At 70.5% G+C, this 42,542-nt stretch carries 41 protein-coding genes and 2 pseudogenes; 30 read left to right on the top strand and 13 right to left on the bottom strand.

What is annotated here, in order from left to right; genetic code table 11:
• Positions 1-172 precede the first annotated feature (172 nt).
• Complete coding sequence (locus ACWD6N_RS29725; RefSeq protein WP_387329116.1) at positions 173-1,111, top strand: ROK family protein; 939 nt, start codon at positions 173-175, stop codon at positions 1,109-1,111.
• Positions 1,112-1,154: 43 nt separating this feature from the next.
• A complete protein-coding gene (locus tag ACWD6N_RS29720; protein ID WP_387329118.1) occupies positions 1,155-2,114 on the top strand; it encodes a TAXI family TRAP transporter solute-binding subunit in 960 nt (319 codons plus the stop codon).
• A 37-nt stretch (positions 2,115-2,151) separates the two neighbouring features.
• Here the strand turns inward: ACWD6N_RS29720 and ACWD6N_RS29715 are convergent, their stop codons facing one another.
• Both ACWD6N_RS29715 and ACWD6N_RS29710 read right to left on the bottom strand, forming a co-directional pair.
• Positions 2,152-3,633 (bottom strand): sensor histidine kinase, encoded by a 1,482-nt coding sequence (locus ACWD6N_RS29715; protein WP_387329121.1) that lies wholly within the window; start codon positions 3,631-3,633, stop codon positions 2,152-2,154.
• 6 nt (positions 3,634-3,639) lie between these two features.
• Positions 3,640-4,323: a response regulator transcription factor gene (locus tag ACWD6N_RS29710; RefSeq protein ID WP_354965797.1), complete on the bottom strand. Its 684-nt coding sequence runs from the start codon at positions 4,321-4,323 to the stop codon at positions 3,640-3,642.
• Positions 4,324-4,468: 145 nt separating this feature from the next.
• Between ACWD6N_RS29710 and ACWD6N_RS29705 the strand changes: the two genes are divergently transcribed.
• The 3 genes from ACWD6N_RS29705 to ACWD6N_RS29695 are packed head-to-tail and all read left to right on the top strand — an operon-like array spanning position 4,469 to position 7,495.
• Positions 4,469-5,491 carry a tripartite tricarboxylate transporter substrate-binding protein gene (locus ACWD6N_RS29705; protein WP_354965796.1) on the top strand — a complete coding sequence of 341 codons (1,023 nt, stop codon included), beginning with the start codon at positions 4,469-4,471 and terminating at the stop codon, positions 5,489-5,491.
• Between the two features lies 1 nt (position 5,492).
• Positions 5,493-5,954 (top strand): tripartite tricarboxylate transporter TctB family protein, encoded by a 462-nt coding sequence (locus ACWD6N_RS29700; protein ID WP_387329124.1) that lies wholly within the window; start codon positions 5,493-5,495, stop codon positions 5,952-5,954.
• 20 nt (positions 5,955-5,974) lie between these two features.
• A complete protein-coding gene (locus ACWD6N_RS29695) occupies positions 5,975-7,495 on the top strand; it encodes a tripartite tricarboxylate transporter permease (protein ID WP_354965794.1) in 1,521 nt (506 codons plus the stop codon).
• A 35-nt stretch (positions 7,496-7,530) separates the two neighbouring features.
• Here the strand turns inward: ACWD6N_RS29695 and ACWD6N_RS29690 are convergent, their stop codons facing one another.
• Positions 7,531-9,573, bottom strand: a complete 2,043-nt coding sequence (locus ACWD6N_RS29690; RefSeq protein WP_449938828.1) for a hypothetical protein — start codon at positions 9,571-9,573, stop codon at positions 7,531-7,533.
• Between ACWD6N_RS29690 and ACWD6N_RS29685 the strand changes: the two genes are divergently transcribed.
• Positions 9,560-11,869 carry a hypothetical protein gene (locus ACWD6N_RS29685; protein ID WP_449938827.1) on the top strand — a complete coding sequence of 770 codons (2,310 nt, stop codon included), beginning with the start codon at positions 9,560-9,562 and terminating at the stop codon, positions 11,867-11,869. The two genes, ACWD6N_RS29690 and ACWD6N_RS29685, sit on opposite strands and share 14 nt — an antisense overlap.
• 20 nt (positions 11,870-11,889) lie before the next feature.
• Here ACWD6N_RS29685 and ACWD6N_RS29680 read toward each other — a convergent pair whose 3' ends face one another.
• The 4 genes from ACWD6N_RS29680 to fdxA are packed head-to-tail and all read right to left on the bottom strand — an operon-like array spanning position 11,890 to position 13,712.
• The gene (locus tag ACWD6N_RS29680; RefSeq protein WP_354965791.1) at positions 11,890-12,222 is read right to left on the bottom strand and encodes a cupin domain-containing protein; all 333 of its coding nucleotides are present in this window, start codon (positions 12,220-12,222) and stop codon (positions 11,890-11,892) included.
• 40 nt (positions 12,223-12,262) lie between these two features.
• Positions 12,263-12,688 carry a hypothetical protein gene (locus ACWD6N_RS29675; RefSeq protein WP_387327651.1) on the bottom strand — a complete coding sequence of 142 codons (426 nt, stop codon included), beginning with the start codon at positions 12,686-12,688 and terminating at the stop codon, positions 12,263-12,265.
• Complete coding sequence (locus ACWD6N_RS29670) at positions 12,685-13,350, bottom strand: helix-turn-helix transcriptional regulator (RefSeq protein ID WP_387327648.1); 666 nt, start codon at positions 13,348-13,350, stop codon at positions 12,685-12,687. The genes ACWD6N_RS29675 and ACWD6N_RS29670 overlap by 4 nt, the downstream gene beginning before the upstream one ends.
• Positions 13,351-13,355: 5 nt before the next feature.
• Positions 13,356-13,712 (bottom strand): ferredoxin, encoded by a 357-nt coding sequence (gene fdxA / locus ACWD6N_RS29665; RefSeq protein WP_354965788.1) that lies wholly within the window; start codon positions 13,710-13,712, stop codon positions 13,356-13,358.
• Between the two features lie 54 nt (positions 13,713-13,766).
• Between fdxA and ACWD6N_RS29660 the strand changes: the two genes are divergently transcribed.
• The 16 genes from ACWD6N_RS29660 (at position 13,767) to ACWD6N_RS29585 (ending at position 31,188) form a co-directional block, all read left to right on the top strand.
• Positions 13,767-14,384 (top strand): DUF2249 domain-containing protein, encoded by a 618-nt coding sequence (locus tag ACWD6N_RS29660; RefSeq protein ID WP_387327645.1) that lies wholly within the window; start codon positions 13,767-13,769, stop codon positions 14,382-14,384.
• A 278-nt stretch (positions 14,385-14,662) separates the two neighbouring features.
• Entirely contained in the window at positions 14,663-15,301 is a 639-nt protein-coding gene (locus ACWD6N_RS29655) for a TetR/AcrR family transcriptional regulator (RefSeq protein WP_354965786.1), read from the top strand.
• Positions 15,302-15,583: 282 nt separating this feature from the next.
• Positions 15,584-16,639, top strand: coding sequence for an ABC transporter substrate-binding protein (locus tag ACWD6N_RS29650; protein ID WP_354965785.1), 1,056 nt, complete (start codon positions 15,584-15,586; stop codon positions 16,637-16,639).
• Positions 16,636-17,565, top strand: a complete 930-nt coding sequence (locus ACWD6N_RS29645) for an ABC transporter permease (RefSeq protein WP_387327639.1) — start codon at positions 16,636-16,638, stop codon at positions 17,563-17,565. Before ACWD6N_RS29650 ends, ACWD6N_RS29645 begins: the two co-directional genes overlap by 4 nt.
• On the top strand, positions 17,562-18,365 hold the full coding sequence (locus tag ACWD6N_RS29640) for an ABC transporter permease (protein ID WP_387327636.1): 804 nt from the start codon (positions 17,562-17,564) through the stop codon (positions 18,363-18,365). The genes ACWD6N_RS29645 and ACWD6N_RS29640 overlap by 4 nt, the downstream gene beginning before the upstream one ends.
• Before the next feature lie 24 nt (positions 18,366-18,389).
• A complete protein-coding gene (locus ACWD6N_RS29635; RefSeq protein ID WP_387327633.1) occupies positions 18,390-19,517 on the top strand; it encodes an ABC transporter ATP-binding protein in 1,128 nt (375 codons plus the stop codon).
• 65 nt (positions 19,518-19,582) lie between these two features.
• A complete protein-coding gene (locus tag ACWD6N_RS29630; protein ID WP_387327630.1) occupies positions 19,583-20,752 on the top strand; it encodes an acyl-CoA dehydrogenase family protein in 1,170 nt (389 codons plus the stop codon).
• A complete protein-coding gene (locus tag ACWD6N_RS29625) occupies positions 20,749-22,848 on the top strand; it encodes an acetate--CoA ligase family protein (protein ID WP_387327628.1) in 2,100 nt (699 codons plus the stop codon). The genes ACWD6N_RS29630 and ACWD6N_RS29625 overlap by 4 nt, the downstream gene beginning before the upstream one ends.
• A complete protein-coding gene (locus ACWD6N_RS29620; RefSeq protein WP_387327625.1) occupies positions 22,845-23,654 on the top strand; it encodes an SDR family oxidoreductase in 810 nt (269 codons plus the stop codon). Before ACWD6N_RS29625 ends, ACWD6N_RS29620 begins: the two co-directional genes overlap by 4 nt.
• 12 nt (positions 23,655-23,666) lie before the next feature.
• Positions 23,667-25,277, top strand: a complete 1,611-nt coding sequence (locus ACWD6N_RS29615; RefSeq protein WP_387327622.1) for a 5-guanidino-2-oxopentanoate decarboxylase — start codon at positions 23,667-23,669, stop codon at positions 25,275-25,277.
• Positions 25,274-26,449: a Glu/Leu/Phe/Val dehydrogenase dimerization domain-containing protein gene (locus ACWD6N_RS29610; protein ID WP_387327619.1), complete on the top strand. Its 1,176-nt coding sequence runs from the start codon at positions 25,274-25,276 to the stop codon at positions 26,447-26,449. The genes ACWD6N_RS29615 and ACWD6N_RS29610 overlap by 4 nt, the downstream gene beginning before the upstream one ends.
• On the top strand, positions 26,446-27,876 hold the full coding sequence (locus ACWD6N_RS29605; protein ID WP_387327616.1) for an aldehyde dehydrogenase family protein: 1,431 nt from the start codon (positions 26,446-26,448) through the stop codon (positions 27,874-27,876). The genes ACWD6N_RS29610 and ACWD6N_RS29605 overlap by 4 nt, the downstream gene beginning before the upstream one ends.
• The gene (locus ACWD6N_RS29600; RefSeq protein WP_387327614.1) at positions 27,873-28,862 is read left to right on the top strand and encodes a DMT family transporter; all 990 of its coding nucleotides are present in this window, start codon (positions 27,873-27,875) and stop codon (positions 28,860-28,862) included. The genes ACWD6N_RS29605 and ACWD6N_RS29600 overlap by 4 nt, the downstream gene beginning before the upstream one ends.
• Before the next feature lie 175 nt (positions 28,863-29,037).
• Entirely contained in the window at positions 29,038-29,550 is a 513-nt protein-coding gene (locus ACWD6N_RS29595; RefSeq protein WP_449938814.1) for a SigE family RNA polymerase sigma factor, read from the top strand.
• Complete coding sequence (locus ACWD6N_RS29590; RefSeq protein ID WP_387327608.1) at positions 29,547-30,716, top strand: hypothetical protein; 1,170 nt, start codon at positions 29,547-29,549, stop codon at positions 30,714-30,716. Before ACWD6N_RS29595 ends, ACWD6N_RS29590 begins: the two co-directional genes overlap by 4 nt.
• A 112-nt stretch (positions 30,717-30,828) precedes the next feature.
• Positions 30,829-31,188 carry a hypothetical protein gene (locus ACWD6N_RS29585; protein WP_387327605.1) on the top strand — a complete coding sequence of 120 codons (360 nt, stop codon included), beginning with the start codon at positions 30,829-30,831 and terminating at the stop codon, positions 31,186-31,188.
• A gap of 36 nt (positions 31,189-31,224) precedes the next feature.
• On the opposite strand, the pseudogene ACWD6N_RS29580 reads toward ACWD6N_RS29585, so the two are convergent.
• Positions 31,225-31,461 (bottom strand): annotated as a pseudogene (locus tag ACWD6N_RS29580) (SAM-dependent methyltransferase); the annotation flags it as partial.
• Positions 31,462-31,576: 115 nt separating this feature from the next.
• Here ACWD6N_RS29580 and ACWD6N_RS29575 point away from each other — a divergent pair.
• Positions 31,577-31,966 carry a RidA family protein gene (locus tag ACWD6N_RS29575; protein ID WP_354965771.1) on the top strand — a complete coding sequence of 130 codons (390 nt, stop codon included), beginning with the start codon at positions 31,577-31,579 and terminating at the stop codon, positions 31,964-31,966.
• A 234-nt stretch (positions 31,967-32,200) separates the two neighbouring features.
• Here ACWD6N_RS29575 and ACWD6N_RS29570 read toward each other — a convergent pair whose 3' ends face one another.
• Entirely contained in the window at positions 32,201-32,914 is a 714-nt protein-coding gene (locus ACWD6N_RS29570) for a hypothetical protein (protein ID WP_354965770.1), read from the bottom strand.
• A 216-nt stretch (positions 32,915-33,130) separates the two neighbouring features.
• On the opposite strand from ACWD6N_RS29570, the gene ACWD6N_RS29565 reads away from it, so the two are divergent.
• The 4 genes from ACWD6N_RS29565 to ACWD6N_RS29550 all read left to right on the top strand — a co-directional run bounded on the left by ACWD6N_RS29565 (position 33,131) and on the right by ACWD6N_RS29550 (position 36,032).
• Entirely contained in the window at positions 33,131-34,216 is a 1,086-nt protein-coding gene (locus ACWD6N_RS29565) for a hypothetical protein (protein WP_387327602.1), read from the top strand.
• Positions 34,217-34,325: 109 nt separating this feature from the next.
• Positions 34,326-35,093: a hypothetical protein gene (locus ACWD6N_RS29560; RefSeq protein WP_387327599.1), complete on the top strand. Its 768-nt coding sequence runs from the start codon at positions 34,326-34,328 to the stop codon at positions 35,091-35,093.
• 37 nt (positions 35,094-35,130) lie between these two features.
• Positions 35,131-35,529 carry a VOC family protein gene (locus tag ACWD6N_RS29555; protein WP_354965767.1) on the top strand — a complete coding sequence of 133 codons (399 nt, stop codon included), beginning with the start codon at positions 35,131-35,133 and terminating at the stop codon, positions 35,527-35,529.
• Positions 35,530-35,588: 59 nt separating this feature from the next.
• Positions 35,589-36,032, top strand: coding sequence for an OsmC family protein (locus ACWD6N_RS29550; protein ID WP_387327595.1), 444 nt, complete (start codon positions 35,589-35,591; stop codon positions 36,030-36,032).
• 67 nt (positions 36,033-36,099) lie between these two features.
• Here ACWD6N_RS29550 and ACWD6N_RS29545 read toward each other — a convergent pair whose 3' ends face one another.
• Complete coding sequence (locus tag ACWD6N_RS29545) at positions 36,100-36,663, bottom strand: TetR/AcrR family transcriptional regulator (RefSeq protein WP_387327592.1); 564 nt, start codon at positions 36,661-36,663, stop codon at positions 36,100-36,102.
• A gap of 101 nt (positions 36,664-36,764) precedes the next feature.
• On the opposite strand from ACWD6N_RS29545, the gene ACWD6N_RS29540 reads away from it, so the two are divergent.
• Entirely contained in the window at positions 36,765-37,712 is a 948-nt protein-coding gene (locus ACWD6N_RS29540) for an NADP-dependent oxidoreductase (RefSeq protein WP_450005455.1), read from the top strand.
• 52 nt (positions 37,713-37,764) lie between these two features.
• Here ACWD6N_RS29540 and ACWD6N_RS29535 read toward each other — a convergent pair.
• Both ACWD6N_RS29535 and ACWD6N_RS29530 read right to left on the bottom strand, forming a co-directional pair.
• Positions 37,765-38,042, bottom strand: a pseudogene (locus tag ACWD6N_RS29535) (hypothetical protein); the annotation flags it as partial.
• 147 nt (positions 38,043-38,189) lie between these two features.
• Positions 38,190-38,906, bottom strand: coding sequence for a TetR/AcrR family transcriptional regulator (locus ACWD6N_RS29530; protein WP_387327586.1), 717 nt, complete (start codon positions 38,904-38,906; stop codon positions 38,190-38,192).
• Between the two features lie 114 nt (positions 38,907-39,020).
• Between ACWD6N_RS29530 and ACWD6N_RS29525 the strand changes: the two genes are divergently transcribed.
• Positions 39,021-40,004: an NAD(P)-dependent alcohol dehydrogenase gene (locus tag ACWD6N_RS29525; protein WP_387327583.1), complete on the top strand. Its 984-nt coding sequence runs from the start codon at positions 39,021-39,023 to the stop codon at positions 40,002-40,004.
• Positions 40,005-40,092: 88 nt separating this feature from the next.
• Here ACWD6N_RS29525 and ACWD6N_RS29520 read toward each other — a convergent pair whose 3' ends face one another.
• Positions 40,093-40,818: a TOPRIM nucleotidyl transferase/hydrolase domain-containing protein gene (locus ACWD6N_RS29520; protein WP_354965761.1), complete on the bottom strand. Its 726-nt coding sequence runs from the start codon at positions 40,816-40,818 to the stop codon at positions 40,093-40,095.
• A 108-nt stretch (positions 40,819-40,926) separates the two neighbouring features.
• On the opposite strand from ACWD6N_RS29520, the gene ACWD6N_RS29515 reads away from it, so the two are divergent.
• Positions 40,927-42,381, top strand: coding sequence for a serine/threonine-protein kinase (locus ACWD6N_RS29515; RefSeq protein ID WP_354965760.1), 1,455 nt, complete (start codon positions 40,927-40,929; stop codon positions 42,379-42,381).
• Positions 42,382-42,542 lie beyond the last annotated feature (161 nt).

Genomic DNA, 42,542 nt, shown 5'->3' with positions numbered 1-42,542 from the left:
TGTTCTGTTACTAGCTGCGGGGGGGGGGGGGGTGCGCGGGCGCCCCGGCGGGTGCGGGGGGGGGGGGGCTGCCCGGCGCGGGGGGGGGGGGGGCCCCCCCCCCCCCCCCCCCACCCCGATGAGCGCGGCGAGCGGACCAGCAGGCTCGGTGCGAGCGGGGCGAGGGGAAGCGGTGAGTGAAGGCGCGGTGGTCATCGCCCTGGACGTGGGCGGCACGGGCATCAAGGCCGCGCTGGTCCGGGCGGATGGGACCAGCCAGCACACCGAACGGCACGCCACCGGCGCTGACCGGGGTCCGTCGGCGGTCGTGGAGACCGTCCTGTCCGTCGCCGGAGGGCTGGCTGACAAGGCCCGCGCCGACGGGTTGACTCCGGTGGCGGTGGGCATCGCGGTGCCCGGGGTGATCGACGAGGTCGCCGGCGTGGCGGTCTGGTCGGCCAACGTCGGCTTCCGGGACGTACCGTTGCGGGACCTGGCGGTCGCGCGGCTCGGGCTGCCCGTGGCGCTCGGGCACGACGTGCGGGTGGGCGGCGTGGCGGAGGCCCGGCTCGGCGCCGGGCGGGGTAGTAGGCACGTGCTCTTCGTCGCGATCGGCACCGGCATCGCCGCTGCGCACGTGGTTGGAGGGTCGGCCTACGCGGGCGCGCACGGCGCCGCCGGCGAACTGGGTCACATCGTGGTACGCCCCGGTGGGCCGCGCTGCGGCTGCGGCCAGCTCGGCTGTCTGGAGGCGGTCGCTTCGGCGGCCGCGGTCGGCCGGCGTTACGTGGAGCTGACCGGTACGCCCGCCACCGCGGCCGACGTCTCCGCGCGGGCCGCCGCGGGGGAGGAACTCGCCGGGCAGGTGTGGCGCGACACGGTCGACGCGCTCGCCGACGGGCTCCGCACCGGACAGGCTCTCTACGACGCGGAGGTGATGGTGATCGGCGGCGGCCTCGCCGAGGCCGGAGCCGGGTTGATCGACCCGCTCCGGGCGGCGCTGCGCGCGCGGCTCACGTTTCACCGGGAGCCGCGGCTGGCGCGGGCCGCACTCGGCGACGAGGCCGGCAGCCTCGGCGCCGCCCTACTCGCGCTCGACCGCATGGAGGGTGGCGTGCGAGCGCCGTATTGACCGGTGTCATCGCGACCGACGGCACCATCCGTATCATCGCGGCATGGTGCTGGACCCGGAGCCACGGATCAGCCGGCGGGCGGTGCTCCTGGCCGCCGGCGGGCTGCTCGTCGGTTGCTCCCCACAGCCCGAGGTCGACACGGTCCACCTGCGACTGGCCACCGGGCCGGCGGGGGCGGTGTACCGGCGCATCGGCGGTGCGCTGGCCGAACACATCTCCGAGCAGGTGCCGGGTGCCACGGTGACCACCGTGCCGAGCGGGGCGTCCACCGACAACATCCGGATGCTGCGGGCCGGCGCGGCGCACCTCGGGCTGACCAGTCTGGATGCGGTGATCACGACCGACGGCAGCGCGCCCGAGGGGCTCTCGGCGGTGTGCCGGCTCTACGACAGTCATCTGCATCTCGTGGTCATGGCCGGTTCGGCGATCGAGGAGTTCCGGGACCTTGAGGGCAAACGTCTGTCCCTCGGTGCCCGCGATTCGGGCACGGAGTTCACCTCGCTGCGGGTTCTGGAGCTCGGCCCGATCAACGCCGACGTTCGGTACCTCAGCCAGGCCGAATCGGCGGCGGCGCTGCGCGACGGCAGGATCGACGCGATGTTCTCCCTGACCGGCGTCCCGACACCCGCCATCACGGAGCTGGCTCAGCGGCACCCGATCCGGCTGATCCCGTTGGACGCACAGGCGGACGCGCTCTTCACGGCGTACCCGGGTCCCTACGCTCCCGCCACGATCCACGCGACCGCCTACGCCGGCGTCCCGGCCACCCGCACCGTCGCCGTGCCGAACGTGCTGCTCGCGCGCAACGACCTGCCCGACGACCTGGTCTACGCCATCACCGACACGATCTTCACGCACACCGGCACGATCACCTCCGCCAGCCGTGGCGACGCCGCGGCCGTTCCCGAAGCGTGGCAGATCAACGTACGCACCGGGATCTCCACCGCATCGGTTCCGCTCCATCCGGGCGCGGTGGCCTGGTTCCGCGACCGCAAGCGCTGACCAGAGACAGCGGCAGGTTGGCGAAGAGACCGGGTCCTCAGACCGGCGACGGCGCCGGGGCGCCGGCCGACGACGCCACCTGCGGAACGACCGGCAACGCGACCACTGCGGCGAACCCGTGCCCGGACCCGTCCGGACGCGGCAGGCCCTCCTCCAGCCGCAGCTCGCCCCCGGCCGCCCCGACCAGGTCGGCGCAGATCGCCAGTCCCAGGCCGGTACCGGACACGTTCTGGTGCCGCGGCGACCGCCAGAACCGTCGTAGCGCCTGCGCCTGCTCGGACACGTCGATCCCCTGCCCGTCGTCGCGGACCGAGATGGTGACCACCCCTGCGGCCGCGGAGCCGTTGCGGTTTCCGGCGCCCGCTCCACCGGGAACAACGCGGGCGCTCACCTCCACCGCCCGCGCGCCCGAAAGCCGCAACGCGTTGCTGATCAGCTCGTCCAGGATGCTGCCCAGTCCGCCCGGCGGCTCCAGCAGCCGCAGCCCCGGCGGCACGTCGACCGCCAGTGTCTGCCCCGCCGTCGCCGTCAACGCCCGCCACCGGACCACCCGGGTCGCCAGCACCTCGTCAAGATCCACCGGCGACGCCGTCCGCATGCTCTCCATCCGCGCACTGGCCTGCAGCGAGTTCAACATCCGCTGCATCGCCTTCAGCTCGTCGACGGCGACGTCGTACACCTGCCGTCCGTTGCCCTCCGGCCGCAGGTGCGGCGCGAGGCTCTCCACCGCGAGCCGGAGGCTGGTCAACGGGTTGCGCAACTGGTGCGACGCGTCGGACACGAAGGCCCGCTGCCGCTGCGCGGCGTTCTCGACGGCGTCCATCATGGTGTTGAACGACTCCGCCAGCCGCCGCAGCTCGATCGGGCCGGCTTCGGCGTCGGCGCGGATCGTCAGGTCGCCCTCGGAGATCCGCGAGGTCGCCGCGTCCAGCTTCCGCACCGGCCGCAGCACCCATGCCGACACCGGCCAGGCGACGGCCGCCAACGCGATCAACGGCAGCAGCCCCAGCCCGGCGAGCCGGGCCCAGCGTACGAGGATGGCTTCGCGCGTCCTCGACAGGTCGGAGATCGTCACGACGGCGCCGACCACCTCACTGTCCCGGCCCACCGGCTCGGCCACAACGAGTGCCGAATCGTCCCACGGCGCCCATTCCCAGGACGGTTCGGAGCGCGCCCCGGCCAGCGCCGCGGTCACGATCCGGGGCAACGTCGGCTCGGCGCGTGCCGCCTCCTGGTACGCGCCGGCCGGTCCGAGCAACACCTCGCCGGACGTGTCGACCAGCGCGACCGGGATGCCGTAGAGCTCGTGGTAACGCGTCAGCTCCTGCTGGAGCGCCTCGGTCCGCCCGGTCGACAGCGCGGTCTCGGCCAGCGAGGCGAACCGGCCGACGTCGTTGAGCCGGTTGACGTACGTCTCCTGCATCTCCCGCTCGGCCACGGTGACGCTGAGCGGCACCCCGAGCGCCGCGACGAGCAGCACCGCAAGGGGAACGAGGACGACGAGCAGGCGGCGGTGCACGGCGTGTCAGCCGATCAGCTCCGGCTGGTCGGCCAGGAGCCGATAGCCGACGCCGTGGATCGTGCGGATGACCACGTCCGGCCCCAGCTTGTGCCGTATCGCCGCGATGTGGGTGTCCAGGGTGCGACTCGACGACTCCCAGGTCGCGCCCCAGATCTGGTCGAGGATGACGTCGCGGCTGACCACGTTGGGCGCCCGCCGGGCCAGCAGCAGGAGCAGCTCGAACTCCTTGCGGGTCAACGGCACGGGCGTGCCGTCGACGGTGACCTCGCGGGTGCCCACGCCGATCCGCATCGGGCCGAGCAGGAGCGGCTCGTCCGACTGGCTCAGGGCGCGAGCCGCCCGGGTGCGCCGCAGGACGGCGTCGATCCGGGCGAGCAGCTCCGGGATGCCGAAGGGCTTGACGATGTAGTCGTCAGCGCCGGCGCGCAGGCCACGGACCCGCTCGTGCTCCTCGGACCGTGCGGTGACCGCGATGACCGCGGTCTGCGGGTGGTCACGCAGCTTCCGGATCACGTCGAGTCCGTCGCCGTCGGGCAGACCCAGGTCGACGAGCACCACGTCGGACGGCGCGGCGCGCACGGCCTCCGCGGCGGTGGCGATGCGGTGGACCTCGAAGCCCGCCTGGGTCAGGACGGTCACCAGACCCAGCGCCACGCGGTCGTCATCCTCGATGACGGTTATCCGCATACCAGCGGATTGTACGGCCCGGGTCGACCCTCGTGTCAGCCCTCAAGTTCTTGGGATTCCTCTGACACCATCCGCGTCCCGGCCAGTCGAGACTGAGGTCCACTCGCTCACTGAGACATGCGCATGCGCTGATGAGGAGGCCGCTGTGCGAGAGACCAGCAGGTACCGGGCCACCGCGCGGATGGTCGCCGCGATCGGCGTCGTCTCGCTCGTCGCCGCCTGTTCCGGCAACGGAGGCGCCAACGGCGGAGGCGACGCCGCAGGCTACCCGGACCAGAACATCACGATCGTCGTGCCGTTCAGCGCGGGGGGCCCGACAGACACCGTCACCCGCATGATCGCCGAGCCGATGGCCGCCAAGCTCGGCGCCAAGATCGTCGTCCAGAACGTCGAGGGCGCCGGCGGCACGGTCGGCGCCGGCGACGTCGCGCGGGCCGATCCGGACGGCTACACGGTGCTCATGCATCACATCGGTATGTCGACGGCGCCAGCCCTGTACAAGAACCTGGGCTACAAGCCGCTCGAGGACTTCGAGATGGTCGGACTCGTCACCGAGGTGCCGATGACAGTCGTCGCCCGCAAGGACTTCGCACCCGCGACACTCCAGGACCTCGTGACCCACGTGAAGGCGAACGCCAACAAGGTCACCCTGGCCAACGCTGGCATCGGCGCCGCATCCCACCTGTGCGGCCTGCTGTTCCAGACCGCCACCGGTGTCAAGCTCCAGGAGGTCCCGTACCAGGGCACCGGCCCCGCGCTGACCGACCTCGTCGGCGGCCAGGTCGACTTCATGTGCGACCAGACGACCAACACCAGCGGCCAGATCGCCGCAGGGAAGGTGAAGGCGTACGCGGTCACCACGCCGGAGCGGGTGAAGAGCCTTCCCGACCTGCCCACCACGGCCGAGGCCGGGCTGCCCCAGCTTCAGGTCAGCGTGTGGCACGGTCTCTACGTCCCGGCCGGCACGCCGCAGGAGGTCGTCCAGAAGCTGTCCGAGGCGCTGAAGGTGGCACTGGCCGACCAGGGGGTCATCGACCAGATGGCCAAGCTCGGCACCGCGCCGGTCCCGGCCCAGGACGCGACCCCGCAGGCGCACCGGGCCAAGCTCGAGGAGCAGCTCGGCACGTGGGCGAAGATCATCGCTGACGCCGGGGTCAAGGTCTCCTGAGGTGGAACGCCGTCGGTCGTTCCCGGACGTCCTCGCCGGGGGACTCTTCGTCCTGATCGGTGGCGCATTCGTGTGGGGGGCGCTCGGCTACGAGCTGGGCGCCCCACTGCGGATGGGCCCCGGCGCCTTCCCGCTGCTGGTCGGCGCGACCGTGGCCGCCCTGGGCCTGGCGATCATCATCAAGGGACTCATCGCCGGTGAGGGGATCTCGTTCGGACCGGTCCCATGGCGTGCGGTCGCCGCCATCGTGCTCGCGGTCCTGTTCTTCGGACTCACCGTCCGGCGCCTCGGATTCGTGCCGACGTCGGCGGTGACCGCCCTGCTCACCACGCTGGCCAGCGCACGCGTACGGCTACTCACGGCCGTGGCCGTGGCCGCCGGTCTGACCGCGGCCAGCACGCTCATCTTCGTCGTCGGACTTCAGCTGCGGATCCCGCTATGGGGCCCGTGGCTGGAGCTCTGACGCGGCATCCGGACTGAGGCATGGAACTTCTCGACAACCTCGCGCTGGGCTTCTCGACCGCCTTCCTGGTCCAGAACGTCCTCTACTGCTTCGTGGGAGTGCTGCTCGGGACCGCGGTCGGCGTGCTGCCCGGCATCGGGCCAACGGCGACGGTGGCGATGCTGCTGCCGATCACGTTCAGCTTCGAGCCGGTGACGGCGCTGATCATGCTGGCCGGCATCTACTACGGCGCGCAGTACGGCGGCTCGACGACCGCCATCCTGATCAACCTGCCCGGCGAGTCCTCGGCGGCGGTCACCGCGCTGGACGGGTACGAGATGGCCCGGCAGGGCCGGGCCGGTCCGGCCCTGGCCGCCGCCGCGGTCGGGTCCTTCATCGCGGGCACGGTGGCCACCGTCGCGCTGGCCGTCGCGGCCCCACCGCTGGCCAGCGTCGCGTTGAAGTTCGGCCCGGCCGACTACTTCTCGCTCGTGCTGCTCGGCCTGATCGTGTCAATAACGCTGGCGCGTGGATCGGCGCTCAAGGCACTGGCGATGATCGCGCTCGGCGTGCTGCTCGGCACGGTCGGCCAGGACATCTACACCGGCACGCCCCGGTTCGTGTTCGACCAGCGCGAGCTGTACGGCGGCATCAACTTCGTGTCGGTCGCCGTCGGCATGTTCGGGGTGGCCGAAATTCTGCGCAACCTGGAGAACGAGGAGACCCGCACGGCGATCGTCGGCAAGGTGCGGAACCTCTGGCCGACCCGTGAGGACCGCCGCCGGATCGTCGGCCCGATCGCGCGCGGTACCGGTCTCGGCGCCGCGCTCGGCGTCCTGCCCGGCGGTGGCCACGTGCTGGCCTCGTTCACCTCGTACGCCGTCGAGAAGCGGATCTCGAAGCGGCCGCAGGAGTTCGGGCGCGGCGCGATCGAGGGAGTCGCCGGCCCCGAGTCGGCGAACAACGCCGCCGCGCAGACGTCGTTCATTCCACTGCTCACCCTGGGTCTGCCCGCCCACCCGGTGATGGCGCTGATGGTCGGCGCGTTCATCGTCCACGGCATCACCCCCGGCCCGAACGTCATCACCAACGAGCCGGCGCTGTTCTGGGGCCTGATCGCGTCGATGTGGATCGGAAACGTGCTGCTCGTGCTGCTGAACCTGCCGCTGATCGGCATCTGGGTGCGCCTGCTGCGCATCCCGTACCAGGTGCTGTTCCCGATGATCATCCTGTTCGCCGCGATCGGCACCTACTCGCTGAGCTTCAACGCGTACGACGTCTACGCGATCGCGTTCTTCGGGATCCTGGGCTACATCCTGATCAAGTGCGGCTGCGAGCCGGCGCCGCTGCTGCTCGGCTTCGTCCTCGGCCCCCTGCTCGAGGAGCACCTGCGCAGGGCGCTCATCATCTCCCGCGGCGACGCGTCGGTCTTCCTGACCCGGCCGATCTCCGCAGTGTTCCTGGCCCTGGCCGTGGCAGCGCTCGTCGTCGCCGTCCTCCCGATGATTCGCAGGCGCCGCGAGATCGTGTTCGCCGACGAGGAGCAGGAGGCCGGATGGTGATCCCGGCGGGGCGCTCGGCGCGACCGGTCAGCGCCTCACGGGCAGGGCGTTCGCGCGCAGACGTCGATGACCTTGCCGGTGAGCAGGAACACCGCCTTCTGTTTCTGGGCTCCGGCCTGGGCGCGCGGGAACTCGTGCGGATCGTCGCCGTACTCCGGCCCGGCCGGGGCGAGGTTCGTCGTCGGCGGCGCGTACGCCGCGCCGCTGTTCCAGATCACGATCGCCGAGCCGGTGTACGGATACGCCCGGATCGGTGTGATGCCCCAGTACGGCTTCACGTCGAGTGACCAGCCGTCGGCGAGGGCAGGGGTGTGCAGGCGGGCGCCGATGGTGCGCGCCTGGACCTCGGCCGCGGCGGGGGAGACCTGGTGGTCGCCGAAGGCCACCTGCATCAGCACCCGGTGCGCCGGGGTGCGCGGCAACGGCTTGTCGGTCATGTGCTGGGCGTACCCGTTGGCTTCGGACCGGTCCCAGAGCATCTGCAGCAGTGCGAAGATCAGCTGCTGGTCGACCTTGTCCGGGTAGTACTGGTCCATGATCGATTGGAAGGGGGCGAAGTCCACGCTGCGCTGCAGCAGCGTGGAGTAGTTCATCGCCGGCACGCCGAGCACGGACCGGGTCCAGTCCTGGGCGATGGCGGTGAGTGCGCCGCCGTTGATGCCACCCTGACTGTTGCCGTCGTAGTGCAGCCCGCCGGCCACGTCGATGAGCGGATGCCCGCCGGCGTCCTGGAACGCCGGGTCGGCCGCGAACCCGTCCGGGTGGATCATCGCCCGGCCCAGGAAGAGGAAGTTCAGGAAGCTCTGCTGCAACCGGTCCGCCACCGCGGGGAAGGCGCTGAGGTCGGTGAAGGCGCCGGCCACGTACGGGACGTCAGCGGCGGCCATGCCGATCCAACTTGTCGCGCAGAAGCTGAAGTCGTACGTCGCCGACATGGTCTTGACGTTGCCGGCGTTGACCTCGGTCGGGCTGCCCAGCAGGCCGTGGCCGTAGAGCGACAGGTGTGCCGGATCGGCGGCGGAGGCGCTGCGCGGGATGTCGCAGACGAAGTCCGCCCGCAGCGTCGCGCCGGACGGCGTGGGCAGGGAGTACCTCGTCGGTGCTGACCCGTCGCCGTCCGCCGGCCCGTAGTGCAGCCGTGACCCGGGTCCGCCGCTGCCGTTCAGATAGGACGGTACGCCGATGGTGCCGGTCACCTGCCGGGCGATCCGCGCATCCTGCGCGGGCGGGTAGTCGGTCACCTGGGTGACGGTGATCGACGGCGCCGCCGCGCCCAGGGTGGCGAAGGCGTTGTCGCGGATCGCCAGCATCCGCCCGGTCAGGCCCTGCCGGCTCGCCACCGTGAAGTCCCACGCCAGGTGGAGGCTGTGCCGCTTGACACCGACCCTGGTCAGGTCGGCGAGGACCCGCTTGATCTGCGGGGCGCGGCGGTCCCGGGGGCCGAGGCCGACGCCGGTGACGTACTTCCGGAATGCGGCCGGCGTAGGGATGAGCTTCCCGTTCCGGTCGCGCATGCCACGCAGGCCCACCACGTACCGGGTGCCCTCAGCCAGCGCCACCGCCGGCCGGATGATGAGCAGCTGCCGGTCGGGCGCGCCGGCGGCGTGCGCGTCCAGCTCCGCCCAGTACGGAGTGCGCTTGCCGGTGGCCGTGTTGAGCAGCACGATCGGCGCGTCCGGCGCCAGCGAGCGGCCGATGTCGGTGACCGGGGCGATCCCCGTGGCCGCGGCGTCCAGGCCGGGCACGCGCACCAGGATCGGCGAGCCGGGGCTGAACCCGTCCTGTCGGTTCCATTCGGCCGGGTCGATCGGGGTGCCGTGCACGTTGGCGGGCATCGAGGAGGCCGCGAGTTGCACCCGCTTGCCGGTGCGGCTGGCTCGATCCGTCACGGTGAAGAAGTCGTTCGGGAACGGCAGCAGGCACGCGGTCGGGTCGATCGGGTCGCAGCCACCGTGCGTGGCCGGGTGCGACGACACCGCGGGTGGCGCGGCGGGGGCTGCCGTGCCGAGCAGCACGGCTCCGGCGGTCACCAGCACGGACACGGCGAGACGGAGCCGTACGGGGGTGGTCACACGCATCTCCTTCGATGGTGGCCGGAGTGGACGAACCCTACGCCGCACGAGGGATCGCGGCAAGAGCGGCGCCCTCGCGTTCGCCGGCCGGTTGATCCCGGACGATAACCTCGCCCACATCACCATCACCGACACCTCGCTGAAGGTCTCCTGGACCTGGACCATCCGCCCCGGGCAGGCAAGCGCGAAGCGCTGGAAGGAGTTGGGCATCCCGCCGGTCGTGTGGCACTGGCTGCCCCCGTCAGGCGGCCCGGCGAGGGTGACGTATCCCGAGTCGCCCGCGTTCCGGCGGCCGATCCTGCTGATGGCGTTGGCGCGGGACGTCACGGTGCGGGTACGCCGGGACCGGCCGTCGTTCACCGCGTTCCGCGTCGAGCGGCCCCGGTCACCGTTCTCCGCGGTGACCACGTCACCCGGGCCTTCCTGCCAGTGCCACCCGTCGCATCACCAGCGCACGCCCACGTCCGACCTGCGCCACCAGGTCCTCGATCCCGACACCGTGCTGTGCGACCTCACGCCCCAGGTCACGGTCTTTCGCAACCAGGACCCGCGGGCGGCTCCCTCGTTCGGTGATCCGCAGTCGATCCTCGCGGCGATGGGAACTCCGTACGTGCTCGTCTCGGGGGCCGAGACGCCGGTTCCGGTGGAGGCGGACAACCTGGGCAGGGTCGCGGACACGATGGCGGTGAGCCTCGGCTACGTCTGGAAACGGGTGCTGCCGCCCGGACTGCTGATCGTGCCGCAGCCCACCGGGGTGGTGATCCAGCACTGGGAGGGCCACTTCCAGGTACAGGTCACGATCAAGGACCCGGACAAGCCCGCGGCGTACGCCTACTCGGCCCGCTGCCAGGGCTCGGTCAGTCTGATCGTCATCCAGCACGACGAGAACGTCACCGTGACCGTCCAACCCGGGCCGAAGGCCGTCGCCCGTGCGACGTTTGTCTATTCCCGCAAGGTCGCCCACGAAGATGTTCCGCGCCAGGGCGCGAGCCTGGACTTCGACGCGAAGACGCACCACCGCCACGAGTTGCCCGACAGGACGAGCGTCTCGTCCATGGTCCAGATGATGATCGAGGTGCCGCTCAGCTTCGTCCCCATCATCGGAGACCTCTACGAGCTCGGACAGCTCGCGTTCATGACGGCAACCGGGCGGGACTTCTGGGGCAATCGCGTCACCTCCAACGAGATCATCGTGTACGGGACTCTGGCGGCGGTGTCGGTTGGCGCGACGGCCTACGTCCGTATGGGCAGGAGTTCGGCGCGGCTCAGCGAGGAACTCGCCCGCATCGAAGCGCTGACGGCTGATCTGCGCCGGATCGTGGACGATGTCGACGGTGCTGCGCGGTCCGGTGCACTTCTGAAACGCCTCAAGAGCTTGCCGGAGCCACAGCAGGAGAAGCTCGCCAAGATGTTGGAAGCCGCCACCGCGAACCCCCGTGCGGCCTCGACGCTGGCCAAGGGCGTCCAGGACGTGCTGCAGGAGGCGAAGAAGGCCTCGAAGCAGGCCGACGATCTCCTCGACCTCGACGTGCACGCGCTCTTCACCGAGGACATGGCGTCGTTCGCCAACTCGATGCTGCGCTGGGAGTACGACGACTACATCGCCATCGTGGCCCGCCGCGGGAACGACCCGAAGGCACCGCTGGACTGGTTGCTCGGCACGACACGTCAGTGGGTGCACGCCTACCTCAAGGCGCACCTGGGCGACGACTACCGCACCATCATCAAGGCGGCCCACGGCCGGCTGCCAGGCCGGGTGACCCTCACGACGGCGATGCTGGGCCACTACGACACCGTGGCGAAGATGGGCATCAACCAGTACAACGAGATGCAGAAGAAGGTCCGCAAGGTGTCCGGCTTCGGGTACCTGTTCGAGCTGGATCACATCATCGAACAGCGCTTCATCCGACGGCTCCGCGAGTGGACCGAGGCCGTACCGGAATACCTGGCCTTCCAGGCGTTCCTCGTGCCCAAGAACGCCGGCGTCGCCGCCGAGATGATCCGCATTGACCCGGCCTCACACGTGATCCGCTACGTCCACCGAGCGAAGACCGACATCATGCGGACCCTGATCCCGCACGGCTCCGAGCACCTCTTCAACGTGCAACAGATCGCGGACGCGACGCTGTTCACGCTGAAGTCGCTGGACGCGCACACCTACATGAGGACGATCGACGTCTTGAAAGAGGACTTCCGCTTCCTCGCGGGGGCCCTCGGCCAGGAGATGCCCCGGCTCCGGCAGTGGGACGAACTCACCGAGGCCCTCTTCACAGCGGCGAACGGCTGGCCGCAGGTCAAGTAGACATGGGCGATCGTGCAGGTCTATCGCGGGCTCACGACGGTCAGCAGCACGACTGAGTCCTCGACCGCGGTCAGGGCGTGCCGCTGTGGCGGGATCGCGACGTGGTCACCGTCCCTGCCCTCCCATGCCTCGGTCGACGTGGTGAGCCGGACGTGGCCGCGTAGGACCAGCAAGGTCGCCTCGCCCGGGCTGCTGTGTTCGGCCAACTCACGCCCGGCGAGCAGAGCCAGGACGGTATGGCGGAGTGCCTGGTCGTGGCCGCCGTGGATGGTGTGGGCCGATCGGCCGCTGTGCGCCTCTCGAGCCAAGGTCAGCTGTTCCTCCGCCAGTGTGGGGAGGGAGGTCGACTTCATCGATAGAGCCCTTCGTCTCGTCCGGGATCAACGCGTTGGGTCAGAGAGCCAGCAGGAGGACGCCGCCCGCGAGCAGGGCGACCACCTTGACCAGCTCAAGGGCAACGTAGGCGTAGTGAGCGTGCGAGCGTGGTGCATTCTCGCCCGCCAACACGGCGCGGGAGCGCCGAGCCAGCCGCGGCCGGACAGCCAGCAGCTGGACCAGCAGGACGGCGACGGCGACCATGATGGCCGCGAGCGCCCGCGCTGGCGGCGGGTTCAACGCGAACGCGACCAGGATGGTCATGCCGAGGATGACCTCGATGGCGTTGAGGACACGGAAGACCAGCCGACCGATGCCCAGCCCAATCTGCACGGTCACGCCGGGGGCACGAAACTTCAGCGGCGCCTCGATGAACGAGATGGCCAGCACCATGCCCAACCAGACGAAGCTCACCGCGACCGCGACCGCCGCGGCGGCGTTCATCGGGCTGCCCCGGTGACCGTGAGGTGGGTGAGGCACAGGTTGGGCTCGACGAACGGCTCCAGCCGGTCGACCATGACCGGCACCTGCCAGGCGTCCATGGCACCTCGCATCAGCCCCAGGTGGACCGGGCAGACGACGTGGGGCTGGGATTCGGCGAGTTCGAGGAAGGGGCAGTGCCGCAGACCGATCCGTACCTGCCCGTCGGCGTCACGCCGTTCAGGAGCGAAGTTCATCGTCTCCAGCAACGACATCAGATGGTCGACCGGCGCCGCTTTCCCGCCCGCCCCGTCGTCGTCGGTGGACGAGGCGATCTGTCGGCCCCACCGGCGACCGGCCTCGATCGCCTTCGCATCGGGATCAGCGTCGCCGGCGAGACTCAACGCGAGTATCTCGGCCAGCACCCGGTACTGCCGCGGCCCGGCCGGGTCCATCCTTCGCACCGCCCGGAACAGCAGCGGGGGACGGCCGGGGCGGTTCTGCTCGGGTACCACACGTTCGACCCGGCCCTGACCGACCAGGGTGTCCAGGTGAAACCGGACGGTGTTCGGATGCACGCCCAACTGGCCGGCGATCGCCACGATGCTCAGCGGGGCGATCGCCGCGTTCAGCACCCGCAGGACCCGCAGACGTGGCCCCGCCGGCTGCTCGGACTCGGTCGCCATGATTCTCACCCTTCCTGTGCGGCGTTCGTCGGCGGGAGATTCGCCACCATCGGCGTGTCCACCCCCAGCGGGCCGATCCTCGCGGCACCGCCCGGCGAGCCCAGGGGCCCGTCGCGGCCCGGCAGGGTCTCGACGAAGAACGCCTCGTTGTCGGCGAGGTGCGGACGGTACGGCTCGGGCAGATCGTCCTCGAAGTAGATGGCCTCGACCGGGCAGACCGGCTCACAGGCCCCGCAGTCGACGCACTCGTCCGGCTGGATGTAGAGGCTGCGGGCCCCCTCGTAGATGCAGTCCACCGGGCACTCTTCCACGCATGCGCGGTCGATCACATCTACGCAGGGTTCACCGATCACGTACGTCATGCCTATAGTTTACACAAGTTCGGCTTGTATAAACCCATGGGTGGGAGGAACCAGATGGAGCAGAAGAGCACGGAGTCAGAGCTCGACGTACGGCAACTTCGCAAGACCGACAAGCACCCGACGATCTTCGCCCGCTATGCCGAGCTGCCGACGAACGGGTCGTTCGTGCTCGTCAACGACCACGACCCCAGGCACCTGCGCAACGAGTTCGAGGCTGACCACCCCGACAGCGTCGGCTGGGAGTACCTGGCACGGGAGCCCCGCAACTGGCGGATCCGGATCACCAAGCTCACCAGTACGCCGCTTCCCCGGACTCTCGTCGACACGACCGGCCTCGCCGAGCTCACCGGTGAGCCGGATGTGACCGGGGCGGTGTGGAAGTTGCAGGCGCGCGAACGGGACCTGGACGCCAACATCATCGCGTTGCCGCCCGGCGGCGTCATCGACGAGCACGCCGGCCCGGACCTCGATGTCCTCATCCACGTCCTGGCCGGGTCCGGGCAGCTCGCCACCGAAGGCGGCGTCGTGGACCTGCGGTCCGGCGCCCTGGTGTGGCTGCCCCGGCGGTCGCGCCGTCAGTTCACCAGCGGGCCGGACGGACTGCGCTACTTCACCGTCCACCAGCGCCGACAGGCTCTTCTCGTGGACACCACGGTGCGGCGGGCCGACTGATGAGTGGGCCAGTGTGACCTGAGGGTTCGTGATCCGCCTCGATGTCGCGGACGGCCGCTCGTCAACGTCCCGACGGCCGGAGGTGAGCGGCGCCATCGCGATTCGGCGTCGCCACTGGCGGCCCGTCGGCCGGTCTTCCACAATTGGCCCGGTCGGCTCGGAGTGCTCACCGTGTCGGGCGGGCGCTGCTTGCGGCTGCTCACTGGAGATGTTTGACTGACGCGTCAGTATTGGTGGTTTGGGGACTGCTTGGTCGGCCAGACGGATGGATGGGGCCCATGGCGCGAGTGAGCGTGGAGGCGGAGCGCAAGGGTCAGATCCTCGCGGCCGCCTGCGAGGTCCTTTCCGAGATCGGCTTCAAGTCCCTGCGCGTAGCCGATGTGGCCCGGCGCGCGAAGACCAGCACCGGTACCGTGCACTACTACTTCGACACCAAGCGTGACCTCATGCACGCGGCGTTCGAATGGAACTTCGCCCAGTCCCTGCGACGGCGGGCGCCGCTCATGGAGCAGCACCCCGACCCACGGGACAGGCTGCGTGCGTTCGTAGAGTCGTATCTGCCGGCCGACGAAGTCACCGTGCGTGCGTGGCACGTGTGGGCGGAGCTGTGGGTGGAGGCTCTGCACGACCTGGACCTGCAGGACCTGAACGAGCGGGTCTACGGCGAGTGGCGGCGGACGGTCGCTGCGATCATCCGCGACGGGCAGGCCGCCGCGTACTTCCGCGAGGGCGATCCGGTGCTGCTCGCCAACGGTCTGATCGGCATGATCGACGGGCTCAGTCTCCAGGTGCTGCTTGGATCAAAGAGCCTGACCGTGGCCCGGATGCGTGCCGCCTGCGAGGAAATGCTGCGCACTCTCGAGGCTCCGTCACAGTCACCCGGTACCCACGCCCCGGTGTCCGTACCGCGCCCGTAGTCCGCGCCCGCCCGGCCCGGTTCGGCCGGCGCACTCCGCCCGGGCGTTGTCGCCGCCGCGCTGGCCGCGCTTCTCCCCGCGGACACGCCGCCCCGCTCCGATGTGCGGGGTGGCGTTTTGCCGTGCGGGTCGATCGACCCAGCTATCGGTGATCTTCAAGGCTTTCCCTGAATCAGACGCGCTTCGGCGCCAGAAACCCCCGAAGACCCCCTTGACACGTCGTGACTCGCCTCACAGGATCGTGCTCATATAACTGACGCGCCAATCAAATTTGGGGGACTAGTGCACGTTCCGAAGCGGGTCCTCGCTGCCGGTGTCGCGGCGGGTGCCGTGGTCGCCCTGGTCGGATGTGGTGGAGACGCCGGCGGGGCCAGTGGCAAGTCGCTGACCGTGGTCATGTGGGGCGGCGAGGATCAGAAGACCCACGTGCGGGAGGCGGTCCAGCCGTGGGCGGACCAGAACGGTGTCACGGTCAAGCAGGACTCTCCCACCGACTACGCGAAGTTCCGCGCCCAGGTCGAGTCGGGCAAGGTGAGCTGGGGCGTGGTCGAGGTGGAGCCGAACTTCGCCAAGACCGCCTGTTCCAACGGCTGGGCGGAGAAGCTCGACAAGGCCAAGGTGGACACGTCGCAGGTCAACCCGGTGGAGGTCACCGACTGCGCCGTGCCGACCCTGGAGTACGCGTTCACCATCGCGTACAACACCAAGACCTTCGCCGATCGGCACCCGACGACCTGGGCGGAGTTCTTCGACACCGCGCAGTTCCCCGGCAAGCGGGGCTTCTGGAGGTACGCCACCGGCGCCATGTTCGAGGCCGCGCTCCTGGCCGACGGGGTGAAGCCCGAGAACCTCTACCCGCTGGACATCGATCGCGCCTTCCGCAAGCTCGACACGATCAAGAAGGACATTGTCTTCTACGAGACCGGTGAGCAGCAGCAACAGCTGGTCTCCACCGGGGAGGCTCCGCTGATCCAGGCCTGGAACGGGCGGATCTACTCCGCGGCCAAGGCCGGCCAGCCGGTGGCCAACGAGTGGAACGAGCACATGGTCGCCTACGACCAGTTCGTCATTCCCAAGGGCTCCCCGCAGGCGGCCCAGGCGCAGGAGTGGCTGGCCCACTACCTCATGGATGCGAAGGGTCAGGCGGGTTACTCCAATGCCACCGCGTACGCGCCGGTCAACAAGGCTGCCTTGGAACACATCGACCCGGCGGTGGCCAAGGAGCTGCCGACGTCGCCGGAGAACGCCGCGAAGCGTTCAGTGATCATCGACTACTCCTACTGGGCGGAGCACTACGACAGCGTGACAGAGCGGCTCACCGAATGGGCGGTCAAGTGAGCGTGGTGGCGTCCGCGCCGGACGGAGTGGCATCGGGCAGCCGGGGCGCGGACCCCGGCTCCCCGGCCCCTTCGCAGCCGTACGGGCGAAGGCGTGGGATCTTCGACGGGTGGGGACTGCTGCTGCTTCCCCTGGTGCTCTTCCTGCTGGCGGTGTACGTCGCCCCGCTGGTCCTGGTGCTCGCGCGCAGCTTCACTGACCCGGTCACCGGCTTGGACAACTATCGGGACTTCTTCGCCTCACCCGTCTACGTCGATGTCCTGGTCAACACGTTCCGGATCTCCGGGCTGGTCACCCTGGTGACCCTGCTCCTCGGCTTTCCCTACGCCTACCTGATGACGCTCGCCTCACCGTTCTGGCGCGGCGTGCTGCTGGTGGCCGTCCTGGTGCCCTTCTGGACCAGCCTGCTGGTCCGCACCTTCGCCTGGGTGCTGATGCTCGGCGACACCGGGGTGGTCAACCAGACCCTGATCAGTGTCGGCATCATCGACGAGCCCATCGCGATGATTCGCACGTCCACCGGCGTGGTGATCGGCGTGGTCCAGGTGATGCTGCCGTACGCCGTACTGCCGATGTTCGCCACCATGCGCGGCATCGACCGGCGGCTCGTCCAGGCCGCCGAAGGACTCGGCGCGCGACCGGTGTCGGCGTTCTGGCGGGTGTACGCCCCATTGACCGTGCCCGGCGTCGCCGCATCCAGCCTGCTGGTGTTCATCTCCTCAATCGGGTTCTACGTCACGCCGGCGCTGCTCGGCAACCCGCAGGACATGATGATCGGCGAACTCATCGTGCAGCAACTCTCGGCCGTGCTGCGGTGGGGCTTCGCGTCGGCACTGGCGGTCGTGCTTTTCGTGGTCACCGGCGTGCTGCTGCTCCTGGTTTCTCGCATCGTCAAGATCGACAAGTTCGTGGCGGGTGGGCGATGACCTCACGCACCGTGGTCCGCGCGGCGTTGACCGGGCTGGTGGCGTTGACCGGGATCTACCTGGTCGCCCCGGTGTTCGTCGTCGTCCCGACCTCGTTCAACGACAGCTCGTTCCTGGCGTTCCCTCCCGAGAAGTGGTCGTTGCGCTGGTACGAGAGCTACTTCCAGGATCAGACCTGGATCTCCAGCACCCTCAACAGCGTCCAGATCGGATTGTTGGTCACCGCCCTGTCCGTCGTGCTCGGCGTGCTGGCGTCCCTGGCGATGGTGCGCGGCCGCTACCCGCTGCGAGCGGCGGTGAGTGGTCTCGTGCTCGCGCCGGTGCTGGTGCCCTACGTGATCGTCGGGCTCGCGGTGTACGCCGCCTTCCTGCGACTGGGGCTCACTCAGACGACGCTCGGGTTCGTGCTGGTGCACACCGCGCTGGCGGTGCCGTTCGTGGTGATCAACGTATCGGCGGCGCTGGTGAGCTTCGACCGCAGGCTCGAAATGGCCGCGTCGGGCCTGGGAGCTGGACGGTTGAGCACCTTCTTCCGCGTCACCCTGCCCATCATCGCGCCCAGTGTGCTGGCCGGAGCCCTGTTCGCTTTCATCACGTCGTTCGACGAGGTGGTGACCAGCATCTTCCTGGCCGGTCCGGAACTGACGACGCTGCCCGTGCAGATGTGGAGCGGAGTCCGGGTCCAGATCGATCCGACCGTCGCCGCCGTCTCGACGATGCTGCTGCTCGTCACCCTGGCCCTGTTCGCCTCGGTCGGTCTGGCACGCGCCCTGCGTAACCGCCGCCTCAACCGAGCCTGACCTTCTGCCAAAGGACACCACGCCATGAACAATCAGCTCGCAGAACTCGGCGGCGCAGGGACATCCATCGACATCGTCAACGTGGTCAAGCGCTACAGCGGCATGACCGCGGTCGACGACGTGAGCCTGCACGTGCGGCCCGGCGAGTTCCTCACTCTGCTCGGCGCGAGCGGGTCCGGGAAGTCGACGCTGCTCAACATCATCGCCGGCTTCATCGACGCCGACGCGGGGCGCATCCAGGTGGACGGCCGCGACCTCACCAGAGTGCCCTCACACAAGCGCAATCTCGGCATGGTGTTCCAGCACTACGCGCTGTTCCCGCACATGTCGGTCTTCGACAACGTCGCCTTCCCGCTGCGCCGCCGCCGGACGGTGGGCCGCAGCGAGGTTGTCCGACGGGTGCAGCAGGCCCTTGAGGTGGTGGAACTCGGCCACCTGGGCAAGCGGCGGCCCGCCCAACTGTCCGGCGGGCAGCAGCAGCGGGTGGCCCTGGCCCGTGCCATCGTCTTCCAGCCGCAGGCGCTGCTGATGGACGAACCGCTCGGCGCGCTCGACAAGCGGCTACGCGAACAGCTCCAGCTTGAGATCAAACGACTGCACCGGGAGCTGGGCACCACCGTCGTCTTCGTCACCCACGATCAGGAGGAGGCGCTGGCGATGTCCGACCGGATCGCGGTCCTGCGCGACGGCGCGCTGGTCCAGGTCGGCACACCCGAAGAGCTGTACGAGCGGCCGTCCAGCCGCTACGCCGCGGAGTTCCTCGGCGAGTCGAACATATTCGCCGGCCACAGTGACGGGCAGAAGTTCGTCGACGAGGCCTCGAAGGCGGTGTTCGCCATCGCGGACACGGCCCGCAGCGGCTCCGCGCTCGTCGTGCGGCCCGAGCACGTGCAGCTTGCCGAGCCCGGCACCGATCTGCCCGCCGAGGACAACGCCGTCGACGGGGTCGTCCGCGACGTGGTCTACCTCGGCAGCGGGCTGCGCGTCGAGATCACCCTTCCGGACGGTCGGAACCTGGTGGCCCGCGCCGCCACCCGGGGGCGGTTCACCCCGCAGCCCGGCCTTGCGGTGCTCGCCCACTGGCATCGCGAGCATTCGCTCGTCGTCCAGGACGACATCAATGGCGGGGACCGCGCCGCAAGCGTCAACTGACCTGGTCCCGTACGTCGACGGCCCTACCTGGGAGGGCCGTCCGCTGAACCCTGCAAGGAGGCACCATGACCCGCAGCATCCGTGACGGCATCGAACTGAGCGAGGAGCAGCGCGAGTTCGTCGCGCTCGCCCGTGACTTCGCCGAGCGGGAGATCCGCCCTCGTGCCCGTGAGGTCGACGAGGCCGACACCGAGTCCCCGCTCGACCTGTGGGCCAAGGCGGCCAGGGTCGGCCTGGCCTCGTACATGCTGCCGGCCGAGTACGGCGGCGGCGGTATCAGCGACCTGGTCACCCAGTGCCTGGTACAGCAGGAACTGTGTTACGGCGACATCGGCATCGGCAACTTCCTGACGTCCAGCGCGTTCTTCGCCGGGCCGGTACTGGAACTGGGCAACGAGGAGCAGCGCAAGCGTTGGCTCACCCCACTCGCCAGTCAGCAGCCGCCGGTCACCGCGGTCGCGGTCACCGAGCCCGGTGTCGGGTCCGACTCCGCCGCCATCCAGACACGGGCGGTGCGCGACGGCGACCACTACGTCCTCAACGGCCAGAAGACCTGGATCTCCAACGCCCCCTACGCGCAGTGGATCGTGGTGTTCGCGACCGTCGACCCCGCGCTGCGGGCGAGAGGCGTGACCGCCTTCCTCGTCGAGCGGGACACGCCCGGCGTCGCCATCGGAAATCCGATGAAGAAGCTGGGTCAGCGGGGCATCGTCAACGCCGAAATCTTCCTCGACAACGTGCGGGTACCCGTCGGGCACCGGCTCGGCGCGGAGGGCAAGGGTTTCTACGGCCTGATGCGTACGTTCGACGCGTCCCGCATTCTGATCGGCGCCGGTGCGACCGGGCTGTCCCGGGCCGCGCTCGACGCGACGATCACGTACGCCCACGAGCGCGTCCAGTTCGGTAAGCCGATCATCGAGCACCAGGCCGTGGCGTTCCGGATCGCGGACATGGCCGCCCGGACGGACATCTCGCACCTGGTCACGATGCGAGCCGCCCGGCTGTTCGACGCTGGCGAGCACGTGGCGGCGGAATCGGCGATCGCGAAGGTCACCGCCTCGGAGAACACCACCTGGGTCACCAACGCCGCACTGCAGACCCACGGCGGCTGGGGCTACTCACGTGAGTACCTGGTGGAGAAATGGCTGCGCGACGCGAAGCTGGAGGAACTCGAGGAGGGCACCTCCGACATCCAGCGGCTGATCATCTCCCGCTCCCTGGCGCAGAAGAAATGAGCGCCTCGCTGTCGGTCTTCTCCGATCCCCGCTGCGTGGCCGTGGTCGGTGCCTCCGGCGACCCGGCGAAGTGGGGTTACTGGCTCGCTCGGGGCGCGATGCGTGGCGCCGACCGCCGCTCGGTGTACCTGGTGAACGGGAAGTCCCCGACGATTGAGGGAGTTCAGTCCTACGCTTCGCTGCGCGACCTGCCGGAGCCTCCGGAACTCGTGGTGCTGTGCGCGCCCGCGGCCAGCATCCCGGCCGTGGTCGACGAGGCGCTGGCGCTGGGGGCCACAGGGTTCCTCGGTATCACCGCCGGGATCGATGCCGTACACGGCGAACCGGGCCTCGAACGCCGGCTGGCGGCCCGCATCCGCGCGGCAGGGGCCCGGCTGGTCGGCCCGAACTGCCTCGGCCTCTACGACGCCGAACACCAGCTCGAGCTCGCCTGGGGCAGCTTTCACCCCGGCAGCCTCGGCATCGTCTCCCAGTCCGGGCAGCTCGGTCTGGAGATCGCCGGCCTGGCCGCGCACGCCGGCCTCGGCGTCTCCCGATTCGTCTCGGTCGGCAACCAGGTCGACGTCACCGCGGCAGACCTGCTCGAAGACCTCGTCGACCATCAGCCGACCAAGGCGGTCGTGCTGTACCTGGAGAGCTTCGCCTCCGGGCGGGACCTCGTCGCCACCATGGCCCGGCTGCGCGCGGCCGGCAAACCGGTCGTGGTGCTCACCGTGGGTACCAGCGAGGCCAGCCGGATCGCGGCCCGCTCGCACACCGGAGCGCTGACCGTGTCGACCGACGTGGTTGCCGCCGCCTGCCGTGCCGCCGGAGCACTGCTCGTCGAGACCCCGGCGCAGGCCATCGACCTCGCGCATCTGCTCGTGGGCAGCCCGCTGCCGCGCGGCCACCGGGTCGCCGTCGTGAGCGACAGCGGCGGTCAGGGCGCCCTAGCCGCGGACATCCTGTGCCGCGAAGGGCTCACGGTGCCGCGATTGTCCCCGGCTCTCTCCGACGCGCTCGCGGCAGTCCTGCCAGCCGCCGCGGCATTGGCCAACCCCGTGGACCTGGCCGGCGCCGGCGAGCAGGACCTGGACACCTATTCCCGGATTGTCGAGATGCTACTGGCCAGCGACGAGGTCGACGCCGTGGTGTTGTCCGGCTACTTCGGGTCGTACGGCTCGGACACCCCCGCACTGGTGGACCGGGAACTCGAGGTCGTCGAGATGCTGGCCGATTCGGTCCGCCGCCACGAACGGCCGGTCGTCGTGCACAGCATGAGCCATGACTCCGAAGCCGTGCAGTCCATGCGCGCTCAGGCGGTGCCCACGCTGCACACCATCGACGGGGTGGCCCGCTCCCTGGGACTCGCCGCCAACCTCTTCGACCGCGTCCCTGACCAGCTCAGGGAGGCCGCGCCCGCCGCCGTGACGGTGGGCGAGGCCGCGCTCTACCTCGACGGACGCGATCGCATCGCCCGGCACGGCGTGCCGTACCCGAGGGCGTCGGCCGTCGCGTCGGCGGACCACCTCCGCGTCGCCGCGGCGGCGATGACCGGGCCCTTCGTGCTCAAGGCTGACTGGCTGGAGCACAAATCCGACGTCGGGGGCGTCGTCGTCGGACTGGCCGACGGCGAAGCGGCCGTCGGCGCGTTCACCGACATGTCCGGACGACTGGGTGCCGGCGGCTACGTACTCGAGGAAATGGACGTCCGGCCCGACGTGGTCGAACTGATCGTCGGCGCCCGACGCGATCGGTCCTTCGGTCCGCTCGTGCTGGTCGGGCTCGGCGGCGTGCAGGCTGAGCTGTACCGCGACGTGCAACTCGCCCTGGCGCCGGTCAGCGAGGGGCAGGCCAAGCGGATGCTCGAATCCCTGCGCGCCTACCCGATGCTGCAGGGCTGGCGGGGCCGCCCGCCGGTCGACGTCGACGCCGCCGCCCGGGTTGTCGCCGCCGTGTCCCGCCTGCTCGCCGAGGAACCAGACGTGGTGGAGTGCGAGATCAACCCGTTGCGGATAGCCCCCGACGGCGCTCTGGCGGTGGATGCTCTGGTGCTCACCGCGCTCCCCAGTGACGACGTGGCACCCGATCCGGTACTGACAGGAGCAAACCAATGATCGGCACATCGCCGTACAACGAATTCGTTGGCAAGGTCGCGCTGGTCACCGGCGGCGGTTCCGGCATCGGCCGGGCGATTGCCCTGCGGTACGCCGCCGGCGGTGGCGAGGTCGTGGTGCTCGGGCGCCGCCGCGAGCCGCTGGAGGAGACCGCCCGGATGGCCGAGAAGTACGGCGTCCAGGCCGGTGTGGCCTGCTGCGACGTGCGCGACCCCGATGCCGTGACCGCGGCGGTGGACCGGGTGGTGACCGACCACGGGCGACTGGACGCCCTGGTGAACAACGCGGCGGGCAACTTCGTCTGCCCGGCGGAGAATCTGTCGCCCAACGGCTGGCGAGCGGTGGTGGACATCGTCCTCAACGGCACCTTCTACTGCACTCGCGCCGCGGCCGCGCACATGCTGGCGGCGGGCGGTGGAGCGGTCCTCAACGTGATCGCCAGCTACGCCTGGCACGGCCATCCCGGCACCGTGCACAGCGCCGCGGCGAAAGGCGGCGTCCTCGCCATGACCCGCACCCTCGCCGCCGAGTGGGGCGCCCGCGGGATCCGGGTCAACTGCATCGCGCCGGGCCCCACGGAGACCGAAGGCGCCGGCGCGGCACTGTGGCCAACGGCCGAGGACCGGGCCCGGGTGCTCGGCAGCGTGCCGGCGGGTCGGTTCACCAGGCCGGAGGAGGTTGCCGAGTCCGCCGCGTTCCTCCTCGACGAGCGGCGCGCGGGCTACGTGACCGGCGACGTGCTCTCCGTCGACGGCGGCCAGTGGCTCGGCAAGGTCGTGTACGCCAACTCCTCCGCCGGGCGGTAGACCATGACGCAGATGACCGGTGGTCAGGCGCTCGTCGCCGCCCTCGTCGCCCACGGCGTCGACACCGTGTTCGGCATCCCGGGCACCCACAACCTGGAGATCTACCGCCACCTCGCCGAGCAGGGGGTACGGCACATCAGCCACCGCCACGAGCAGGGCGCGGGCTACGCCGCCGACGGTTACGCCCGTACCACCGGCCGGCCGGGGGTGGCTGTCGTGACCAGCGGCCCGGCGGTGCTCAACGCGGCCGCCGCGGTCGGCCAGGCCTACTCCGACTCAGTGCCGGTGCTGCTGGTGTCGCCCGGCCTGCCGTTACGCCATCCGGGCCTCGGCAACGGACTCCTGCACGAGACCAGGGACCAGGGTGCCGCGTTGGCCGCGGTGGCCGCCGCGAGCATCCGGGCCGCCAGCGTCGCCGAGATCCCGATCGCGGTCGCCCAGGCGTTCGCCACCATGACGGCGGGTCGACCCCGACCCGTGCACCTTGAGGTGCCGCTCGACGTCCTCTCCGAGACCGGCGCGGTGGACATTCCCCGGCCCGTGCAGGTGCCCCGGCCGGCCCCGCTGGCCGAACAGATCACCGCCGCGGCGCACCGGCTGGCCGCGGCGCACCGACCGGTCATCCTCGCCGGCGGTGGTGCACGTCGGGCGGGGGAGGAGGTGCGACTGCTCGCCGAACGCCTCGGCGCTCCGGTGGTCACCACTACCAACGGTAAGGGAGTGCTGGCCGAGGACCACCCTCTCGCGCTCGGCGCCGGGATACACCTGCCGTCGGTGCGTGACCTGGTGGCCGAGTCCGACGCGGTACTCGCCGTCGGTACCGAGCTCGCACCCTCGGACCTGTGGAACGGTCCCCTACCGCTCAACGGCCGGCTGATCCGGGTCGATATCGATCCGGTCGGCGCGGTCACCAACGCCGTACCGGACATCGTCCTGATCGCGGACGCGGCGCCCGCGGTGCGTGCGCTGCTGGCGGCTCTCCCGGCGACCAGCACCGCCCCGGCGGCCGTCGAAACCGCCCGCCGGTGGCGGCAGCGCAAGCTCAAGGAGGCGCGGACCGAGGGAGCGGAATGGCTACCGGTCATTGAGGCGCTCGCCGCCGCGCTGCCCCGTGACGCGGTGGTCAGCGCCGACAGCGCGATGGTCTGCTACTACGGCGCGCTGGCCAACCTACCGACCTACCGGCCCTCGTCGTTCCTGTACCCGACCGGATACGGCACCCTCGGCTACGGGCTTCCCGCCGCGGTTGGGGCCAAGGTCGGACACCCGGACCGGCCGGTCGTCGCCCTGCTCGGCGACGGCGGCGTCATGTTCACCGTCGCCGAGCTCGCCACCGCCGCCGCCCTCGGCCTGCCGCTGCCGGTCGTCGTCGTCGACAACAGCGGCTACGGCGAGATCCGCAACGAGATGGTCGATCGCGGTGATCCGGTGCACGCGGTCACGTTCACCGCACCGGACTTCGCCGCCCTCGGCCGTGCCCTCGGCTGCCACGGGGTCACCCTCGACGACCCCGGCACGCTGACCGCCGCGGTCCGCGAGGCCCTCGCCGCCGACCGGCCCACGGTGATCCACCTCAAGCACCACGACCCCGCCGCCATCGCCTCCGAAGGACCACTCGCATGAGCTCGCTACTCGAGATCACCTGGACAGACCCCGTCACGTCGCGGAAAGGCTACGTGGTGATCGACACCCTGATCCGCGGCCTGGCCAGCGGCGGCCTGCGGCTGCGCGACGGCTGCACCCTCGACGAGGTTCGCGGCCTGGCCCAGGGCATGACCCGCAAGGAGTCGCTGGTCTACGACCCGGCCGACCGCTACCTCCCGCTGGGCGGGGGTAAGGGCGGTATCGACATCGACCCCGGCGACCCGGAGGCACCCGAGGTTCTACGCCGGTTCCTCGCCGCGGTACGTCCGATCGTCAAGGAGCAGTGGAACACCGGCGAGGACTTCGGGCTACGCCAGGAGACCCTCGACAAGGTCGCCGCCGATCTCGGTCTGGCCTCCACCGTGGAGGCCGTGTTCGCCATCCTCCCGGATGCCGACGCCGCACGGCAGCGGCTGGCCGAGGCGTTCGCCGTCAACGTGGACGGCCTCTGCCTGGCCGACCTGGTCGGCGGGTACGGTGTCGCCCAGGCGTGCCTGGTGACCGCCGAACGCATGGGCCTGGACCATGAGCGGGTGACCGCCGTGGTGCAGGGCTTCGGCTCGATCGGCGGTGCGGTCGCCCGTTATCTGGCCGCCGCAGGGGTCCGGGTCATCGCGGTGGCGGACCGGGACGGGCTGATCCGCAACGACGCCGGCCTGGACGTCGAACTGCTCCTTGGCGCCCGCGACGGTCTCGGCGTGATCGACCGGGCGGTGCTTCGCCCGGAGGACCGCACCGGCCCGCGTGAGGCCTGGCTCGACGTCCCGTGCGACCTGCTGGTCCCGGCGGCGATGTCGTACGTCATCACCGAGGCCGACACATCCCGCATCACGGCCAGGGTGGTGGTCGAGGGTGCGAACATGCCCACCCTCCCGGAGGCGGAGGCCGCCCTGGTGACACGGGGCATCCCGGTCGTCCCCGACTTTTTGGCGAACGTGATGACCAACGCGTGGTGGTGGTGGATCGTCTTCGGTGACATCGAGCCGACCGCCGCCTCGTCCTACTCGAAGATCGACAGCACCATGCGCCGGCTGGTCGAGGCCGTCAGCGTCGAGGCCGATCGCACCGGCCGCACCCTGCGTGCATGTGCCCTGCAACTGGCGCGGCGCAATGCCGAGGCGGTGACCGAGCGCGCCGGAGTGACCGGGTGAGCCGCGCGGAGTGGCACCGGGCGGAGGTGTTCGTCGGTGGCCGTTGGCGGCCCACGCGTGACGGACGGACCGTCGCGGTCGACAACCCGGCGAGCGAAGAGCCCATCGGCGCCGCCGCGGATGCCGGCGTGGGTGAGGTCGACGATGCGGTCGCCGCGGCCACGGCGGCTTTCGTCGACTGGTCGACCAGACCGGTCGACGAGCGGGTAGACCTGCTCACCAGCTGGCTGAAGGTGCTCGATGCGCGGCGGGACCTGCTGGTCGAAACCACGATCGCCGAGGTCGGCGCGCCCCGGACGGTCGCCGAGCAGGCGCACGTCGACAGCGGCCTCGCGGTTCTGTCGGGCTACCTGACCGCGGCGCCGGACGTGGTGTGGCAGGAGCGGGTAGGCAACTCGCTGGTGCTGCGGGAAGCGGCCGGGGTCGCCGCGTGCATCACCCCGTGGAACTACCCGCTCTACCAGGTGCTGGCCAAGGTCGGTGGTGCACTCGTGGCGGGCAGCACCGTCGTACTCAAACCCGCGGAGCTGACCCCGCTGTCGGCGTACCTGCTTGCCGACGCCGCCGCGGACGCTGGCCTGCCACCCGGCGTGTTCAACCTGGTGCCCGGGGCGGGTCGGGTGGTGGGGGAGGCCCTGGCCGGCCATCCCGGAATCGACGTGCTGTCCTTCACCGGGTCGACCGCTGTCGGCGCCCGCGTGTCGGCGCTGGCCGCACCCACCATCAAGCGGGTCTGCCTCGAGCTGGGCGGGAAGTCGGCGAGCGTCGTACTGCCCGGTGCGGACCTGGCCACCGCCGTGACGGCCACCGTCGAGTCCGCGATGCTGAACTCCGGCCAGACCTGTAGCGCCTGGTCGCGGCTGCTGGTGCCGGCCGACCTGCTGGCCGATGCGGTCGTCGTGGCCGGGCAGGCCACGGCGCGCCTCGTCGTGGGAGACCCGACCGCCGCCGCCACGGCCATCGGACCGGTCGTCTCGGCCGCCCAGCGGGACACCGTCCTGGGTTTCGTGGCCCGGGCAGTCGAAGCCGGTGCGGTCGTCGCCGCGGGCGGGCACGCGCGACCCGACGGCCTCGACCGGGGCCACTACGTGCGGCCCACGGTGCTCACCAACGTGCGGCCCGACGCGGAGATCGTCCTCGAGGAGGTGTTCGGCCCGGTCCTCACTGTGCAGGGGTACGACAGCGAGGCCGAGGCCCTGGCGATGGCCAACGCCACGACGTACGGCCTCGCCGGGGCGGTGTGGGCCGCCGACGAGGACCGCGCGCTCGCCTTCGCTCGTCGCATGCGAACCGGCCAGGTCGACATCAACGGCGGGACCTTCAACCCTGTCGCGCCGTTCGGTGGCTACCGCAGGTCCGGCAACGGCCGGGAGTTGGGCCGGTGGGGCATCGAGGAGTTCCTGGAGACCAAGTCGGTGCAATGGTGACAGCGCAGGCGGTCACGCCCGGACCGCCGCACCGACGAGCACTCAGCTCCGCAGCGCTGGCGCTGGTCGGGGTCACCGTGATCTGGGGCTCCACGTTCTCGTTGTCGAAGGACCTGCTCACCCGGATCGCGGTCACCGACTACCTCGCGCTGCGCTTTCTGCTCGCCGCGCTGGTGGTGGGGTTGGTACGCCCGAGGGCCATCCTGCGGCTGGACCGGCGTGGCGCCCTGATCGGCATCGCGCTGGGCCTGGTCTACTGCGCCGGCCAACTGCTGCAGTTCGTCGGCCTGAAGCACACCGCCGCGACCGTCTCGGCCTTCGTCGTGTCCATGTACGTCGTGTTCACGCCGCTGCTCGGCGCGCTGCTGCTGCGGGTACGCCCGGACCGGCTGACCGTGCTGGCAACCGTTGTGGCTACGGCCGGAGTGGCGGCGATGTCGTTACGGGGCTACGCCTTGGGCTTCGGTGAGGTGCTCACCATGGTGGCGGCACTGCTGTACGCCGTCCACATCCTCGCCCTCGGCCACTGGACGTCGGCGGGTACGGCCTACCCGCTCACCTTCGTGCAGCTGCTCACCATGGGAGTCTGCTTTCTGGCGATCGGGGCGGCGGACGGCCTGCACGGCCCACAGTGGGGCGACCTGCTGTCGTTCCTCTACCTGTCAGTCGTCGCCGGAGCGGTCGCGATGCTGGTGCAGACGTGGGCGCAGGCGCACGTGTCCGCGGCCCGGGCGGCGGTGCTGATGGTGCTGGAACCGGTGTGGGCGGCGTTCTTCGGGTTCGCGCTGTGGGGCGAGACCCTCGACCTACGCGGCGTCGCCGGCGGGTCCCTGGTACTGGTCGCGATGCTGTTTGTGGTGACGACCCGTCGACCGGCGCCGGGACCGCCGGCAGCGTCCATGTTCTCGTCGCGACGGCGACCGGGCGCTGCCCGCGCGCCTCGTCAGACACCGCCGGGGCGGCAGCTGGAAGGTAGGAGACCATGACGGGCCAGGCCACTGTCGCACCCGCCCGCAATCTGCGACCGCCGCCAGGGGACGAAACCTGACCGACGTGGTTTCCCGACCGCCACCGAGGGCTGATCGTGGTTCGAACTTCGGCGTGGACGCAACCTGGTGGTCGCCCGGACCCGTCGAGCTTGCGGAGGAGGGAGCCTCGATGGTGGATGCCGAGCATGAGTTCGTGGAGTACGTGTCAGCGCGACTGCCGAGCCTGCATCGGACCGCGTTTCTGATGTGCGGCGACGCGCATCTGGCGGACGACGTGGTACAGCAGACGATCACGGCGTTGTACGTGAACTGGCGGCGGGTGAGCCGGGCCGACAACGTCGACGCGTACGTGCACCGGATGCTGGTCCACAAGCTCGTCGACGAGAAGCGGTTGGGCTGGGCGAAGGTCCAGCTGCTGGGGTCGGTGCCAGCTCCAGAGCGCCCGCCGGTCACCCCGCAGGACGAGCTGGCCGAGCGGGACAGCCTCGTCGCCGCGCTCGCCCACCTCCCCCGGGGCCAGCGCACCGTGCTGGTCCTGCGGTTCCTGCGCGACCTGTCGCTGGCGGACACAGCCGCCGCGATGGGCTGCTCCGAAGGCAACGTGAAGTCGCAGACGGCTCGGGCGCTGGCAGCGGTCCGCCAGGTGCTCGACGTCACCGAGATGTCCGGGAGGAACGCAAGATGACCACGTTGGACGACCAACGAATCGCCGAACTGCTGCGATCGGCGCCGGTTCCCGAGCCGAGGGTTGACGTCGGCCGCGCCATCCGCGACGGCCGGCGTCGCCGCCAGCGCCGCCGCGTCGGCGGGATCGCCGCAGTATCGGTGCTGGCCGGGCTCGGCGTCGTCGGCGCGGTCCAGCTCACCGGGGCCGTCGGTGGGCCGGCTCCGACCACGCCGGCCCTCGCGGACTCACCGGCCGGGACCAGGTCGACCGCTCCGGTCTCACCGGTCACCTGCGAGGCGTCGTGGTTGCCGCAGCCGATCGACGGTTCGGTCGCGGTGGCGAACGGCGTCGACCCCACCGGCCGGTACATCGTCGGCGACATCGGCACCGGGCGGGAGGACGGGCGGGTCGTCCGGTGGACCGACGGCCGGGCAGGCGTCCTGCCGGCCGGGGCGCGGCACGCGGCCGCGGTCAACGCTGACGGCGTCGTGGTCGGCACCAACGGCGACGGCACCGGTTGGGTCTACCGGGATGGAAAGCTGCGCTTCCTGGCCACCCCACCCGGCTACCACGCGGTCCTCGTGCACGCGGTCAACGGCCGGGGCGACATCGCCGGCACCGCCAGCGGAGCCGGCGACTCGCACCACGCCGTGCTGTGGTCGGTGGACCGCCCGCAGGAGTACCGACTCGTCGGACGGCCGGGATCCACCGCGACCGGCATCACCGAGGACGGCACTGTCGTAGGCGCGATGGGCCAACTGCCCTACCGGTGGACGCCGCAGGGCCGCGGGGCGGCGCTCGCGGTGCCCGACGGCTACCCGCGCGCATCGGTCGACTCGGCGCACGGCGAATGGGCGATCGGCATGGTTCCGGGCGGGCAGCAGGGCGGCGCCGTGCAGATGCTGCCGGTACGTTGGAATCTCACGACCGGGGCGGTGAACCTGCTGCCGTTCCCCGGGGCGGCCGGCATCGCCGGCAACGGCGACCTGCTGGTCGGCGACGGCGCACCGCTGGTCGTCGCCCCGGACGGCACGTCCCGCCGGTTGCCGGGTCGGCCCGAGGTCCGGGCGACCGAGGCGGGCACGTACACGGCCAATGGGATCAGCGACGACGGTCTGACCGTGGTCGGCGCGGTCTACGAGAACCAGGTGTACCGGCCGCTGGTGTGGCGCTGCCACCGCTGAAGGTCGCGCGCTCGGTCCCTGCCGCTGGCACTGGTGTCGGCTGCGGCGGCCGGGGACCGAGCACGCCTGGCACCACCTGTGGCAGCATCGGGTGGACGAAGAAGGAGCATGCATGGCACCGGGGCGAGTGTTGGTGATTGGTCTCGATCCCGTCCGGATTCCTGGCTGGGATCCTGAACCGGTCGTAGCGGCGATCGCGCGCGGCCAGGCCCGTTTCGCTGATCATGGCATCGAGGCCGACATGTGCCTGGTGGTACCCGACGAGAACGCCGAGGGAGCGATCGTTGAGGCTCTGACCGGGAAGGACTACGCCTGCGTGGTGGTGGGGGGCGGTATCCGCAAGCATGAGCCTCTGCTCGAGTTCTTCGAGAAGGTGGTCAACCTTGTTCGGCAGCACGCGCCCCGGGCGGCCATCGCCTTCAACAGCAGCCCTGAGGACACTGCCGATGCCGCACTGCGGTGGCTGCGGTAGGCAACGCGTGGAGTAGTTCGAGGCGATCCGCTCGGCTCAGCCTTCGGTGGCGATGGCAGCGATGGCGGCGTGCGGCCGATGAGTGCCGTCGGCGGGCCGGTGCAGGCGCTCAACCTCGGTGAAGCCGGCGCGCGTCAGTCGCTCGGAGAGCTCGTCGACGGGCCAGCGATAGGCGGTCACGACCTTGTGGTCGAAGGCCGCGACCTCGTCACCGTCGAAGAAGCCCAGCACCAACGTTCCGGACGGGGCCATGGCTCGCCCGAACCTGCTCAATGGTCACCGGGTGACTATAGGAACCATCTCGGATGCGCGCCGAGGGGTACCGTCGTGTGCTGCCCCGGGGCACAGCTGCCTCGCCCCCCTGTGCCGGTCACCTAGTGTTCGGCGCATGACAGAGCGACGTTCCATCCTCAGCGGCTCGACGTTCGAGGAGCAGATCGGCTATGCCCGAGCCGTGGTCGATGGCGACTGGGTGCATGTGTCCGGGACGACCGGCTTCGACTACGCCACCATGACGATTTCCGACGACGTGGTGGAGCAGGCCGAGCAGTGCCTGCGCAACATAGATGCCGCGCTGACCGAGGCGAAGTGCACCTTCGCCGATGTGGTCCGGGTGCGCTATCTGCTGCCCGAACGGGCCGACTTCGAGCCCTGCTGGCCGACCTTGCGTCGCGCCTTCGGCGAGGTCCGGCCAGCCGCCACGATGCTCGTGTGCGGCCTCGCCGACCCTCGGATGAAGATCGAAATCGAGGTGTACGCACGGCGAGCCACCACGTAGCGGCCCGCGCACCAGGCCTGGGGGAACGGGAGGCGTCGTCGAAGTGTCCGACCAGCCCATCCACGAGCAGGCGGCGGGACGCTCCGCGGAACGTTGGCTCCACCGGCCGCTGGTCCTGCACCGGCCCAGATTAGTGCTCAACAATGTCTGACGAGGTCAGCGAGTTGGACCAATTCACGGCACGATTCAGCTGATCGGCGGTGCTCCGCCTTGGCCCCTTCTGGGAAGCGGAGGTCAGACCAGGAGGCGCTCTCGCATCTTCGCACCCAGGTTGATCGCACCTACCACCCGAGGGCCGGTCGGGTCATGAACGTCGAGGGTGTTGTTGCGGCGCATCAGCTCACGGACCGGAGGTGGCAGCCGGGGAGGGTCGTCCATGGTTGCGAGGACCTGCCCGGCGGTCGAGATCAGTCGATCGGCCAGGGCGGCGGCGTCGGTGTCCACCCGCACCCGCCCGTACTCCCAACCGGCGGTGGTGAGGTCGAGCACCTCGAACACGCGGGTCACGAGTGGGTTCGGGTCGGTCACCCGGTCGAGCCGCCCCGCATGGTCGCCGACGACGGCGACCGCGGCGGCCACCTGCGCGTACGGGTGGAAGCCGCACGGCAACGCGAACAGTGGCCACCGCAGGGCCGGGCCGGCCTCCTTCCACAGCGGCCGGGAGTTCCGGCGGTGCACCAGGAGCCGCCGGCCCGTCCGGCGGTGTATGTCGTGGGCCTGGGCCTGCAGGTCCGCATGGGCCTCGTCGGCGACCTGGCTCACGATCCGGGCTGCCACCACCAAGCCGTCGTCGCCCTTCAGCAGTGCGGTGACCGCTTCGACCTGCTCGGAAAACCGGATCTGCGCGTGGGCGCCGTACCGGTACTGGACGTCCCGTAGCAGCGCCTGCTGCCGCTCGGGATCAAGCTGGACCCGCCCGCCGCCCAGCAACCGCCGCAGCCACCGCATTTCGCCTCGTTTCAGCAGAGCCGTCCCGGACCGCGGCAATGCTAGTGCCTCGGGCCTCCCTCGCATTGGGACGGGGTGGGATGAATGGTCTCTGACCATGTTGGCGGTGTACGCCCGCCCGGCCGGCGAGCTCGTGACCTGCACGGGGCGTATGACCCTGTCTCTGAGCACGGCTACCTAGGCGCCGTGCCGTCCCGTCATGCGAGGGTGGTGGTCATGCGTCGACTGCTACCGCAGCTGCTGATCGTGCTCGCTGTTGCCGTGGCCTGCGCCGGGCCGAATGCCCAGCCGGGTCGTCCGGACCGGTCGGCCGCAGAGCCAGCGCCCACCTCGCTGCTCGCCGACGGCAGCGTCCCGTGGGCTGACCTGAAGATCACGGCGGAGGACCTCAACGGGCGCCCGGCCGGACCACGGGTCCCGGCAGCCGCAAGCAAGCCGTGCCGGGCGCAGCAGCTGTCCGGCCGACTCGTCCGCTGGACGCGGCCCGGAAACGGCGGTGAGACACCCCGCGGCAGGGATGCCGCCATCGGCAAGCTCATCGGAGAGGTGGACGTGCGGAACTCGTCGAAGGTCGAGTGCACGTTGCAGGGTGAAGTGCCCACCACCATGTTCGCTGACGGCCGTGAAATTCCCATGCTCTACGAGCACGGCATCAACGGCGAGGCTCGGGCCCGGGTGGTCGCCGTGCCTGCCGGTGGCCACGCCAGCTTGCGCCTGGACTGGTCCGGGCCGTTCTGCCAACCGACTGACGGGGCGCTGGAGCTTGCGATCCAGGTGCCGGACGGCGGCGGCACGTTACGCGCACCCATCACCGCGGACGACCGCCCCGGCTGCCAGCAGGGCGAGGGGGTCAATCCCAACGCGCGGGCGACGCTGTACGTGAGCGGGTTCACCGAGCCGGTCGCGGCGTCGAGGCCTCCATCCTCGCCGCTCGACGAGCTCACCGTCACTGTCGCGGGGCCGCCAGCCGCCGCGGCCGGGTCGCGGCTCACCTTCCGCGTGACACTCGGCAACCCGACCGGTGGCCCGCTCGCGCTGGACCCTTGTCCGGGCTATCTGATGGAACGCTTCTCCCTCGGCGATGCGACGAATGAGGCCGTGAACACGTCTCAGCTGTACCGGCTGAACTGCCGTCCGCTGACCAAGATCCCCGCCGGGGGCACCGCCGTGTTCGAAATGGTCGCCGAGGTGCCGGCCTCCATGCACCCGGGGCGGGAGCTGACGGTCACGTGGAAGCTCTACCTGCCGCACTACGTGCAGCGCGGCAACCAGGTCGGCGCCTTCAGCCTCAAAGTCGCCTGAGCACGGGTGAACGCGCCGGCAGGGAACGAGGCCGACCCGACGGTGCGGGACCAGGTGGATTGATCGACAAATGCCGTTGCACTGCGACAGCCGCATACCATGTGTGGTTATGACACGTCGAGCCGCGATGGCCGGCATTCTCGCGGGAACACTGCTTCTTCTGGGTTACTCGGCTGGCCCGCGGACGGGAAGCGAACCCGCCCCGGTGCCGACCGTCAACGTTGAGGCCGCCACGACGGCCAAGGCGATCGACCTGCTGCGGGCAGGTACGAAGTTCATCGATCACACGAGCTTTCGCGTCGACGTCGACATCGCGAGTCAGGTCACGTCACTGCTGCACGCCGACAACGTCAACAAGCGCGCCGACGCCACGCTCTCGACGTTCGGCCGGATCACCGAGATCCGGATGATCGACAACGACGTCTACATGAAGACCGACGTGGACCTGCCGGGTGTCGGCCACGAATGGATGACCCTCGACCCGGCCCGGGTGCCGTCAGCCTTCGCCCTGAGCTTCGCCCCAGGCAAGAACGACCCCGGCGGCTCGGCCCGCCTCATCAACGCGATCGTCACCGCACGAGCAGACGGCTCGCACATCACCGGGACGATCGACGTGACCCGGATCGGCGCCGGCAACGGGATCAACTTCAACCCCGGCCCTGGTGGCACGTTTCCCGACAGCGTGCGCAGCCACGCGTTCCGCGCAACGCTGGACACCGAGGGTCGGCTGGTCAGTTTCCTGATCCCAGCCGCCAGCGGGATGCCGAACGCGTCCCTTCGCTACAGCGACTTCGGCGCGGCCATCGACGTCACGCGGCCGCGAGGCGCGGTCGCCGCCCCCGACGCCCTGTATCCCCAGCTGGGCATGGGCGGCTGACCGTCGGCCCGGCTCCGCGGGTGTGGGAAGGTGGCTCATGCCCTTGAACAGGTACCACCTCAGAGCTTCGGTCGCCGTGTCCGACATACGAAAGGCGGTCGCCTTCTACGAAGGCAAACTGGGCCTCCAGGCGCTGCGGTCCGGCCCCAGTGCCACCATCGCCGATGGCAGCCGTGTCTATGGGTCTGGTGGCGGGCCGGCGCTGAACGTGTACCAGTCGGTCACTGCCGGGAAGACCTCGGCGACGCTCGCGACGTGGTACGTCGACGACATCGACCAGATTGTTGACGAGCTCACCTCGGCCGGCGTCGAGTTCACGCGCTACGACCAGTTCGCACACGACGCCAAGGGGATCACCGCTCGGGCCGGCGGTGGACGTATCGCGTGGTTCCAGGACCCGGACGGCAACACCTTCGCGCTCGAAGCCGACGTCTGACTCCTTCCCAGCGCAGGCCGGTGGCTCGGGGGACCAGGAGGGTTGGGTAGTTTCCTGTCATGAGTGACGACACCTTCCGCTCGGTGGAGATCGAGCGCACCGGTCTGGGGAACTACGTCGCCCGGAACATCCGCGGCGGTTCGCTGTCGATGGGCACGGGCGAGGACGCCAGCTTCACGCCGGTGGAACTGCTGCTGGCTGCCATCGGCGGCTGCACCGCGGTGGACGTGGACCACATCACCAGCCGCCGCGCCGAGCCGACCCGGTTCTCCGTCGACGTCACGGGCGACAAGATCCGGGATGAGGCCGGAGGAAACCGGATGCAGAACCTCAGGGTCGAGTTCACCGTGACGTTCCCGGTGGGCGAGGACGGCGACAGGGCCCGCGAGGCGCTGCCCCGGTCGTTGCAGCAGTCGCACGAACGGTTGTGCACCGTCTCCCGTACCGTCGAACTTGGCACTCCCGTCTCGATCGTCGAGGCTGCCGGACCCGACGAGGAGTGAGGTTTCCGGGCGGACGAGCGGACGTCCGTTCCTCACGTCACCCGAGCCACGCGACGCAGCGCAGGTGTCAGTTCGGAGCGCGCAGCCCCGCTAGCACCAGTCTGCCCAGCCGTCGAATCAACACTGCGCTTCTCTCCGGCGGCAGAGCCCGGAAGGACGCGATCGCCAGGAGGCCAGCCCGGACGTCGTCGACCGTGACACCTTCGCGGAGAACTCCCGCGGCGTGTGCCCGTCCGACGAGCGTTTCGAAGGCTGCTGAATGCTCTTTCCGTTCCCGTCTGAACGCGAGCCCGGCTTCGTGTGATCCGAGCAGCGCCTCGTTGAGCCCTCGGTCCTGTACCTGTCGGTCCGCGAACCGCAGAATCGTGCCGGAGAGCGCCCGCCACGGGTCCGGGTCTGCCAGCGCCTGACGCATCTCGGCACCGCACACGGCGACCCGCTCGGAGAGCACCGCCGTGATGAGGTCCGCCCGGGTCGGGAAATGCCGGTAGACGGTCGCGATGCCAACCGACGAACGGCGAGCCACCTCCCGGACGGGTACCTCGAGCCCACCCTCGGCGAACGCTTCGCGCGCCGCGGTCACGACGCGTTCGCGGTTGGCCCGAGCGTCCGAGCGCTCGATCCGAGACATCCGTTGTCCCTGCTCTCTCACCTCGACCGCATCTGGAACACCTGCTCCGTTTCGTCGTTACGGTACTGCGGAGCCGGACCCTCCGGCCAGGGAAGGAAGCGGTGTTCGCACTTCAGTTCCATCAGTTTGGCGGCCCCGAGGTTCTCCAGGTGGGTAGCGCCGACATGCCTCACCCCGGCGCTGGCGAGATCCGCGTGCGGGTCAGAGCGGGCGGACTCTCGCCGGTCGATCTCGGCCTCCGGTCCGGGGCCACCCCGATGAGCACACGATTGTCGCTACCACACATTCCGGGCGTCGACGCGGCCGGAGTCGTCGACGCGGTCGGACCGGGTGTCACGGGTGTCGGCGTGGGCGACGACGTGTTCGGCACGGTGAACGTCGCCCGGCTCGGCGGCGCCCACGCCGAATTCGCGGTACTGCGGCTCTGGGCGCACAAGCCTGCCTCGATGCCGTGGGCACAGGCCGGAGCCGCAGGATCGAGCATCGAAACCGCCACCCGGGCCCTCGACCTCCTCGACCTGCGGGACGGAATGACCATCGTCGTCGACGGTGCCGCCGGCGGTGTCGGCAGTGTCGCCGTGCAACTCGCCGCCGCACGCGGCGCGCACGTCATCGGGACCGGACGGTCCGACAACCACGCCTTCATCACCGAGTTGGGCGCCACCCCGACCACGTACGGCCCGGGACTTGCGCACCGCATCCCCGCACTCGGCGTGACCAGGGTCGACCGCGCTCTCGACATCGCCGGGGCGGGCTCGCTCCCGGAACTGATCGAGATCACCGGGACACCCGAGAAGGTGGTGACCCTCGCCGACTTCGGCGCGGCCCGGCACAACGTCCGCATCTCGACCGGACAGCTCGGAGGCCAACCCGACGGACGCCACGGCCTTGCCGAGGCGGCGGCACTGTTCGCTGAGGGCCGCTTCCGGATGCCGATCGAGGCCGTGTTCACCCTCGATCAGGCTGCCGCCGCGCATACCGCCGCAGGCGAAGGCTCCCGCCGCGGCAAGATCGCCATCATCGTCAGCGACGACCGGGCGGACATCTGACGATCCGCAGGCGGCGGACGAGATCACGGGCTGTCGCCGACTTCGACAGACCCTAACGGGCTGGCAGCGGTGCGACCGGACGGACCGAGGTGAACTGGGCGTGCTCGTACCGGTGCCGGAAAGCAGCAATAGCCACTCGTCGCAGCCCTGCCACGGGTAGAGGTCGGCGGTGCCGCCGCGCACGGTCCGGTGCCCGTCGCCGGTGCGTGGTCGGGCGTCCGCGGGCGCGCCCGCGAAACCGGGGATCCATACGTCGGCGCAGATCTCACTCGCCGAGCCGAACGCGGCCAGGCCGAACGCGTTCTCCCCGGCCGCCGTCCGTTCCTCATCGCACAAGCGCCGAACGCTAGCAACTCGACCGCCGACCGTACCGTGCGTGCACGGGTCGGCCGCCGGCTCGATTGGGGGAGTGGGCTGGGCGCGGCAGGGGTGGGCTGAATGGTCCGGGTGGCAGGACCGCCACCACTGGCCGACGGCTCAGCGAGGCCGGCGTGGCGATGCCCAGCCCTGCTGTTGCAGCCGTTCGATGCCGTCGAGGAGCAGGTCGAGCGCGAACTCGAACTCGAACTGGTCGTCACAGCCCTGCCCGAGGACGGACGCGTCGTCGTGGGACGCCGCCATGGCGATCTCCGCGACGTGTGGGAATCTGGCCGCGATCTCCGGGGGCAGGGCCGCCGGTGGCTCCGGGGTGGTCGTGCCGGACCGGCCGGCGCGCCGGGCGGCGTCGAACAGCTCCTGGCTGAAGCCCAGGATCCGGCTACCCATCGCGTGCATGACGTGGTGCGCGAGGTCGACGGAGAACCCGCCGGCCCGGAACGTTCCGATCATCGAGTCGAGGTAGGACAGGATGGCCGGCGTCGCCATGTTCCGTGACTCGATCGCGAGCGGCGCCCAGGGGTGGCGCTGCAGCACCTGCCGCGCCGAGAGGATGCGCTGGCGGACGGTGAGCTTCCAGTCGGCGTCGGGCACGGGCGGGTCGATCTCGCCTACGACGACGTCGATCATGCCGTCGAGCAGTTCGTCTTTGTTGGCCACGTGCTTGTAGAGGGCCATCGGCACGACGCCCAGTTCCTGAGCGAGGTTGCGCATGCTGAGGGATTCGATCCCGGCCCCGTCGGCGAGCGCGACGGCGGCGTGCAGGACCCGGTCCCTGCTCAGCGGCGTCCGGCGCAGCGTCTCAGCCTGCTCAGCCATCTCGCTCCTCATCGTTCGGCGGCCGATTGAACCATAATCCTCTTGACAGGTGTACGGCGTACACCTACCTTGTTTCTAAGGGTGTACGCCGTACACTCGGGGAAGGGGAGCAAGATGAAGGCGATCGTTCAAGACCGCTACGGCCCGCCGGAGACGCTCACGCTCGCGGAGGTGGACGCGCCGGTCCCTGCCGCCGACGAAGTGCTCGTGCGGGTGGAGGCCGCCGCGCTCAACGCGTACGACTGGCATGCCATGCGTGGTGACCCCCGGATGGCGCGGCTGGCCATGGGCCGATCAAGGCCCCGAGCACGCATCCGCGGCCGCGACTTCGCCGGCCGGGTCGAGGCCGTCGGCAAGCAGGTTCGCCAGGTGCGCCCGGGTGACGCCGTCTTCGGCGACCTCGGTGACGCCAACGGCGCGTTCGCCGAGTACGTGTGCGTACCCGAGACCCTTGTCGCGCCGCAGCCGGCGAACCTGACGCCGCAGCAGGCGGCCGCCCTGCCACTGGCCGGCATCACCGCGCTCATGGGCCTGAGCGGTGTCGGGCAGGTCGAGTCGGGCCACCGCGTTCTCATCAACGGGGCCTCCGGCGGCGTCGGCACCATGGCCGTCCAACTGGCCAAGACGCTCGGAGCGACCGTGACCGGTGTGTGCAGCACCCGCAACGTCGACCTGGTCCGCTCCCTCGGCGCCGACCACGTCGTCGACTACACCCAGGACGACTTCACCCGCGACATCCGCCGCTACGACGTCGTGTTCGACCTGGTCGGCAACCGCTCACTCACCGCGCTCCGGCGGGTGCTGACCCCGACCGGGACGCTGGTGCTCTCCGGCGGCGGCGTGTACCGCGGCGGGAGCCTCATCGGACCGGTCAAGCTCATCGCGCGGGGGCGGCTGCTGGCACCCTTCGTCCGACACCGCATCGTCATCCTCACGGCGGCACCCAGCCGGCAGCACCTCGACACGCTCCGCGCGCACGCCGAGACCGGCCGCCTCACCCCGGTCATCGACCGCACCTATCCGCTGCACGAGGTGCCCCAGGCCATGCGATACCTCGAAGGTGAACACGCGCGGGCGAAAGTCGTCATCACCGTCTGACGTGCGCGCCGGCGGGCATCGACGGGTCGTCGGATCGGCGGCCGGCGCAACCCGGGTCGGGCCGTCCATCGCCGATCCCATCCCTCTGTCACGCCACAGCCCTGTCGGTCCTCGCCGCCTCGAGCAGCGCGGCGAGTGGCCGAGGCAGCGCACCCCGGCCGATTGCCGCCTCGGCGAGCAGTCGTGCGTAGCGCAGATTGCGACGCGCGCCGCTGCGGAGGAACCGCCACATCTGCCGCTCGGGTTCCTGGCCGCGCCAGGCGGGTTGGTTCTGCAGCGAGCGGAACGAACCCAGATCGCCCTGCGAGTCGAACAGGGCTTCCACCTCTGCGGCGCCCACGGCCCGGATCAGTTCCTCTTCGAGGTCGTTGACGCAGACGTGAAACCCGAGGCGCTCCATGTCGGCGCGAGTGTGGGGCGAGCCGATCTGGGCGGCGACCAGTGCGCGCCGGAAGACTTCCTCCTCACGCACGTCGTACAGGCCGGCGAGACGCACCTGAGTGGTCAGCGGGCCCAGCTCGGTCAGGAAGCGGCCGATCGCGTGTGCCCCGCCGATCGGCACGATCACGACGCGCTCCGCTTCGAGATCCCGGCCGCCGCCGGTCGCGGCCGTCTCGAGCGCGATCTGGTCGCTGAGACCCTCGACCAGGACCAGGGCCACAGCGTCGCCCATCTTCGCCCGGGCGCTGGTCATCGCCCGGGTTGTGGCGTCAGGGCCACTCTCGTAGCCATCGAGCGCCCTGCGGGCTAGCTCACGACGTTGGGCGAGATCCATGGTGGTTCCGTCGGCTGGGATGCGGGTCGTGGCCATCATCGTCGAGGCGTATGGCGGCGACAACCCGATATCGGAGGTCGGGCGACCGGGCGGCGGCGCGGTGCTTGAGAACGATGAGTCCGGGGTACCGAAAGCATCATGCCGAGTGTGGGGCAAGTCGTCGGAGACCGTTACCGCCTGGTCGAGAGCATCGCCAGCGGCGGAATGGGCGACGTGTGGCGGGCGGTTGACGAGACCCTGGACCGCTGCGTGGCCGTCAAGATGCTGCACCCCCGCCTGGTCGCCGACGCCGGCTTCGGCGAGCGGTTCCGCCGCGAGGCACGCGCCATGGCGGCCCTGCGTCACCCGGGTGTCGCCCAGGTCTACGACTACGGCGAGATGTCCCGGCCCGGAGAGCCGGTCCTCGCCTACATCGTGATGGAATGTGTGCAGGGACAGTCCCTGTCGGAGCGGATCGCCGAGGTCGGCCAGCTGGGCGCGGCCGAGGCGATGTCAATCGCCGCGCAGACCGCCCGAGCCCTGCAGGCCGCGCACGACGCCGGCATCGTCCACCGGGACGTCAAGCCCAACAATCTGATCATCGAGCCGGACGGGCACGTCGTGCTCGTCGACTTCGGCGTTGCCGTCATGCCGGAGGCGGCGAGCCTGACCGGGGTGAACCAGGTCGTCGGCACCGCCCTGTACATGGCGCCCGAGCAGGTGTCCAAGAACGAGAGCACACCGGCGATCGACATCTACGCGCTGGGCGCTGTCGTCCACCACTGCCTCGCCGGTGAACCCCCGTACCAGGGCGACAACGCCGTCGCGGTGGCGCTGCGCCACCTCGAAGAGGAACCACCGCCGCTGCCCGAGAGCGTCCCGGCGCAGGTACGGCAGCTGGTGGCCATCGCGATGGCCAAGGAGCCCACCCGCCGGTTCCCGACGGCGGCGGCCCTGGCCACCGCGGCGCAGGCGCTCGCGGACTCGTCCGACCCGCAACTGAGGGCCGCCACCTGGGCGACCGCGACCGGGCCGCGGACCGAGCACCCGAACACCCGGCGGTTGGCCCTCGGCGGCGCATTGAGCCGGGGTGTCCGTCCCGGACGTACGACGCTCGCGGTGCTTCTCGGATCGTTGGCCGCTGTTGCTGCCGTCCTGGTGCTGGCTGATCCCACCGGGATGCGGCCGGGCCCGGCCGGGCGACCGTCGGGACCTCCCGCGGTACCGCCCGCGGTGCGGACATCGGTGCCACCCGGGCAGGACAAGCCTGGCCCTGGCGTCGGTGGCGGCGAACCCGCCACACGCAATTCCGCCGGTCCGCCGGTACGCGTGCCCGCATCCGCGACCCCGACGACCAGCCGTCCAGCAGCCGAGGGCACGACGGGCCGGTCCACGCCTTCAGGCGACAGCAGTCAGGGTTCACCCGGCCCCACCACCTCTGAAAGCGCCCCGCAGGAACCGACGCCGGCTCCCACGGGCGCAACGACAGCGGCACCGACCGAGGAGCCGGCGGATGCACCGACGGCGGAGGAGTCGGCGGCCGGAGGCAACGCGGTGGCGCCGGTCCAGTCGGCGACGGCGGATGCCACGGGCGCCGACCTCACCGCCCGCCTCGACGGGTGACCCGGAGATCCGGCCCAAGTCGCCCCAGGTCGGGCCAGAGGCGGGCGGGATGATGACAGACCTGCTGTGGCGGGGGGGGGGGGGGGCGCCCCCCCCCCCCCCCCCCCGGCGGGGGTGGCGGGCGGGGGCCGCCGGGGCGGCGGCCGCCGGGGCCGGCGGGG

The sequence above is a fragment of the Micromonospora sp. NPDC005163 genome (assembly GCF_053599835.1).
Note: the sequence above shows the minus strand (reverse complement) of the source record. Positions and strands in the feature narration are given on the sequence as shown.

Excerpts from the sequence above, each read along its gene's own strand:
- ACWD6N_RS29720 (WP_387329118.1), top strand. The coding sequence starts at position 1,155 with ATGGTGCTGGACCCGGAGCCACGGATCAGCCGGCGGGCGGTGCTCCTG.
- ACWD6N_RS29710 (WP_354965797.1), bottom strand. The coding sequence starts at position 4,323 with ATGCGGATAACCGTCATCGAGGATGACGACCGCGTGGCGCTGGGTCTG.
- ACWD6N_RS29695 (WP_354965794.1), top strand. The coding sequence starts at position 5,975 with ATGGAACTTCTCGACAACCTCGCGCTGGGCTTCTCGACCGCCTTCCTG.
- ACWD6N_RS29690 (WP_449938828.1), bottom strand. The coding sequence starts at position 9,573 with ATGCGTGTGACCACCCCCGTACGGCTCCGTCTCGCCGTGTCCGTGCTG.
- ACWD6N_RS29680 (WP_354965791.1), bottom strand. The coding sequence starts at position 12,222 with ATGAAGTCGACCTCCCTCCCCACACTGGCGGAGGAACAGCTGACCTTG.
- ACWD6N_RS29675 (WP_387327651.1), bottom strand. The coding sequence starts at position 12,688 with ATGAACGCCGCCGCGGCGGTCGCGGTCGCGGTGAGCTTCGTCTGGTTG.
- ACWD6N_RS29670 (WP_387327648.1), bottom strand. The coding sequence starts at position 13,350 with ATGGCGACCGAGTCCGAGCAGCCGGCGGGGCCACGTCTGCGGGTCCTG.
- fdxA (WP_354965788.1), bottom strand. The coding sequence starts at position 13,712 with ATGACGTACGTGATCGGTGAACCCTGCGTAGATGTGATCGACCGCGCA.
- ACWD6N_RS29660 (WP_387327645.1), top strand. The coding sequence starts at position 13,767 with ATGGAGCAGAAGAGCACGGAGTCAGAGCTCGACGTACGGCAACTTCGC.
- ACWD6N_RS29655 (WP_354965786.1), top strand. The coding sequence starts at position 14,663 with ATGGCGCGAGTGAGCGTGGAGGCGGAGCGCAAGGGTCAGATCCTCGCG.
- ACWD6N_RS29640 (WP_387327636.1), top strand. The coding sequence starts at position 17,562 with ATGACCTCACGCACCGTGGTCCGCGCGGCGTTGACCGGGCTGGTGGCG.
- ACWD6N_RS29635 (WP_387327633.1), top strand. The coding sequence starts at position 18,390 with ATGAACAATCAGCTCGCAGAACTCGGCGGCGCAGGGACATCCATCGAC.
- ACWD6N_RS29630 (WP_387327630.1), top strand. The coding sequence starts at position 19,583 with ATGACCCGCAGCATCCGTGACGGCATCGAACTGAGCGAGGAGCAGCGC.
- ACWD6N_RS29625 (WP_387327628.1), top strand. The coding sequence starts at position 20,749 with ATGAGCGCCTCGCTGTCGGTCTTCTCCGATCCCCGCTGCGTGGCCGTG.
- ACWD6N_RS29620 (WP_387327625.1), top strand. The coding sequence starts at position 22,845 with ATGATCGGCACATCGCCGTACAACGAATTCGTTGGCAAGGTCGCGCTG.
- ACWD6N_RS29615 (WP_387327622.1), top strand. The coding sequence starts at position 23,667 with ATGACCGGTGGTCAGGCGCTCGTCGCCGCCCTCGTCGCCCACGGCGTC.
- ACWD6N_RS29610 (WP_387327619.1), top strand. The coding sequence starts at position 25,274 with ATGAGCTCGCTACTCGAGATCACCTGGACAGACCCCGTCACGTCGCGG.
- ACWD6N_RS29590 (WP_387327608.1), top strand. The coding sequence starts at position 29,547 with ATGACCACGTTGGACGACCAACGAATCGCCGAACTGCTGCGATCGGCG.
- ACWD6N_RS29585 (WP_387327605.1), top strand. The coding sequence starts at position 30,829 with ATGGCACCGGGGCGAGTGTTGGTGATTGGTCTCGATCCCGTCCGGATT.
- ACWD6N_RS29575 (WP_354965771.1), top strand. The coding sequence starts at position 31,577 with ATGACAGAGCGACGTTCCATCCTCAGCGGCTCGACGTTCGAGGAGCAG.
- ACWD6N_RS29570 (WP_354965770.1), bottom strand. The coding sequence starts at position 32,914 with ATGCGGTGGCTGCGGCGGTTGCTGGGCGGCGGGCGGGTCCAGCTTGAT.
- ACWD6N_RS29565 (WP_387327602.1), top strand. The coding sequence starts at position 33,131 with ATGCGTCGACTGCTACCGCAGCTGCTGATCGTGCTCGCTGTTGCCGTG.
- ACWD6N_RS29560 (WP_387327599.1), top strand. The coding sequence starts at position 34,326 with ATGACACGTCGAGCCGCGATGGCCGGCATTCTCGCGGGAACACTGCTT.
- ACWD6N_RS29555 (WP_354965767.1), top strand. The coding sequence starts at position 35,131 with ATGCCCTTGAACAGGTACCACCTCAGAGCTTCGGTCGCCGTGTCCGAC.
- ACWD6N_RS29550 (WP_387327595.1), top strand. The coding sequence starts at position 35,589 with ATGAGTGACGACACCTTCCGCTCGGTGGAGATCGAGCGCACCGGTCTG.
- ACWD6N_RS29545 (WP_387327592.1), bottom strand. The coding sequence starts at position 36,663 with ATGTCTCGGATCGAGCGCTCGGACGCTCGGGCCAACCGCGAACGCGTC.
- ACWD6N_RS29530 (WP_387327586.1), bottom strand. The coding sequence starts at position 38,906 with ATGGCTGAGCAGGCTGAGACGCTGCGCCGGACGCCGCTGAGCAGGGAC.
- ACWD6N_RS29525 (WP_387327583.1), top strand. The coding sequence starts at position 39,021 with ATGAAGGCGATCGTTCAAGACCGCTACGGCCCGCCGGAGACGCTCACG.
- ACWD6N_RS29520 (WP_354965761.1), bottom strand. The coding sequence starts at position 40,818 with ATGATGGCCACGACCCGCATCCCAGCCGACGGAACCACCATGGATCTC.